At 64.0% G+C, this 55,398-nt stretch carries 54 protein-coding genes and 1 tRNA gene (1 of these 55 only partly in view); 34 read left to right on the top strand and 21 right to left on the bottom strand.

Annotation, left to right across the window (positions count from 1 at the left end):
* Positions 1 to 483, top strand: partial view of a chloride channel protein gene (locus ABID58_RS30885; RefSeq protein ID WP_354036642.1) — the 3' portion only. It extends 834 nt beyond the left edge of the window; only the last 483 of its 1,317 coding nucleotides appear in the window; its start codon lies beyond the left edge, outside the window; it ends in the stop codon at positions 481 to 483.
* On the top strand, positions 480 to 1,538 hold the full coding sequence (gene hisC, locus ABID58_RS30880) for a histidinol-phosphate transaminase (protein WP_354036640.1): 1,059 nt from the start codon (positions 480 to 482) through the stop codon (positions 1,536 to 1,538). The genes ABID58_RS30885 and hisC overlap by 4 nt, the downstream gene beginning before the upstream one ends.
* A 65-nt stretch (positions 1,539 to 1,603) precedes the next feature.
* Here the strand turns inward: hisC and ABID58_RS30875 are convergent, their stop codons facing one another.
* Positions 1,604 to 2,617: a zinc-binding alcohol dehydrogenase family protein gene (locus ABID58_RS30875; RefSeq protein ID WP_354036639.1), complete on the bottom strand. Its 1,014-nt coding sequence runs from the start codon at positions 2,615 to 2,617 to the stop codon at positions 1,604 to 1,606.
* Positions 2,618 to 2,738: 121 nt separating this feature from the next.
* On the opposite strand from ABID58_RS30875, the gene ABID58_RS30870 reads away from it, so the two are divergent.
* Positions 2,739 to 3,125 carry a winged helix-turn-helix transcriptional regulator gene (locus ABID58_RS30870; protein ID WP_354036638.1) on the top strand — a complete coding sequence of 129 codons (387 nt, stop codon included), beginning with the start codon at positions 2,739 to 2,741 and terminating at the stop codon, positions 3,123 to 3,125.
* 39 nt (positions 3,126 to 3,164) lie between these two features.
* Here the strand turns inward: ABID58_RS30870 and ABID58_RS30865 are convergent, their stop codons facing one another.
* A complete protein-coding gene (locus ABID58_RS30865) occupies positions 3,165 to 4,781 on the bottom strand; it encodes an OprO/OprP family phosphate-selective porin (protein ID WP_354036636.1) in 1,617 nt (538 codons plus the stop codon).
* Between the two features lie 313 nt (positions 4,782 to 5,094).
* Here ABID58_RS30865 and ABID58_RS30860 point away from each other — a divergent pair, with 313 nt between their 5' ends.
* The 6 genes from ABID58_RS30860 to ABID58_RS30835 all read left to right on the top strand — a co-directional run bounded on the left by ABID58_RS30860 (position 5,095) and on the right by ABID58_RS30835 (position 12,151).
* Positions 5,095 to 6,501 (top strand): DegQ family serine endoprotease, encoded by a 1,407-nt coding sequence (locus ABID58_RS30860; RefSeq protein WP_354036634.1) that lies wholly within the window; start codon positions 5,095 to 5,097, stop codon positions 6,499 to 6,501.
* Positions 6,498 to 7,835, top strand: a complete 1,338-nt coding sequence (locus ABID58_RS30855) for a replication-associated recombination protein A (protein ID WP_354036632.1) — start codon at positions 6,498 to 6,500, stop codon at positions 7,833 to 7,835. The genes ABID58_RS30860 and ABID58_RS30855 overlap by 4 nt, the downstream gene beginning before the upstream one ends.
* A gap of 52 nt (positions 7,836 to 7,887) precedes the next feature.
* Positions 7,888 to 9,102, top strand: a complete 1,215-nt coding sequence (locus ABID58_RS30850; protein WP_354036631.1) for an RluA family pseudouridine synthase — start codon at positions 7,888 to 7,890, stop codon at positions 9,100 to 9,102.
* 314 nt (positions 9,103 to 9,416) lie between these two features.
* A complete protein-coding gene (locus ABID58_RS30845) occupies positions 9,417 to 10,211 on the top strand; it encodes an ATP12 family chaperone protein (protein WP_354036629.1) in 795 nt (264 codons plus the stop codon).
* A 54-nt stretch (positions 10,212 to 10,265) separates the two neighbouring features.
* Positions 10,266 to 11,891, top strand: coding sequence for a flagellar hook-length control protein FliK (fliK, locus tag ABID58_RS30840; RefSeq protein ID WP_354036628.1), 1,626 nt, complete (start codon positions 10,266 to 10,268; stop codon positions 11,889 to 11,891).
* Complete coding sequence (locus tag ABID58_RS30835) at positions 11,888 to 12,151, top strand: EscU/YscU/HrcU family type III secretion system export apparatus switch protein (RefSeq protein ID WP_148750359.1); 264 nt, start codon at positions 11,888 to 11,890, stop codon at positions 12,149 to 12,151. Before fliK ends, ABID58_RS30835 begins: the two co-directional genes overlap by 4 nt.
* Positions 12,152 to 12,395: 244 nt before the next feature.
* On the opposite strand, the gene ABID58_RS30830 is transcribed toward ABID58_RS30835, so the two are convergent.
* The 4 genes from ABID58_RS30830 to ABID58_RS30815 all read right to left on the bottom strand — a co-directional run bounded on the left by ABID58_RS30830 (position 12,396) and on the right by ABID58_RS30815 (position 15,262).
* Positions 12,396 to 12,755, bottom strand: coding sequence for a hypothetical protein (locus ABID58_RS30830; protein WP_354036626.1), 360 nt, complete (start codon positions 12,753 to 12,755; stop codon positions 12,396 to 12,398).
* Positions 12,756 to 13,034: 279 nt separating this feature from the next.
* Entirely contained in the window at positions 13,035 to 14,027 is a 993-nt protein-coding gene (locus ABID58_RS30825; RefSeq protein ID WP_354036624.1) for a dienelactone hydrolase family protein, read from the bottom strand.
* Between the two features lie 70 nt (positions 14,028 to 14,097).
* The gene (locus tag ABID58_RS30820; RefSeq protein WP_354036659.1) at positions 14,098 to 14,694 is read right to left on the bottom strand and encodes a hypothetical protein; all 597 of its coding nucleotides are present in this window, start codon (positions 14,692 to 14,694) and stop codon (positions 14,098 to 14,100) included.
* Between the two features lie 163 nt (positions 14,695 to 14,857).
* Positions 14,858 to 15,262, bottom strand: coding sequence for a DUF4260 domain-containing protein (locus ABID58_RS30815; protein ID WP_148750363.1), 405 nt, complete (start codon positions 15,260 to 15,262; stop codon positions 14,858 to 14,860).
* A gap of 149 nt (positions 15,263 to 15,411) precedes the next feature.
* On the opposite strand from ABID58_RS30815, the gene ABID58_RS30810 reads away from it, so the two are divergent.
* Complete coding sequence (locus ABID58_RS30810) at positions 15,412 to 16,944, top strand: acyl-CoA carboxylase subunit beta (protein ID WP_354036623.1); 1,533 nt, start codon at positions 15,412 to 15,414, stop codon at positions 16,942 to 16,944.
* Between the two features lie 103 nt (positions 16,945 to 17,047).
* A complete protein-coding gene (locus ABID58_RS30805; protein WP_354036622.1) occupies positions 17,048 to 17,395 on the top strand; it encodes a hypothetical protein in 348 nt (115 codons plus the stop codon).
* An 80-nt stretch (positions 17,396 to 17,475) separates the two neighbouring features.
* On the opposite strand, the gene ABID58_RS30800 is transcribed toward ABID58_RS30805, so the two are convergent.
* Positions 17,476 to 18,123, bottom strand: a complete 648-nt coding sequence (locus ABID58_RS30800; protein WP_354036621.1) for a glutathione S-transferase family protein — start codon at positions 18,121 to 18,123, stop codon at positions 17,476 to 17,478.
* A 198-nt stretch (positions 18,124 to 18,321) separates the two neighbouring features.
* Positions 18,322 to 20,280, bottom strand: coding sequence for an alpha/beta hydrolase domain-containing protein (locus ABID58_RS30795; protein WP_354036620.1), 1,959 nt, complete (start codon positions 20,278 to 20,280; stop codon positions 18,322 to 18,324).
* Between the two features lie 341 nt (positions 20,281 to 20,621).
* Between ABID58_RS30795 and ABID58_RS30790 the strand changes: the two genes are divergently transcribed.
* Complete coding sequence (locus ABID58_RS30790) at positions 20,622 to 20,915, top strand: twin-arginine translocation signal domain-containing protein (protein ID WP_148750435.1); 294 nt, start codon at positions 20,622 to 20,624, stop codon at positions 20,913 to 20,915.
* Between the two features lie 135 nt (positions 20,916 to 21,050).
* Here the strand turns inward: ABID58_RS30790 and ABID58_RS30785 are convergent, their stop codons facing one another.
* From ABID58_RS30785 to ABID58_RS30775, 3 genes are all read right to left on the bottom strand, one after another.
* Positions 21,051 to 21,296: a GCG_CRPN prefix-to-repeats domain-containing protein gene (locus tag ABID58_RS30785; RefSeq protein ID WP_128966804.1), complete on the bottom strand. Its 246-nt coding sequence runs from the start codon at positions 21,294 to 21,296 to the stop codon at positions 21,051 to 21,053.
* Positions 21,297 to 21,505: 209 nt separating this feature from the next.
* Positions 21,506 to 22,513 (bottom strand): alpha/beta fold hydrolase, encoded by a 1,008-nt coding sequence (locus ABID58_RS30780; RefSeq protein ID WP_354036618.1) that lies wholly within the window; start codon positions 22,511 to 22,513, stop codon positions 21,506 to 21,508.
* Between the two features lie 106 nt (positions 22,514 to 22,619).
* Positions 22,620 to 23,318: an ArsR/SmtB family transcription factor gene (locus ABID58_RS30775; protein ID WP_187434741.1), complete on the bottom strand. Its 699-nt coding sequence runs from the start codon at positions 23,316 to 23,318 to the stop codon at positions 22,620 to 22,622.
* Positions 23,319 to 23,485: 167 nt separating this feature from the next.
* On the opposite strand from ABID58_RS30775, the gene ABID58_RS30770 reads away from it, so the two are divergent.
* Genes ABID58_RS30770 through ABID58_RS30760 form a run of 3 tightly spaced genes read left to right on the top strand, consistent with a single transcriptional unit; the run spans position 23,486 to position 25,030 of the window.
* Positions 23,486 to 23,794: an NIPSNAP family protein gene (locus ABID58_RS30770; RefSeq protein ID WP_209959875.1), complete on the top strand. Its 309-nt coding sequence runs from the start codon at positions 23,486 to 23,488 to the stop codon at positions 23,792 to 23,794.
* A 24-nt stretch (positions 23,795 to 23,818) separates the two neighbouring features.
* A complete protein-coding gene (locus ABID58_RS30765; RefSeq protein WP_354036616.1) occupies positions 23,819 to 24,169 on the top strand; it encodes an antibiotic biosynthesis monooxygenase family protein in 351 nt (116 codons plus the stop codon).
* 51 nt (positions 24,170 to 24,220) lie between these two features.
* Positions 24,221 to 25,030, top strand: a complete 810-nt coding sequence (locus ABID58_RS30760; RefSeq protein WP_354036614.1) for an isocitrate lyase/PEP mutase family protein — start codon at positions 24,221 to 24,223, stop codon at positions 25,028 to 25,030.
* A 163-nt stretch (positions 25,031 to 25,193) separates the two neighbouring features.
* On the opposite strand, the gene ABID58_RS30755 is transcribed toward ABID58_RS30760, so the two are convergent.
* Positions 25,194 to 25,586 (bottom strand): hypothetical protein, encoded by a 393-nt coding sequence (locus tag ABID58_RS30755; RefSeq protein WP_148750373.1) that lies wholly within the window; start codon positions 25,584 to 25,586, stop codon positions 25,194 to 25,196.
* Positions 25,587 to 25,751: 165 nt separating this feature from the next.
* On the opposite strand from ABID58_RS30755, the gene ABID58_RS30750 reads away from it, so the two are divergent.
* Positions 25,752 to 26,393 (top strand): trimeric intracellular cation channel family protein, encoded by a 642-nt coding sequence (locus ABID58_RS30750; RefSeq protein WP_354036612.1) that lies wholly within the window; start codon positions 25,752 to 25,754, stop codon positions 26,391 to 26,393.
* 111 nt (positions 26,394 to 26,504) lie between these two features.
* Here ABID58_RS30750 and ABID58_RS30745 read toward each other — a convergent pair whose 3' ends face one another.
* The gene (locus tag ABID58_RS30745; protein ID WP_354036611.1) at positions 26,505 to 27,716 is read right to left on the bottom strand and encodes a cytochrome c; all 1,212 of its coding nucleotides are present in this window, start codon (positions 27,714 to 27,716) and stop codon (positions 26,505 to 26,507) included.
* A gap of 281 nt (positions 27,717 to 27,997) precedes the next feature.
* On the opposite strand from ABID58_RS30745, the gene ABID58_RS30740 reads away from it, so the two are divergent.
* The 10 genes from ABID58_RS30740 to ABID58_RS30695 all read left to right on the top strand — a co-directional run bounded on the left by ABID58_RS30740 (position 27,998) and on the right by ABID58_RS30695 (position 43,102).
* Entirely contained in the window at positions 27,998 to 31,489 is a 3,492-nt protein-coding gene (locus tag ABID58_RS30740; RefSeq protein WP_354036610.1) for an indolepyruvate ferredoxin oxidoreductase family protein, read from the top strand.
* 289 nt (positions 31,490 to 31,778) lie between these two features.
* Complete coding sequence (locus ABID58_RS30735) at positions 31,779 to 33,194, top strand: hypothetical protein (RefSeq protein ID WP_354036608.1); 1,416 nt, start codon at positions 31,779 to 31,781, stop codon at positions 33,192 to 33,194.
* Positions 33,195 to 33,901: 707 nt separating this feature from the next.
* Positions 33,902 to 35,059, top strand: coding sequence for a thiolase family protein (locus tag ABID58_RS30730; RefSeq protein ID WP_060912572.1), 1,158 nt, complete (start codon positions 33,902 to 33,904; stop codon positions 35,057 to 35,059).
* Positions 35,059 to 35,448, top strand: coding sequence for a Zn-ribbon domain-containing OB-fold protein (locus ABID58_RS30725; RefSeq protein WP_354036606.1), 390 nt, complete (start codon positions 35,059 to 35,061; stop codon positions 35,446 to 35,448). Before ABID58_RS30730 ends, ABID58_RS30725 begins: the two co-directional genes overlap by 1 nt.
* A gap of 153 nt (positions 35,449 to 35,601) precedes the next feature.
* Positions 35,602 to 36,462: a MaoC family dehydratase gene (locus tag ABID58_RS30720; protein WP_354036604.1), complete on the top strand. Its 861-nt coding sequence runs from the start codon at positions 35,602 to 35,604 to the stop codon at positions 36,460 to 36,462.
* Between the two features lie 165 nt (positions 36,463 to 36,627).
* Positions 36,628 to 37,506 (top strand): SDR family oxidoreductase, encoded by an 879-nt coding sequence (locus ABID58_RS30715; RefSeq protein ID WP_354036602.1) that lies wholly within the window; start codon positions 36,628 to 36,630, stop codon positions 37,504 to 37,506.
* 72 nt (positions 37,507 to 37,578) lie between these two features.
* The gene (locus tag ABID58_RS30710; RefSeq protein WP_354036600.1) at positions 37,579 to 38,532 is read left to right on the top strand and encodes a dihydrodipicolinate synthase family protein; all 954 of its coding nucleotides are present in this window, start codon (positions 37,579 to 37,581) and stop codon (positions 38,530 to 38,532) included.
* Positions 38,533 to 38,536: 4 nt separating this feature from the next.
* Positions 38,537 to 39,331, top strand: a complete 795-nt coding sequence (locus tag ABID58_RS30705; RefSeq protein WP_354036598.1) for an NUDIX hydrolase — start codon at positions 38,537 to 38,539, stop codon at positions 39,329 to 39,331.
* Positions 39,332 to 39,409: 78 nt separating this feature from the next.
* Positions 39,410 to 40,324: a DMT family transporter gene (locus ABID58_RS30700; protein WP_354036596.1), complete on the top strand. Its 915-nt coding sequence runs from the start codon at positions 39,410 to 39,412 to the stop codon at positions 40,322 to 40,324.
* Between the two features lie 90 nt (positions 40,325 to 40,414).
* Positions 40,415 to 43,102 carry a PAS domain S-box protein gene (locus ABID58_RS30695; RefSeq protein ID WP_354036595.1) on the top strand — a complete coding sequence of 896 codons (2,688 nt, stop codon included), beginning with the start codon at positions 40,415 to 40,417 and terminating at the stop codon, positions 43,100 to 43,102.
* Positions 43,103 to 43,110: 8 nt separating this feature from the next.
* Here the strand turns inward: ABID58_RS30695 and ABID58_RS30690 are convergent, their stop codons facing one another.
* Positions 43,111 to 43,461 (bottom strand): GrlR family regulatory protein, encoded by a 351-nt coding sequence (locus ABID58_RS30690; protein WP_354036594.1) that lies wholly within the window; start codon positions 43,459 to 43,461, stop codon positions 43,111 to 43,113.
* A 262-nt stretch (positions 43,462 to 43,723) separates the two neighbouring features.
* Here ABID58_RS30690 and ABID58_RS30685 point away from each other — a divergent pair, with 262 nt between their 5' ends.
* Complete coding sequence (locus tag ABID58_RS30685; RefSeq protein WP_148750386.1) at positions 43,724 to 44,221, top strand: hypothetical protein; 498 nt, start codon at positions 43,724 to 43,726, stop codon at positions 44,219 to 44,221.
* Between the two features lie 50 nt (positions 44,222 to 44,271).
* On the opposite strand, the gene ABID58_RS30680 is transcribed toward ABID58_RS30685, so the two are convergent.
* Entirely contained in the window at positions 44,272 to 44,658 is a 387-nt protein-coding gene (locus tag ABID58_RS30680) for a VOC family protein (RefSeq protein WP_148750387.1), read from the bottom strand.
* Positions 44,659 to 44,809: 151 nt separating this feature from the next.
* Between ABID58_RS30680 and ABID58_RS30675 the strand changes: the two genes are divergently transcribed.
* From ABID58_RS30675 to ABID58_RS30665, 3 genes are all read left to right on the top strand, one after another.
* A complete protein-coding gene (locus tag ABID58_RS30675; RefSeq protein WP_354036593.1) occupies positions 44,810 to 45,352 on the top strand; it encodes a hypothetical protein in 543 nt (180 codons plus the stop codon).
* Between the two features lie 163 nt (positions 45,353 to 45,515).
* Positions 45,516 to 46,031, top strand: coding sequence for a hypothetical protein (locus tag ABID58_RS30670; RefSeq protein ID WP_354036591.1), 516 nt, complete (start codon positions 45,516 to 45,518; stop codon positions 46,029 to 46,031).
* Between the two features lie 157 nt (positions 46,032 to 46,188).
* A tRNA-Arg gene (locus ABID58_RS30665) sits at positions 46,189 to 46,265 on the top strand.
* Positions 46,266 to 46,435: 170 nt separating this feature from the next.
* On the opposite strand, the gene ABID58_RS30660 is transcribed toward ABID58_RS30665, so the two are convergent.
* From ABID58_RS30660 to ABID58_RS30650, 3 genes are all read right to left on the bottom strand, one after another.
* The gene (locus tag ABID58_RS30660) at positions 46,436 to 47,401 is read right to left on the bottom strand and encodes an AraC family transcriptional regulator (protein WP_354036590.1); all 966 of its coding nucleotides are present in this window, start codon (positions 47,399 to 47,401) and stop codon (positions 46,436 to 46,438) included.
* A gap of 225 nt (positions 47,402 to 47,626) precedes the next feature.
* Entirely contained in the window at positions 47,627 to 47,896 is a 270-nt protein-coding gene (locus ABID58_RS30655; RefSeq protein WP_354036588.1) for a hypothetical protein, read from the bottom strand.
* Positions 47,897 to 48,138: 242 nt separating this feature from the next.
* Positions 48,139 to 48,402, bottom strand: a complete 264-nt coding sequence (locus ABID58_RS30650) for a hypothetical protein (protein WP_354036586.1) — start codon at positions 48,400 to 48,402, stop codon at positions 48,139 to 48,141.
* 305 nt (positions 48,403 to 48,707) lie between these two features.
* Between ABID58_RS30650 and ABID58_RS30645 the strand changes: the two genes are divergently transcribed.
* The 3 genes from ABID58_RS30645 (at position 48,708) to ABID58_RS30635 (ending at position 50,955) form a co-directional block, all read left to right on the top strand.
* A complete protein-coding gene (locus ABID58_RS30645; RefSeq protein ID WP_148750393.1) occupies positions 48,708 to 49,154 on the top strand; it encodes a hypothetical protein in 447 nt (148 codons plus the stop codon).
* Positions 49,155 to 49,243: 89 nt separating this feature from the next.
* Positions 49,244 to 50,122, top strand: coding sequence for a DMT family transporter (locus ABID58_RS30640; protein ID WP_148750394.1), 879 nt, complete (start codon positions 49,244 to 49,246; stop codon positions 50,120 to 50,122).
* A gap of 89 nt (positions 50,123 to 50,211) precedes the next feature.
* Positions 50,212 to 50,955 carry a hypothetical protein gene (locus ABID58_RS30635; protein WP_354036584.1) on the top strand — a complete coding sequence of 248 codons (744 nt, stop codon included), beginning with the start codon at positions 50,212 to 50,214 and terminating at the stop codon, positions 50,953 to 50,955.
* 58 nt (positions 50,956 to 51,013) lie between these two features.
* Here the strand turns inward: ABID58_RS30635 and ABID58_RS30630 are convergent, their stop codons facing one another.
* A complete protein-coding gene (locus ABID58_RS30630; protein ID WP_354036583.1) occupies positions 51,014 to 51,298 on the bottom strand; it encodes a histone in 285 nt (94 codons plus the stop codon).
* A gap of 206 nt (positions 51,299 to 51,504) precedes the next feature.
* Positions 51,505 to 52,164 (bottom strand): peroxiredoxin, encoded by a 660-nt coding sequence (locus ABID58_RS30625; protein WP_129272345.1) that lies wholly within the window; start codon positions 52,162 to 52,164, stop codon positions 51,505 to 51,507.
* A gap of 392 nt (positions 52,165 to 52,556) precedes the next feature.
* On the opposite strand from ABID58_RS30625, the gene ABID58_RS30620 reads away from it, so the two are divergent.
* Positions 52,557 to 53,135 (top strand): hypothetical protein, encoded by a 579-nt coding sequence (locus tag ABID58_RS30620; protein ID WP_354036581.1) that lies wholly within the window; start codon positions 52,557 to 52,559, stop codon positions 53,133 to 53,135.
* A 58-nt stretch (positions 53,136 to 53,193) separates the two neighbouring features.
* Here ABID58_RS30620 and ABID58_RS30615 read toward each other — a convergent pair whose 3' ends face one another.
* Positions 53,194 to 55,050, bottom strand: a complete 1,857-nt coding sequence (locus tag ABID58_RS30615; RefSeq protein WP_354036579.1) for an alkaline phosphatase family protein — start codon at positions 55,048 to 55,050, stop codon at positions 53,194 to 53,196.
* Between the last annotated feature and the right edge of the window lie 348 nt (positions 55,051 to 55,398).

Here is a 55,398-nt window from a genome sequence, read left to right as displayed (position 1 = left end):
GGCCTCGCTGTCGCGATTTGCGGCCTGATGTCGGGCGACACGATCTATGGCACGGGTTATGTGCAGGTGAGGGAGGCGCTGGATCACGGCACGCCGCTGCCGCGAGACTTCGGGGTTCTCAAGCTCCTGGCCACCACCTTTGCCGCGATCAGCGGTATACCGGGCGGCATCTTTTCGCCGTCGCTCGCCGTCGGCGCCGGGATCGGCAGCAATATCGCCGCGTTGTTCCACGACGCGCCGCTCGGTGCGATCATGCTGCTCGGCATGGTCTCGTATTTCGCCGGCGTCGTGCAGGCGCCGATCACCGCCTTCGTGATCGTGACCGAGATGACGGACAATCACGGCATGGTCGTGCCGTTGATGGCGGCCGCGCTGATCGCGCATTTCGTCTCGCGGATGATCTGCGAGGAGGGTATCTATCACGCGCTCGCCAAAGGCTTCGTCGAGCGGGCGACGCGTCCGCGTGAGGGGGAAGCAAGATGAGCCGTTTCTGGAGCAGCTTGACGCATGATTTGAAGCCCTACGTGCCGGGCGAACAGCCTCGCATCGCGGACCTGATCAAGCTGAACACCAATGAAAACCCGCTCGGTCCCTCTCCGCGTGCGCTGGAGGCGATCCGCGACTCGGCAGCCGATACCCTGCGTCTTTATCCGGACCCGCAGGCGACCGCGCTGCGGGCCGCCCTGGCCACCTATCATGGTGTGAGACCCGAGCAGGTGTTCGTCGGCAACGGCTCGGACGAGGTGCTGGCCCATGCCTTCGTCGCCCTGCTGAAGCATGATGCCCCGCTGCTGTTTCCCGATATCACCTACAGTTTCTACCCGGTCTACTGCCGGCTGTTCGGCATCGCCTACGAGACCGTGCCGCTCGACCAGGCCATGCAGATCCGCATCGCCGATTACCGTCGGCCGGCCGGCGCGATCATCGTCCCAAATCCGAACGCGCCGACGGGGATCGCGCTGTCTCGCGCCGAGATCGAGACACTGCTGGAGCAGCATCCGGATGTGCCTGTCGTCGTCGACGAGGCCTATGTCGATTTCGGCGCCGAGACCGCGATTCCGCTGGTTGCGTCCCATCGGAATCTCCTGGTCGTGCAGACCATGTCCAAGTCGCGCGCGCTGGCAGGGCTTCGGGTGGGATATGCGATCGGCGATGCCGATCTGATCGATGGGCTGACACGCGTGAAGGACAGCTTCAATTCCTATCCGCTCGGCCGGCCCGCTCAGGCCGGCGCCATCGCCTCGCTGGAGGACGAAGCCTATTTCCAGCAGGGCCGCGTTCGCGTGATCGAGGGCAGGGAGCGGCTGACCCGCGGACTGAAGCGAGCTGGCTTCGAGGTGCTGCCGTCCCTGGCCAACTTCGTCTTCGCGCGCCATCCCGCGCATGAGGGGGCCGCGCTTGCGGCAGCGCTGCGGGAGCGGGCGGTGATCGTTCGCCACTTTTCCGCGGCTCGCATCTCGGACTATCTGCGGATTACCGTGGGTACGGATGAGCAGATCGACCGGCTGTTGTCGGCCTTGTCGCGGATACTGAGCTGACCGTGAAAATCGCAGGGTGGGCCAAGCGACTTGTTGCCCACCCTACGCACCGACGTCGTGGTTGCTTACCACCCTTCCAGCACGATCTTGCCGCGCGACTTGCCGCTCTCGAGCAGCGCATGCGCGCGCTTGAGGTTGGCCGCGTTGATCGTGCCAAAGGTCTGGTCGAGCGTGGTGCGCAAGACGCCCTTGTCGATGAGGTCGGCGACGTCGTTGAGCAGATGATGCTGCGCGATCATGTCAGGCGTCTGGAATGAGGAGCGCGTGAACATCGATTCCCAGTGCACCGAGATCGCCTTGCCTTTGAATGCGCTCACGGTGAACTCCGCGGGATCGTCGATCAGGCCAAACTTGCCCTGCGGCGCCATGAATTCGGCGATCGATTTGTAGTGCTGCTCGGTGAAGGTGAGGCTCGCCACTAGAGCGACCGGCGGCAGCTTCAGCTTCTCGATCTGCTCCTTCATCGGCTTGCCGTGGTCGATCACCGCATGTGCGCCGAGATCGAGGCACCATTTTTGCGACTCCGGCCGTGTTGCGGTCGCAACCACGGTGAGGCCGGTGAGGCGGCGCGCGAGCTGGATAAGGATCGAGCCGACACCGCCGGCGCCGCCGGTGATCAGCAGCGTGCGCGGATCGACGCTCTTGCCGGGCACGGCGCCGAGGCGGTCGAACAGCAATTCCCAGGCGGTGATGGAGGTGAGGGGAAGGGCGGCGGCCTGCGCGAACGAGAGCGACTTCGGCTTGTTGCCGACAATGCGCTCGTCGACCAGATGGAATTCGGAGTTGGTGCCCTGGCGTTGAATCGAGCCCGCGTAAAACACCTCGTCGCCCGGCTTGAACAGCGTGACGTCGGGCCCGACCGCGTCGACCACGCCGGCCGCGTCGTAGCCCAAAATCTTGGTCTCGCCCTCGGGCGGGGCGGCGCGCTTGCGCACCTTGTAGTCGACCGGATTGGCCGAGATCGCCTTCACCGTGACGCGGATGTCGCGCCCCTTCGGTTCCGGTTTGGTGGCCTCGAAATCGATCAGCGCGTCCTGATCCTCGATCGGTAGCGATTTCTTGTAGCCGACGGCCTTCATGGCTTGTCTCCATCAGATGGCGTATTCGCCTGCCGCTCTAACTGTCGCCCTGGCTCCCATTTGGCAAGTACTGTAAATTCGGGGATATAGTCCCTGTATGGATACTATTGGGAAAGCACGCATGAAACGACGAGATTTTACCCGTCGTCCCGGCTGCTCGGTCGAGGCGACGCTGGATCTGATCGACGGCAAGTGGAAGGGCGTGATCCTCTATCACCTCCAGAACGGTACCCAGCGCTTTGGCGAACTGCGTCGCAGGATGCCCGGCATCACCCAGCGCATGCTGACAAAACAGCTTCGCGCGCTGGAGGAGGACAAGCTTGTCATCCGCAAGGTCTATGCCGAAGTGCCGCCGCGGGTGGAATACACGCTGTCTGAGCTCGGCGAAAGCTTGCGCCCAGTGATCGACACTCTGAAAGCGTGGGGTGAGGGCCATCAGGAGCGGCTGTCCTGCGCGCCGGCGGCTAAGGTCGAGCCCGTCGTCAAGAAGCCGAAGCGCGCTGCTTAACTTCCGGGAGCGGCCACGCCGCCCCCGGAATTGATCGCGTCAGAAGGCGAACTGCGTGCGCATTGCCACGGCGTCGAAGTTCGAGCCCGTATTCGCGAATGCAGTCGGCGGCAGCGTCTGTTTGGAGACGGTGCCATGCAGGTAATCGAGCATGAAGCGGATGTTACCGTTGACGTACCAGTTGAGCGCAAGCGTGTAGACGTTCTGGCGCCCACCCGCGACGCCGTTGGCGCTCGCAAGCTGATCATTGAGGTCGATCGTCGAGAAGCGTCCCGCGATTTCCCACGCGCCCCAGCCGCCGCCGTCGAGCGAGAACGGATGCGCCGGCTTGACGCCGTTATAAGCGGCGTTGGCAGCGTTGTAAGTGTGAGTCTCGCCCGTCAGCACGTAGCCGGCCTGCGCGTAACCGCCCTGGAATTTCAGGCTCGGCGCGCCGACCAGTGGCACACCGGTATTGGCGGTGCGGTCGACATTGTACCAGAAATACTCGCCCTGGAGGATCAGCGGTCCGTAGGTCGCGGCCGCCTCTACGCTGTAGACCTGAGCGCCCGAGACATTGGCAATCGCACTGGTCGACACCAGCGTCGTCGGGTCGAGACGCAATTCCGGACGGTCGCTGAGCGTGACTGTCTGCGTGTTGGCAATGAGATTGCGCGGCGGCTGGATCAGCCATTGCGCGTCGGCGCCGATATGCACCGAGTAGTCCTTGCCGCTGATCGGGTTGCCGGCAATACGCGCCACCGCGCCATATTGCTCGCTTGTTCCCGCCGGTGCCGCGCTCGAGGCGGAATGAATCGCGCCGGTCGACGGTCCCGTGACATAGCCGCCGATCCAGAGCTGGTCGTTGAACCAGCGCGCGCCCGCCGCGGAGCGGAAGTCGCCTGCAGCGATGTTGGTCGCGACCACGCCGGGCGAGGCGCGCTCCATGAACATGATGTCGTTGGAGCTTGTGGCTTCGTCCAACGTGTACGGCAGGTCCATGATGCCGGCCTCGATGGCCATCCGGCCGCCGAACGGCTTCAGGCCGGTGTAGCTGAGATAGGCATTCTCCAGGCCGGAGACGCCGCCGCCCGGCAGCGAGCCGGGCGCTGCGCCGCCAAAACCGTCGGACGAGCCGCCGAAGTCGTAGACCAGCGCGAAATTCCAGTCGTTGAAGAATTTGCCGGCGAGGCCAATGCGTGCGCGACGGACATTCTCGCCGCTGTCGAGCTTCTGCGGGACGGTTGACGCCGTGTTGGGACGATAGTCGTAGCCGCCGACATCCCAGTGGACGCGGCCGGTGATGGCAACGCAGTTCGCCCCGTCGGATGTGCAGATGGTCGGCCGGTTGTTCGGCATCGTCACGATCACGCCGGCTGTCGGCGGCGCGCCCTTGACCGGAAACGCCGCATTGGCATTGGCCACGACGGCCTTCGCCTCGGAGCGTGCTTCGGCTTTCGCTTCAGCCTTCGCCTCCGCTCTGGCTTTCGCGGCGGCCGCCGTGTTCGCGGCAGTCTGGTTCTGGAGCTTGTCGAGCTTCTGCTCCAGCATCTTCAGCTGCTGCTTCAGGAGCGCGATCTCCTGATCGCTGTTGCTTGCCGATTGGGCCTGGGCCTGCGAGCCCGCCAGCACACCGGCGAGACCAATCGCCGCGGCTGCTATTCTTGTCCTGCTCACGTCATGACTCCATCGTTTGACGATCTTCCCCAAGTCGTAACGGGAGAGCCTAAGAACGATCGATGACTGCCCCGCGACGCTACGCTCCGGTTGCGTGGTTCCCACTGGTGCAAATTCGTCGCAACCGAATCCACCGCGGCATAGAATGCTGGATGATGCGCGTCATGCCAATCTGTCGCGTCAGGCGGCTTGCAATTTTGCACGGAGGCTTGCAGGCCGGACACACCGGGACAGGGCCGAATATTGCCGCCCGGCGCCCTTCTATTGGGGGGCGAACGCGCCTATATTCCGGCGTCTTTTCCAAGAGGTAGGAATGTTTCGAGCGAACCGGACCGCCGTCGTCACGGCCTTGTGCATAGCCTTTTCGGCCCACTTCTATCCGGCTGCGGCGCAGGACCGTCGTGTCCCGTCGTCGCCGGCCGAGTTGCGGCTGTCCTATGCGCCGATCGTGCAGCGGGTGCAGCCGGCGGTCGTCAACGTCTATGCCGCCAAGGTGGTGCAGAACCGCAATCCGCTGCTGGACGACCCGATCTTCCGCCGCTTCTTCGGCGTGCCGGGCCAGCAGCAGGAGCAGGTGCAGCGGTCGCTGGGTTCGGGCGTGATCGTCGATTCCTCCGGACTCGTCGTCACCAACGTCCACGTCATCGAGGGCGCCGACCAGGTGAGGGTGTCGCTGTCGGACAAGCGCGAGTTCGAGGCGGAGATCGTGCTGAAGGACTCCCGCAGCGATCTCGCGGTGCTGCGTCTGAAGGATAGCAAGGAAAAGTTTCCAGCGCTCGAATTCACCAACTCGGATGAGCTGATGGTCGGCGACGTCGTCATGGCGATCGGCAACCCCTTCGGCGTCGGCCAGACCGTGACCCACGGCATCATCTCGGCGCTCGCGCGCACGCAGGTCGGCATCACCGACTACCAGTTCTTCATCCAGACCGATGCTGCGATCAATCCCGGCAATTCCGGCGGCGCGCTGGTCGACATGAACGGCCGGCTTGCCGGCATCAACACCGCGATCTACTCGCGCTCCGGCGGCTCGCAAGGCATCGGCTTTGCGATCCCCGCCAATATGGTGCGCGTCGTCGTCGCCTCCGCCAAGAGCGGCGGCACGGCGGTGAAGCGGCCATGGCTCGGTGCGAAGCTGCAGGCGGTGACGCCGGAGATCGCCGAGAGCCTCGGCTTGCGCTCGCCGACCGGCGCGCTGGTCGCAAGCGTCGTTCCCAACGGTCCTGCAGCCAAGGCGGGGTTGAAATCCTCCGACCTCATCACCGGGATCGACGGCCAGGCCGTGGACGATCCCAACGCGTTTGACTACCGCTTTGCCACCCGTCCGCTCGGCGGCACGGCGCAGATCGACGTGCAGCGCGGCGGCAAGCCGCTCAAGCTGGCGATCGCGCTCGAGACTGCGCCGGATATCGGCCGCAACGAACTCGTTCTCACCGCGCGCTCGCCGTTCCAGGGCGCCAAGGTCTCGACCATCACGCCGGCGCTTGCCGATGAGCTGCATCTCGACGCCGACACCGAAGGTGTCGTGATCACCGATCTCGGCGGCGACAGCGCGGCGGCGAGTGTCGGCTTCCAGAAGGGCGACATCATCCTGGCCGTCAACAACCAGAAGATCGGCAAGACCGGCGATCTCGAGAAGGCGGCGGCCGTAAGCCAGCGGCTCTGGCGCATCACGCTGGTGCGCGGCGGTCAGCAGATCAACGTCACGCTGGGCGGATGAGTCCGAAGCGACCACAGGAGACGCCAACTCTCTTTGCCGCGGCGGGGCTCGATCACGACGCCCCGCATCCGCTGCCGGACCGGCTGCGGCCGCGTGCGCTGTCGGAGGTCGTCGGCCAGGATCACATCCTCGGCCCCGACGGCGCGCTGACGCGCATGCTGGAGACGCGCACGCTCGGTTCGCTGGTGTTTTGGGGGCCGCCCGGCACCGGCAAGACCACGGTGGCGCGGCTGTTGGCGGATGCGACCGATCTGCATTTCGAGCAGATCTCGGCTGTGTTCTCCGGCGTCGCGGACTTGAAGAAAGCATTCGACGCCGCGCGTGCCCGTCGCGAGATGGGCAAGGGTACGCTCTTGTTCGTCGACGAGGTGCATCGCTTCAACCGCGCACAGCAGGATTCGTTTCTGCCGGTGATGGAGGACGGCACCGTCGTCATGGTCGGCGCCACTACTGAAAACCCGTCCTTCGAGCTCAATGCGGCGCTTCTGTCCCGCGCGCGCGTCCTGGTGTTTCGCTCGCTCGACGCTGCCGCGATCGAAAAACTGTTCGCGCATGCCGAGGAGGTCGAGGGTCGCAAGCTGCCGCTCGATGAAGAGGCGCGCGCCGTGCTGGTGCGCATGGCCGATGGTGACGGCCGCGCGGCGTTGACGCTCGCCGAAGAGGTCTGGCGCTCGGCGCGAGCGGATGAGATTTTCAACGCCGCGCAGTTGCAGGACATCCTGCAGCGCCGCGCGCCGATCTACGACAAATCGGCTGACGGCCATTACAATCTGATCTCGGCGCTGCATAAATCGGTGCGCGGCTCCGATCCCGATGCCGCGCTGTATTATCTCGCGCGCATGTTGGACGCCGGCGAGGATCCGCTGTTTCTGGCGCGTCGCGTCGTGCGCATGGCGGTGGAGGACATCGGCCTTGCCGATCCGCAGGCGCTCGTCATCGCCAATGCCGCCAAGGACGCCTTCGATTTCCTCGGCCATCCCGAGGGCGAGCTCGCGATCGCGCAGGCCGTGGTCTATCTCGCCACCGCGCCGAAATCGAACGCGGTCTATACCGCTTTCGGCACGGCGATGCAGGTCGCAAAACAGGCCGGCTCGCTGCTGCCGCCCAAGCACATCCTGAACTCGCCGACCAAGCTGATGAAGTCGGAGGGCTACGGCGCAGCTTACGAATACGACCACGACGCCCCCGACGCCTTCTCCGGCCAGGACTACTTCCCGGAAGCCTTGGGCCGCCAGATCTTCTACGACCCGCCCGAGCGCGGTTTCGAGCGGGAGATCCGCAAGCGGCTGGATTATTGGGCCAAGCTGCGCAAGGAGCGGGGCGGCTCGCGCTAGAATCGGCCATTTCGCCGTGACGGGAGCCGGCTTTTAGGGTACGCAGGCAACCATGAGCCGCCGTATCAAGAGAACCAATCAAGAGCCCCGCTCGCGCGACGAGCGCAAGGAATCGCGTCCGTTCAAGGCGCGTAGCGCGAACAAGGCTGGGCCGCGTCCAGGCAGGAAGCTTGGCGCCAAGCCGCCGCGCTTTGCGGGCGAGCGCGCCGAGCGGCGTCCGCCCAAAACGGAGCTGGAGCAGGCCGCGCCGGTAAAGCCGGTCGAGGTGCTGCTGCCGACCAAGGTTCAGACCGTCAAGGTGACGGCCGATGAGAACAACATGCGCGTCGATCGCTTTCTCGAAGCGCGCTTTCCCGGCCTGTCGTTCTCCCACATCCAGCGCGTTGTTCGCAAAGGCGAGCTGCGCGTCGACGGCAAGCGCGTCGACAGCAAGGACCGGCTTGAGGAGGGACAGAGCGTCCGCATTCCGCCGCTGAAGCTCGATACGCCGAAGGCGGTGGGCGAGCTGTCGGAGGCTGCGCAAAAGACCCTTGCCGCGCTGAAGGAGATGACGCTCTACGAGGATGACGACGTCCTCGTGCTGAACAAGCCCGCTGGCCTCGCCGTGCAGGGCGGCTCGGGCATGACGCGCCACATCGACCAGATGCTGGAGGTGTTGCGCGATTCCAAGGGGCAGAAGCCGCGGCTCGTGCACCGTATCGATAGGGAAACGTCGGGCTGTCTTTTGATCGCCAAGACGCGTTTTGCCGCCTCGCATCTGACCGGCGCGTTCCGCTCGCGCTCGGCACGGAAGACCTATTGGGCGCTGGTGCCGGGCCTGCCGAAGCCGAAGCAGGGCCGCATCTCGACTTTCCTTGCGAAGGAGGAGAGCGAGGACGACACCATCATGCGCATCGCCCAGCATGGCGATGAGGGTGCCAGCCACGCGGTGACGTACTACGCGGTGGTCGAGACCGCCGGCAACAAGCTGACCTGGGTGTCGCTGAAGCCGGTGACGGGGCGCACCCACCAGCTCCGCGCCCACATGGAGCATATCGGCCATCCCATCGTCGGCGATCCCAAATATTTCAACATCGAGAACTGGCAGCTGCCGGGCGGCCTGCAAAATCGGCTGCACCTGCTTGCGCGCCGGATCGTCATCCCGCACCCGCGCGGCGGCGTCATCGATGCCACCGCGCCGCTGCCGCCGCACATGCAGCAGTCGTGGAATCTGCTTGGGCTGGACGCGAGCCGGTTCGATCCGATCGAGAACGCGCCGGAGGAGTAGGGAGCGCTGCTAGCGACAGTCATCGCCCGCGAAGAAGGCGGGCGATCCAGTATTCCAGAGGCCGGCCTTAGCGAGCTCGCTCTCATCACATCCGCCGCGGAGTACTGGATGCCCCCCGCCTGCGCGGGGCATGACAGCGGTGATTGTGGTTGCGACCGAAAGCCATCCCCTCAATTCCGAAACTGCTCCAAAAACGTCCGCCACAATGCCCGCAAGTTCCCTCATGCCCGCTCGCTTTATCGGCCGCCGATCTTACCTTAAAAGCCGATCTTACTTCAAAAGCCTGCATTCAGCGGCGGAGACCGAAAACTCACATGCGCGAATTGTTCGAAGAAGCAGCCGGCCAACCCCCGCCGGATCCGCGGGAATCGGCGCGTGCGTCCGCGCGGACGCCGCGGCGCAAGCGCTTCTACAAGGATGTGGGCATCGCCGAGGTCGAGGGCGGGTTCGCCATCACGCTCGACGGCAAGCCGATCCGTACGCCGTCTGCCCGCCAGGTGGTGATCCCCGCGCGGGCGCTGGCCGATGCCGTGGCCGCGGAATGGGCCGCGCAGCGCGAGGCGATCGATCCCGTGACCATGCCGCTGACGCGGATCGCCAACAGCGTGGTCGAGGGCGTGGTCGACCGCGTCGAGCTTGTCATCGATGACCTCGCAAAATATTTGGAGACCGATCTGCTGTTCTATCGCGCCGGCCACCCCGAGGGGCTGGTCGCCCGCGAGGCCGCGCATTGGGACCCCGTGCTGTTCTGGGCGGCGGAGGCGCTGGGGGCGCATTTCATCCTGTCCGAGGGGATCGTGCACGTGAGGCAGCCGGACGAGGCGCTCCGGGCCGCCCGCGCCGCGCTGCCGGGGGATGCCTGGTCGGTCGCCGCCCTCCACATCGTGACGACCCTGACCGGCTCGGCTCTGCTGGCGCTGGCGCTGGCCCGTGGCGTGCGTGACGCCGGCCAGGTCTGGGCCGCCGCCCATGTCGACGAGGACTGGAACACCGACCAGTGGGGCATGGACGAGGAGGCGGCCGCCCGTCGGGCCACGCGCTTGCGGGATTTCGAGGCCGCCTTCGCGGTGCTGGCGGCCGTGAACCCACCCGGGGCCAAAGGTCCTTAACGAGAGGTTTACGAGGGGACCTTAGGGTGGGAACAGCACGCCCTGGGCCCTGAGATGCCGACGCCGATAAGCTCGATCGTTCCCGTCAGTGCCGCCAGCCCCGTGGCTGATGCGGCGACGCCCGATCTTGTGCTGCAGGCCGGCAGCGTCGTCGATGCCAGGGTCGTCAGCGTGCTCGCCGACAATCTGGTGCGGATCGCGATCGCCAATCTGTCGATGGACGTGATGTCCGAGGTGTCGCTGACCCCAGGGCAAAATCTCCAGCTCGCGGTGTCGCAGAACGACGGCACGATTCGTCTCGCTGTGGTCAACGGAGCAGGCGAGGCGAGCGCCGATCAGGTCACGCTGACGCCGACTGCCGCCACGCTGGTCGACAGCCCATCGCTTGCGCCATCCGCGACGGCGGCCCGCAATCCCCTGACGCCGACCGAGCAGGTCGCCGTCACCGCAGCATCGGCCGAGGCCGTGACCAAGCAGGGCAGCCAGGCACCGCTGTTCGCCAATCTCGCCTCCGTCGTGACCGGTAGCGATCTGCCTGATGGCCTGAAGCAGGCCATGCTGGACGTACTGGCGCAACAGACGCCGCTCAACACCGCGCTCGGTGGCGACGATATCGAATCCGCCTTCCAGAAGTCCGGCCTGTTTCTCGAGGCCTCGCTTGCCGCAGGCACGATGCCGCCGTCAGGCGCGGTGCCCGACCTGAAGGCAGCGCTGCTGGTGCTGCGCCGGACGCTGGCCGCAACATCAGGCACGCTCGAGACCAGCGCGCCACCGACACAGGCGGTTGCTGTTGCGACGAACGCCGTCACTACTCCGCAGGCCGCAAGCTCGCCGCCTCAAGCTGCAGGCGAGGCCGTGCAAGCGCCGCTGCCTGACGCAGAGATAGCCCAATCGCTGCAAATGCAGCGCAACGCCAATGTTGCGGCCGCCGTGCTTGCCGACATGATCGACACATCGCAGGCAGCGTTGCCGCGGACGATCTCCGCAGGCCTTGCCGCGAGCCTGCTGCAAGAGGTCACGCAAAACCTGCCGCGTCTGATCGGGAATGTGCCGGGCGCCATCAAGGTCGTACCTGACGGCCACGTCTTCGAAGCGGCCGCGCGTATGACCACGCCACCGCCGTTCCGCGGCGCGTTGCCGTCGCCGCAAGCGGTCGCCTCGCCATCGCTCGCGCCGAATGCGCCGCTCGCCGCGACCGTGCGTCGCCTGCTTGACGACACCGATGCCGCGATCGCGCGGCAGACGCTGCTGCAAGTCGCCTCGCTGCCCGACCGGGCCGATGCCAGCGGCCATCGCATCGATCCGAGCGTGCCGCAATGGAATTTCGAGATTCCGTTTGCGACGGCGCAGGGCACCGCGATGGCGCAGTTCGAGATCTCGCGTGATGGCGGCAACGAGCAGGCCGATTCCGCCAAGCGCGCCTGGCGCGCACGCTTCACGCTCAATGTCGAGCCGAGCGGACCCGTGCACGCGCTGATCACGCTCAACGGTGACAAGACCCTCGTGCGGATGTGGGCCGAGCGGCCGGCGACGGCGCAGCAACTCCGCGCCGGAATCGGTGAGCTCAATCAGGCGTTGACCAAGGCCGAGCTCAAGCCCGGCGATATCGTCGTGCGCGACGGCACGCCGCCGCAAGCACCGCCGGCGCGTGCCGGGCATTTCCTGGATCGCGCCACATGAGCGAGGAGTCCAAGCTTGCAATCGCGCTGCACTACGAGAAGGGCAGCGGCGCGCCTGTTGTCGTCGCTAAGGGCAAGGGTACGATCGGCGCCAAGATCGTCGAGATCGCAAAAGCCCACGACATCCCGATCGAGGAGAACGAGATCCTGGCCGGCGCGCTCTCGAAGATCGAGCTCGGCGAGGAGATTCCGCCTGATCTTTATAAGGCCGTGGCTGAGGTTCTCGTATTCGTGCTGCGGCTGTCGGGGCGGGTGCGCTAGCGCATGAAGCTGGCGCGCATCTCTCCGCGCGTCATTGCGAGCGCAGCGAAGCAATCCAGAGTCCCTCCGCGGAAAGATTCTGGATTGCTTCGCTGCGCTCGCAATGACGGAGCATGTGGCCTCTATCCCAGCTTGAACAGAAGTGGGGTGCGCAAAGGCGCGTAGCGCTGTGCCCACCATGCCGCTGACGCAAGCGTGCCTTGCCGATATCGGCGCGATCTAGCTTAGCGGCGGCAGCGCTGGGCTAACGCCGTTCCAGCGCCAACGAAACGTTCGTGACGTTGGTGCCCTGCGGACGGATCGATACGGTTTGCCGTCCGCCGCGCGTTGTCAGGGACAGATTGGCGGAGAAGTTATCGCCCCGTGCGGCCGCGTCGACATGATCGCCGCTCGCGCGGCCCGAGATCGTGCCGGATGCGTTGCGGGTGGCTTCGCGCCACGACCCGGAAACGGCGCCGCCCTGATACTCGACGTCACCGGCGAGATCGAAATTGTAGCTCTCGCTCGCGCATCTCAGATTGAGGCCAAGCTGGGCGCTGCCGTTGCCGACATTGTAGGTTGCGCGGCAGCGCAGCCGCTCCTGCCCGCCGTCCGTCGTGCTCAATACTCCACTGCCAGACCATGAGCCGGCCATGGCGGCGAAGGGGGATGCGGCGCTGGCCGTACCAAAGGGGAGGCACAACGTCACCACAACTAACCCTGCTCGTGCGATAGTTGACCCAGACATCGCAGGATCTCCTGTCTCGATTGATGATCGTTTCAACGCGCGGAACCCGAAGCGGTTTCTCGGAGTTCCACGGAAGTCCGGCTGGATGGCGAGACGATTTGACCGCGCGGTCGATGCCCGGCTTCCCCCTGCGTACGTCGGAAGACCGGCGTCCGGCTACCCCAGCTTGAACAGCGCCTGGAGGAAATCGACCACCGCCTTGCGGGCCTCGGCAGCGGTCGCGGGGTTGCCGCCGACATGCGGGTTGAGCTCGAGGCAAGTGTCCTTGTAGGTGAAGGGCGCATTCGTATCGCCGTTCATCAGCACGCCGCTGTCGCCTTCCCTGATGTGGCAGTTGCGCACGGTCTGCGCGTTGGCCGACACCGTAACCGCGTTGACGCCGAGCAGGCCGCTGTCAAAGCCGTGCGCGCTGTCGGGGTATTCCGTGAGCACGACATCGCGCCCGGCCGCCTTGAGCCGGTCGACGAAGGCCTTGCAGCTCTTCACGGGATTATAATCGTCCGGTGTGCCGTGGAAGATGCGGATCGGGCGCGCCGCGACCTCGGTGTCGGTCTGATAGGTCGTCGAGCAATCCGGATAGAACGGAATGTAGGCCGCGAACTGCACGCCGGACTTGTTCCAGAGCTTGTTGAAGCGGTCGAGGCTCGCATACAGAGCCGCCTGTCCTCCGCGTGAAAAACCCATCAGCACGATGCGGTCAGGATCGACGCGGGGATGCTTCGCCAAAATCTCCAGCGAGTGGTAGATGTCGATGATCAGATTGAGCCGGCCGAGCAGGGCCTGGTTCGGCCCCGTCACCGTCAACCCGCGGCCGGTAAAACCATCGATCACGAAGGTCGAGATGCCCATGGCGTTGAATTCGTGCACCCAGGCTTCGGTGGTGGCGCCGACGCCGCTCGAGCCGTGCATCAGCACCACGACCGGCATCTTGCCTGACCCTTGCGCGACGCGAAATTCGCCCGCAACCGTGACCGGCTTGCCGGCCGCGGCATCGCCGCTGAGGAATTGCTGGTCGGAGAGGGTGAGGGACGGGATCGGGAAGATCTCGACTCTGGCAGCGGCTTCCTTGGGAAGCGATTGAGCGCCGGCGAGCCCGGCTGAAGCGCAGAGCGCGATGATGACCGCAGCGACGCGGAATGCCGTCGGCATCGGATCCTCCCAATGATTTCCGGGAAGTAGATCAACGGGAGTGCGCGCTGTCAATTTGCGCGCGAGCGCCTCAAGCCTTGTCGGCCGTCTTCTCTGCGGTCAGCGCCTGGTCGATGGCGAAGCCGCCGATCTCGCTCATCGCCTGTGAGATCACGTCGCCCTTCCGCGCAAAACCGCTGGAGAGATAGTCGAACTGGGTGCGCGCCAGCCGCAGCACCTCGATCGGCACGGATACGACGGTCTCGTTGAAGCTGTCGACGGAGGCGCGCAGCGTGTCGAGCTCGGTCGAGAGCTTGCCAATATGGCTTTCCGCATTTTGCATCAGGCCGATCAGCTTGCCGCGCTCGGCGTCGAACGTGGCCCGCTCGGCGGCTGCGACCGAGGTCACCTCGGCAAGCTGCGCCCGCAGTGCGGCGATCTGGCTGACCATGGCGTCGGAGGCGAGCTCGGCGGCCTCGCGCAGCTCGGCATGGCGCGTGTTCTCTTCCTGTTGCTGGTGATAGAGCCGCTCAGCCGTCATCGCCCGCTGCGCCAGCGACTCGATCAGGCTTGCCGCGCGCAGCAGCATCTCGCCGTTCCGCCCCGACACCATGCTGGCCATCCGCCGCAGGAAACCGGTGGTCTCGGACGCGCTGTTCGGAAGCAGGGGAACGACCGTGGCGGACATGAGGTGATGCTTGCAGCCGGACGTGATGACCGCCGCCGTACCGACTGAGCTCACGCAACATTCGGCGCCTGATCGAAAGGGGAGCAAGCCTGAATCGGCAGGCCCGGTCAACCGGCCAGCGGCGACAAAATGGCCGCCATCCCGCCGCTAAAGCGCGCAAGCCTCAGGCGTCTTTCTGCCGGCCGATCCGCCCGAGATGAGTGAAGCCGAAGCCGGCCGAATATTTCAGGCCATAGCCCAGCGCCCGGTCGATGCCGATATGGGCGAGCCAGATCAAGGCGATGGACAAGGTGAGGGGCGAGGCGAAGCCGAAGCCCAGCGTCATCAGCGTCACCGGCGCCATGTAGCTGTGGGCGGCGTTGTAGACCAGCGCGCCAAATCTGGCGTCGGACAGATAGGCCAGGAAGCTCAGATCTGGCACGAAAAACAGCAGGGCAAAGACCAGCCAGGAGCCGCCCCAGACCGCGTAAAGCATCACCATCCCTACGAACAGGGTCAGCCCCTCCACGCGGAGCAGGATGTTGACGCCGCCTGTCGCAGCCCCGGTCTCGGCAGCTTGCTCGTCCATGGTCGCCTCCCAGGCAAAACTTTGTAATTCCTTGCGCTTTCACGCTGCGGCAAGGCAGCCCTGCGGCGCCGAAAGCCGCTTTCCGGCTTACAAAATGCCGTGTTAGAACCCCCGGCAATCGCATTTAGGCCAAGAACTGGCGGGAGCAAATGAAGAATATCCTGGACGCCCTTGAAGACCGTCGTGCCGGCGCAAAGCTCGGCGGCGGCGAGAAGCGCATCGAGGCGCAGCACGCCCGCGGCAAGCTGACCGCGCGCGAGCGCATCGAGCTCTTGCTCGACAAGGGATCGTTCGAGGAGTTCGACATGTTCGTCGAGCACCGCTCCACCGAGTTCGGCATGGAGAAGAACAAGATCCCCGGCGACGGCGTCGTCACCGGCTGGGGCACCGTCAACGGCCGCAAGACTTTTGTGTTCGCGAAAGACTTCACCGTATTCGGGGGCTCGCTGTCCGAAACCCATGCGCTGAAGATCACGAAACTCCAGGACATGGCGATGAAGGCGCGGGCGCCCATCATCGGTCTCTATGACGCGGGTGGCGCGCGCATCCAGGAAGGCGTCGCCGCGCTTGCCGGCTATTCCTACGTGTTCCGCCGCAACGTGCTCGCCTCGGGCGTGATCCCTCAGATCTCCGTCATCATGGGCCCCTGCGCCGGCGGCGACGTCTATTCGCCGGCGATGACCGACTTCATCTTCATGGTGAAGAACACCAGTTACATGTTCGTCACCGGCCCCGACGTGGTGAAGACCGTGACCAACGAGGTCGTCACCGCCGAAGAGCTCGGCGGCGCCTCGGTGCACGCCACGCGCTCCTCGATCGCGGACGGCGCCTTCGAGAACGACGTCGAGACGCTGCTGCAGATGCGCCGGCTGATCGACTTCCTGCCGTCGAACAACACCGACGGCGTGCCGGAATGGCCGAGCTTTGACGACACCGCCCGTATCGACATGTCGCTCGATACGCTGATCCCCGACAATCCGAACAAGCCCTACGACATGAAGGAGTTGATCCTGAAGGTCGTGGACGAGGGCGACTTCTTCGAGATCGCGGACAGTTTTGCCAAGAACATCGTCACCGGCTTCGGCCGTATCGCAGGCCGCACCGTCGGCTTCGTCGCCAATCAGCCGATGGTGCTGGCCGGCGTGCTCGACAGCGATGCCTCGCGCAAGGCCGCGCGCTTCGTTCGCTTCTGCGACGCCTTCAACATCCCGATCGTCACCTTCGTCGACGTGCCGGGCTTTCTGCCGGGTACGAGCCAGGAATATGGCGGCCTGATCAAGCACGGCGCCAAGCTGCTGTTCGCCTACTCGCAGTGCACCGTGCCGCTGGTCACCATCATCACCCGCAAGGCCTATGGCGGCGCCTTCGACGTCATGGCCTCCAAAGAAATCGGCGCCGACATGAACTACGCCTGGCCGACCGCCCAGATCGCGGTGATGGGCGCCAAGGGCGCGGTCGAGATCATCTTCCGCTCAGACATCGGCGACCCCGACAAGATCGCCGCGCGCACCAAGGAATACGAAGACCGCTTCCTGTCACCCTTCATCGCCGCCGAGCGCGGCTACATCGACGACGTCATCATGCCGCACTCGACCCGGAAGCGGATCGCGCGGGCGCTGGCGATGCTCAGGGATAAGAAGGTGGAAACGCCGGCGAAGAAGCACGACAATCTGCCGTTGTGAGGGAAGCGTAGGGCGAGTTAGCGAAGTGTAACCCGCCAACTTATCTGAATGCGGCGGATTACGGCTGCGCCTAATCCGCCCTACCATCGGCATGCTCGATCCAATGACCGAAGACGATCCGACCGACGAAATCTCCGACATCGAAGCGCGGATCGAGGCACTCGCCGAGATCGCGGAACGCTGCCGGAAATACATCCTGGCGTCCAGGATCGCCATCGCCAGCGGTGCGGCTCTGCTGTTGATCACGATCCTAGGGGTGTTTGGATTTGGTCAAACCGCGGCGCTCGGCTCGATCGCCTTGATCCTCGGCGGCATCGTCTCGCTCGGCTCGAACGTCAGCACGTTGCGGCAGACGGATGACGCACTCCACGCCGCGGAAGCGCTTCGTGCGCAATTGATCGCCAGGATCGACCTTCACGTGGTCGAAGACGCGCCGCTCAAGCTGATGTGAGGCGCCGCTGCGCGCCAGCCGCGATCGTTTCACCTCGGACGGCCAATCGCCGGTTCGTGATGAAATGGGCTAACCGGGCACTATATTTCGTCTGCCGCAGCGAAATGCGCCATCTGATCCGCATGGGCCTTCGCGAAAGCGGGGCGGCCCGTTGCTCGCGCCACGTAGGCGCGGCAGGCAGGACTGTCCGACAGCCCGTCGAAGCGATCGACGAGGCGCAGCACGTCCGACATCAGGATGTCGGCGACGGAGAAGGACCCCGCCAGCCACTCGCGGCCCGCAAGCACCGGCTCGAGGTGCTTGAGCCGGTGGGCCCTCAGGAAGTCGTCGAAGAACTTCACGGCAGGCGAACCATCGTCGTTGCCGGTGAACTTGAAAAGCGACCAGGGCAGGCTTGCCATCTCCACGGAGTTGAGCGCTGCGAACAACCATTCCGTCGCCTCGTTGCGACCGCGGGGATCGGCGGGCATCAGCTTGGCGCTGCGCTCGCCGAGATGCAGCAGGATCGCGCCGCTCTCGAAGATGGAGAGGTCGCCGTCGGTCAGCCACGGCACCTGGCCGAACGGCTGGTGCGCGAAGTGCTCGGCGTCTCTGGCGCGGAACGGGACGCTCGCGACGCGATAGGGCAAGGCGGCTTCTTCCAGGGCCCAGCGCACGCGAAGGTCGCGCACGAAACCGCGCGGGGGCTCGGGAACCCAGTCGAAGGTGGTCAGGGTGAGGTCGGGCATGCCGTGTCTCCGTGGTGTCTTGGCATAGGACGGATGGAGCGGGCGCGTTCCGACAGCGTGAGACCGTTTTTCTCCGCAGGCAAAGACCGGTAGGGTGGGCAAAGGCGCAACTGCGCCGTGCCCACCATCTGTTGGCCGGTGTCAGAAGAGGTGGGCACGCTCCCGCTTTGCCCACCCTACGGGGGCACTGGGCTTTGCTTACTGCCCGAGCTTCGCCAGCTTGCCTTGCTTCGCCGCCTCCACCGCACGCTCCGCATCCTCCGGCAGCAATATCCGCTCCGCCACCTGCCTTGCCGCCTCACGCTTTACCGCCGCCACATACGCGCCGTCATCGGCATAGCGCTCCGCGATCGACAGCCTGGGATCGTGCACTTCCTTGCGCGCCGCTTCGGTCGGTGCGAACGGCACCACCGCGCCTTGCAATGGATAGAGTGCGGTTGGGCCGAATCCTGTCGCGCGCGGATTCCAGGCGGTGTAGGTCGCGCGCGGTACGGCGAGCGCGAGCTGGCGAATGCCCGCGATCGCCATGCCGTCATCGTCTGCCTTGGGCACGAACACGGGATAGCGGCCGATCTCCTTCGGCGGCAGCACGCTCTGGTCGGAGAAGGCGGCCAGCGTATGGATGCCGGCATAGGGCAGGCCGGGGATGTCCGTCGGCACCGCGCCTTGCGCGGCTACCAGCGTGCCGTGGGCGCGCATGGGGACGCGGCTTGCGGGCGGTTTTGTGCCGTCGCTGATCCATGCGTTGAGGTCGGTGAGCAGCGCGCGCATCGGCCCGCCCGCATGCATCGGATTCTGCGGCAGCGACATCGCGGGCAGGCCCTTGCGCATGACATCGCTGGGTTCGGCGAAATGCGGTGTGCCTGATATCATGTAGGCGCGGACATTGTCGGGGAGGTCGAGGTGATTGCCGGAGAGATCGGTGACCAGCAGCGAGGCGTGCGAGGCCCACCATTCGTGCTCGCTGTCGGTCTGCATCACCTTCGGGCAGGTCGCCGAGAGCGAGCAGCGGCGCAAGAGGCCGTCGGTCTTGCCGGAATAAGGATCGCTCAGTGTTGCGTAGGTGAAGGGGAAGAGGTCGGCCTGCCACGCCGGGTCTTGCATGTGGCGCGGGTTGCGGCCGGGCAGGCCGAAGCGGACATTGGTCGCCATCCGCCGCGTGCCGGCGACATGCGGCATCAGTCCATCAAACACCATGCGCCCCTGGAGATCCTCGTTGAAGCCGAGATAAACGAAGTCGCGCAGGAAGCGGCCGGATTGCGAGACGCCAAAACCGATGGCGCGGCTGACCGACGGATGCAGGCCGTCGAGCAGCGGGTTGGCCTGCGTCTCGTCGTGGCGAAGGAAGCTGACGACGTCGCGCACGGCGGCATAGCCCATGCCGAGCGGCACCGGATCGTGCGCGGTGTAGGTGATCTCGTAGAGCGCGCCGGCGTCAAAGCCGTCGGGCCGGGAGATCTCCAGCGTGGAGGGATCAATAAGCTTGGCGGAGAGGCCGGGCGGCGTCTGCCGCGGATCGGCCCAGGCGGCGCGCACAGTGACCTTGAGGTTGGCTGCATCCGCAGCGGGCCAGGTCAGCGTCGCGCGCACCGGGCTGGTCGTGTTGTCGAACACGACTTCTTCGCGCGCGGGGCCGGTGACGCCCTTGAGCACCGGTGCGGCCATCGCGAGTTGTCCCGGCTTGGAGAGGATGTCGCCCTGCCAGCCGACCCAGAGCATCGTGTAGCCTTGCCGGTGCAGGAAGCCGATGCCGGCATCCTCGGTCTTGTCCGCATTGTTGGCGCCGGGCTGGGCGGAATCGTCGAACAATTGCGGCGCGAGCTTTCTGCCACGATTGGGCACGTCCAGCAGCAGCGTGCCGTTGCCGTGGGTCGGATCGGTCGGACGCAGGATCACGACGTCGGCGGTGGCCTCGACCTTGCCGTCGGCGTTGCGCGGAGCGAGTGCGAGATCGGTGATGACGGCATTGCGGTCGTCGGCCGGGTTCAGCGCGAAGGTCGCGCGCGCGGTGATGCGCTCATAGGTGCCGACGCTGCCAAAGCTGCGCCCCGAGAAGGCGGGCACGCGTTCCGTGATGTCGAAGCGGACGATCTCGGCGCGCGCAGCGAGGGGGAAGACGCTGGCGATCGCGATGATGCCCGTGATGATCCTGCGCATGGCCGGTCCTTCCCCGATGTCGCGCGCTCTTCATGTTCCGTCGCGCGGGCTTTTTGTTGCCGGCACTATAACCAGCTATGCTCTGGCCAAACAACAGGAGGAAATCCGATGCCCGCCGCCGACTTCGTCGTCCGCGCCATTGTCGCCGATGCCAGCAAGCGCGCCGCCTTCGTCACATTGAAGCGTTCGCGCGAGACGCTGGTGCTGGCGCAGGAATTTGCGAAGTAGGACGCGCTCCCGTCGCCTTTGCAATGAACCTGAACGCGCGATTCAGCAGCAGTTCATGTCGCGAGCCCGACACTTCCTTTGCATCACTTGATCGACCAAGCGGAGGACATGTCATGGAGCGCCGGAGTTTTTTGAAGCTAGCTTTGAGTGTCGCGGCCGGTGCCGCCACGTTCACGGCCGCCGCACAGGCGGCGCCATTGGCGCCCCAAATGCTCGGTGATCCCCGCATGCCGCAAGGCAATCCGGACGCTCATCCTGCCGTCACCAGCAGCGAGGAAGCAGCCCAACTCAAGCCGGAGCAGGTGCGCTGGGGCCACGGCCACTGGCATCACCGGCACTGGGGCTGGCGCCATCGTCATTGGGGCTGGCGCCGTCGCTGGCACCGCCGCCACTGGCGTCGCTGGTAACGCCGCGCCTGGACTGAAAAAGGGGATCGCGATTGCGATCCCCTTTTTGCTATGGGCGAATTGCTATGGGCCAAGCCTCTCAACAAAAAAGGCCGCGCAGCTTTCGCCGCGCGGCCATTTCGCAAGTGCGAGAGATCAGAATGGGCGGCAGCGACCGGCGTACCAGCGGAAGCCATAGGGGCACACGCGCGGACGCACGACGACGACCGGCGGAGCGACTACGACCGGGCCCGGGGCTACGACGACCGGGCCGCGCATCGGACGGCAGCCGCCATAGGGACCGCGGTACCAGCCTGGGCCGCAACCACCGGCGGCACTGGCCGCCTCGCTGAAGCCGACGACCGCGCTGGCGAGCATCACGGCGGCAAACAGATATTTCATTTGATCTTCCTTCTCGTCCTTCGGGGCAAGTTTATGGGGGTAGATTGTAGGGTTTGCGCGCTTGTGGCGCACAATGAATCAAAAGATACGATTCGACATGTTAATTTTTGCGACATGTCGGCACGGCGCGATCCAAACCTGCCAATCATGACCTGAATGCGGCATGAATATTCGCTGCGTACGGCCTTGCGCGACATGAATGGCGCTAGCTAGCGGCCGAGAAAGCCCAGCACCAACTCCCGGTACTTCTCCGGCGCCTCCAGGAAGACGAGGTGGCCCGTGTCCGGAATGACTTCAGCCCGCGCGTTCGGCATCTTCGCCGCGAACGCTTTTGCCAGCTCGGCGTTCTGCCCCATCTTCGGCCGCAGCGCCTCCGGTGCGTTGGGCCGGCCCGGTGCGTTGTGGTCATCGGCGCCCATGATGAACAGCGTCGGCTCGGTAATCAGCGGAATCTCGTGCGCGACCGGCTCGCGATAGATCATCTGGCCCGAAGAGACGAAGGCGCGCAGCCAGCGCGGATAATCCGGGCTGCCCTTGATATTGAAGCGGGCGTCGATGAACGGCGTGATCGCATCGCCCGGCAGCTTGATCGCGTAATTGGTCTGGAGCTGTTTTCGATAGCCGTCGGCGGTAAGCTTGTCCTCGGTCTCGATCATCTTCTCGGTCGGCGTCGGCGGCACGTAGAGGCGGTAGTCTTCCAGCCCGATCGGCGCGGTCAGCACCAGATGGGCGACGCGATCAGGATAGGCGCGGGCGATGCGCACGCCCAGCATGCCGCCGAGCGAATGGGCGACGACATCTGCCTTGTTGATCTCCAAGTGATCGAGCAGCGCAATGGTGTTGCGCGCCAGCGTGTCGAAATGCAGCTCGCCCACAGGCTTGGATGATTTGCCGAAGCCGACCTGGTCCGGCACCACGACGCGATAACCGGCGTCGTTGAGCATCTTGATGACAGACGCCCAATAGCTCGACGGAAAATTGCGCCCGTGCAGCAGCACCACGGTGCGGCCGTTCGGCTGCGCCGGCGCTACGTCCATATAGGCCATGCTGAGCTGCTCGCCGTCATTGACGACCGGAAGCAGGTGCACGGGATAGGGATAGGCAAAGCCTTCGAGCGCGATGCCGTAGGGCTCGCGTTGGGGCGTGTCGGCCGCGCGGGTGGCGAGTGGGAAAGCGAGCAGGGTGGCGGCGAGGACGGCCGGGAGGATGCGGATCATGGAGGTCTCTGACGGTCACGGAATGACCATTCGCATAAGCGCGTGCATGGCCGGGTCAAGCCCGGCCATCATGAGAGTGGAAGCTCACACGCAATTGTGTGCGTGATCACTCCTTCTCGCCGCCGAACAGCGCCGCAAACTGCTTCTCGCCGGTGCGGGTAAAATTCACCACGCGGCTGCCGGGCGTGGCGTCGCGCGCGGCCCATTTCAGCTCGGCGAAACGCTGCATGATCGCGGCACCTAGTGTGCCGGCGAGATGGTGACGCCGCTCGCTCCAGTCGAGGCAGGCTTTGCACACCGGGCGGCGCGGATGGCTGAGCATATCGGTCGAGATCTGCAAATTCTTGGCGAGGAAGCGCTCGCCCTCGGCGGTCAGCTCGATCTCCTGCTTCTTCTGCTTGACCAGGTTTCGCGTGCGCAGGCTATCCAGCATCTGCACGCCGAGATCGCCGGCAAGGTGGTCGTAGCAGATCCGCGCGCGCCGCAGCGCCGGATCCTTCGGCCCGGTGCGCACCCGCATGTGCCCGGTGCGCGCCGCAAGGCCGGCAAGGCCTTCGAGCACGCCGGCGACGTCGTCGTCGGTGAGGCGGTAGTAACGGTGGCGGCCCTGCTTCTCCGGCTCGACCAGCCTGCCGGCCTCGAGCTTTGAAAGATGCGAGCTCGCGGTCTGCGGCGTGATGCCGGCCTCCTGCGCGAGCTCGCTTGCGGTGAGCGCGCGGCCGTTCATCAGCGCCGTGAGCATGTTGGCGCGGGCGGGATCGCCGACCAGCGCGGCGACCATGGCGATGTCGGGGCCTGATTTCATGCTTCGATGATAGCCGAAGCATTGCGGTCGGGCAAGGGCGTAGCTTTTCACCAACTCGTCATTGCGAGGCGCGCAGCGACGAAGCAATCCAGACTGTCCCTGCAGAGGGATTCCTGGATTGCTTCGCTGCGCTCGCAATGACGGAGGAAACATCAGGAGAGCCCCACATGTCCGTCACCGTCTTCATCCGCTACCAGCTCGATCCGTTCAAGCGCGCGCAGTTCGAGGAGTACTCGAAACGCTGGCTCACCATCATCCCGAAATGCGGCGGCGACCTGATCGGCTACTTCATGCCGCATGAGGGCACCAACAATATCGCGTTCGCGCTGATCAGCTTCGAGAGTCTCGCAGCTTATGAGGCCTATCGTGCGCGGCTGCGGCAGGATGCCGATGGCATGGCGAACTTCCATTTTGCCGAGGACAACAAATTCATCCTCGCGGAAGAGCGCACCTTCCTGCGCAAGGTGGTAGTGTAGGCCATCAACGATAAGGAGCCGCCCATGATCGCCGTGATCTTCGAAGTCTGGCCCAAGCCGGAACATCGCCAGGACTACTTCGACCTCGCGGCCGATCTGAAGCCGATCCTGCAAACCATCGACGGCTTCATCTCGGTCGAGCGCTTCGAAAGCCTGACCGAGAACGGCAAGGTCCTGTCGCTGTCATTCTGGCGGGATGAGGTCGCGGTGCAAGCCTGGCGCAACACGATGGAGCACCGCCGTACGCAGGCCAAGGGCAGGGCGCAGATTTTCGCCGACTATCATCTGCGCATTGCCAGCGTCATCCGCGACTACGGCATGAATGATCGCGCGCAGGCGCCAAAGGACAGCCGCACCGTGCACGACGCGCACTAGCGCTCGTGGGCGCGTGTGCCTATCTCTGCGCGGCCAACAAGGGAGAGAAACATGCATGTGACAACTGCTGACAAGCGCGCGAATTTCAGGAAGATGCACGAGAGCGGCTGCTTCATCCTGCCCAATCCGGTCGATGTCGGCGGCGCCAAGGCGTTGCAGCATCTCGGTTTCAAGGCAATCGCGTCGTCGAGCGCAGGCTTTGCCTGGACCATCGGCAAGGCCGACAACCGCGTCACCGTCGAGGACGTCTGTCAACATCTGGCGGCATTGAGTTCCTCCGTCGACATTCCCGTGAATGCGGATTTCGAGGGCGGTTTTGCGGTCGAGCCGGACAAGGTCGCGGACAATGTCGCGCGCGGCGTGCGCACCGGTGTCGCGGGCCTGTCGATCGAGGATTCCACCGGCGACAAGGACAAGCCGATCTATGATCGCGCACTTGCGATCGAGCGTATCAAGGCTTCGCGCAAGGCAATCGGCGACAGCGGCACGCTGCTGGTCGGCCGTTGCGAAGCGTTCTTATGGGGCGTGACCGATCTCAAGCTCGTCATCGATCGACTCACGGCCTATGCAGATGCCGGCGCCGACTGTCTTTACGCGCCGGGTCTGAAGACGCGCGAGGACATCGCAGCAGTGGTGAAGGCTGTCGCACCAAAACCTTTCAACCTGCTGATCGGCGGCTCCGGCCTGTCGTTGCAGGAAGCCGAGGATCTCGGCGTCCGGCGCATCAGCGTCGGCGGTTCGCTCGCCCGCGCCGCCTGGGGCGGGTTCATGCGCGCCGCAAAGGAGATGGCGGAGAAGGGGACGTTTGCCGAGCTCGCAACCGGTTATCCCGGCGGCGAGTTGAACAAGATGTTCAGCTAGGTAGAAACAAACAGCGGCGGGATGTTGTGTCCCGCCGCTCTCGCGTTCGCTCGACGTCATGCCCGCGAAGGCGGGGCATCCAGTAAGCCGAGGCCTATCGATCAATCGCTGCCGTCTCGGAGTACCGGATCGCCCGGTCAAGCCGGGCGATGACAGTGGTGCATTACTTGGCGCCGTCCGACGGTGCCTGAGTATCCGGGGCCGGCTTGCTTGGCGCCGCACCGGTGGTCACGCCCGGCGCGGTGTTGTTGCGCGGGGTCGCGTCACGCATGCCAGGAGGCGCAGCCGGGTTGGTCGGCGGCGCCTGCTGTGCGGTCTGGTTTGCCGGCGCGTTACTCGCCTGGTTACTGGTGCTGGTATTATTCAGCCCGTAGAACACGGCGCCCAGTATCAAGGCGACGGCCACGGCAAACAGGGCAACCTTGCCGCTGGAGGCGGGGCCCTCGCCAAGCTCGGGATCGGCCTGCAGGTCGGCGTCCCGGCGTGCCGCGCGAAGATACTCATCGTCGGCGAAGTTCGGGCGATACGGATCGTTGGGAAAACGGTCGTCAGCCATCGATTGGGTCTCCTCGATTATTGCGGCGAGACAACCCGGAGATGCGAGATTCTGTTCCGCGTCCCTTTATGCTTTCGTCGTATGTTGCCTCGCATCGGGAATCAGGAACCTGTTCATCCGGGAACCCCGACATAGGTTCCACTGCGGGACTGAGGGAACAAAGCGATGTGGAGCCTGCCGCCGAGCGATACCGTGCTGCATTTCCTCTCCTTGGTCGCGGTCGCCGCGCAGGCCATGACGGCTGCACTCTCGGCTGGCCGCCGCAGCATGGATTGGTTAGGTGTCTGCTTCCTCGGCTGCATCACCGCGCTCGGTGGCGGCACGCTGCGCGATCTCTTTCTCGGGCATTATCCGCTGGCCTGGGTGCAAAACCCGATCTATCTCGCGCTGGCCGGCAGCGCCGCCTTCGTCACCATCCTGTTCGCCCGGCTTGTGCACCGGTTCAAGCTCGCCTTCATCGTGCTCGATGCCATCGGCCTCGTCGTCTTCACCATGACCGGCTGCGACATCGCCTGGCAGATCGATGCTTCGCTGCCGATCGTCATCGTCTCCGGCATGGTGACGGGCTGCGCCGGCGGGGTGTTGCGCGACGTGCTCTGCAATGACGTGCCGCTGCTGTTCCGCTCGGAGCTCTACGCCAGCGTCTCGGTGGTGACGGGGCTGTTCTATGCCACCGCTTTCGGCCTCAATCTCAACGCCGAGCTCTGGACCATTTTGACCTTCGTGCTGGGCATCAGCTTTCGCCTGCTCGCGGTGCGCTACAAATGGGATATGCCGAAATTCGCGTTCACGGGCGATGAGGAGTGAGGCTCTATTCACCGCTCTATCCACGTCTTTGCGAGCGCAGCGAAGCAATCCAGACCGCCGCCGCGCAAAGATTCTGGATTGCTTCGCTGCGCTCGCAATGACGGAGGAGAGCTACGGCTGCTGTCCGCGTGCCTTGGCCACTTGTGCGGGCGTCACCAGCGGGCCGGCATTGCCCCAGGAATTGCGGATGTAGTTCGTCACCGCCGCGATCTCGTCGTCGGACAATTGCCTGGCGTAGCCTGGCATCTCGCCGGTGTTCGGCGCCCGCGGCGTTGTCACGGTGTGGGCGCCGTCGAGGATGATGCGCAGGGTGGAGGACGGGTTGATCGATTGCAGCAGCGCGTTGGCCGGCAGCGGCGGGTAGATCCGCGGCGCGCCGGAGCCGTCGGCTTCATGGCAGGCGATGCAGAGTTTCGCGTAGATGGCCTGGCCGGCTTTCATCTCGGCCTCATCCGGCGGCGTCACCTTCGGCTCGCGGCGTACCGGCGGCAGGTCCTTCAGATACGCTGCCATGGCGCGCACATCGGCATCGCTCATCTTCGAGGTCGAATTGACGATCACTTCCGCCATCGGCCCGTCGGCGTGGCTCCTCGCGTTGCGGCCGCTCTGCAGATATTCGGTGATGTCGTCCGCACTCCACGATTGCAGGCCGGTGCGGGCGGCGCCATCGAGGCGCGGCGCGTACCAGCCGCCGAGCTCGCTGCCCGCCAGCGCCTGCACGGTCTTGTCCGCGCCAAAATAGTTCTTCGGCGTGTGGCAGGCGCCGCAATGGCCAAGCCCGGTGACGAGATAGCCGCCCCTGTTCCACATAGCGCTCTTGCTCTGGTCGGGTTCGAACAGGCCGGGTGTGAAGAACAGCAAATTCCAGGCCCGCATCAAGCCGCGATAGCCGAACGGCCAGCGCAGCTCCGGCGGCTTGTTGCGGCTGGCGACCGGCGCGAGGGTGCCGAGATAGGCCCGGATCGCCAGCGTATCGTCCTTGGTCATCCTGGTGAAGTAGGGGTAGGGGAAGGCCGGGTAGTAAAGCGAGCCGTCCGGCGCGATGCCGTAGCGCACGGCGCGGGTGAAATCGGCATCCTGCCAGGCGCCGATCCCGGTGTCGCGGTCCGGCGTCAGGTTCGGCGCATAGATCGCGCCGAAAGGCGTGTCGATGCGCTTGCCGCCCGCAAACGGCTTGGCGGGATCGGCGGTATGACAGCCGGCGCAGTTGCCGGCCTCGACCAATGTCTTGCCGTAGGCGATCAGCTCGGGCGATGGCTCAGCGGCAACGGCTGCACCCGCAACCGCACTGCACAAGACCAGGCCAACCAGAATCCTCCGCATCGTCGACCCTTCTTGCTGCGACTCATCAGCCCATTCGCATCATACGGGCGGCACGTCGTTTCGCGACGCCGGGCTATGGTGACACAAACTGAAAATCGCCATGCCTTTCCGGCCACGAAATTGCGTTTTTTTCCCGTCGCCGCCGAAGGCCCAGATTTGTGATGCGCCGCGTCAAATATCCGACATAGAGTGGCGGCGGTGGTCGGCGCGCCCTAGCTGAAAACGACGGGCAGGCAACGGCTTAATGAGCAAGGCCTGAGCAGGGCGGCAAAGAGGACAACATGGGCATCAACCAGGGTCCGATCAGTCTCGATCAAAAATACACCCAGGACACCGGCCATATCTTCACGACGGGCATCCAGGCGCTGGTCCGCCTGCCCATGGCCCAGATCCGCCGCGACCGTGCCGCTGGCCTCAACACCGCGGGCTTCATCTCCGGCTACCGCGGCTCGCCGCTCGGCGGCTACGACCAGCAGCTCTTCGCGGCGCGAAAGCATCTCGAGCAGTACAACATCAAGTTCCAGCCCGGCGTGAACGAAGATCTGGCGGCGACCGCCGTCTGGGGCTCGCAGCAGCTCAACCTCTCGCCCGGCGCCAAATACGACGGTGTCGTCGGTATCTGGTACGGCAAGGGCCCCGGCGTCGATCGCAGCGGCGACGTGTTTCGCCACGGCAACGCGGCCGGCTCCGCCAAGAACGGCGGCGTGCTGTGCCTCGCCGGCGACGACCACGGCGCAAAATCCTCCACCGTCCCGCATCAGTCCGACCACGCCTTCATCTCGGCGCTGATGCCGTATCTCTATCCCTCGAGCATCCACGAGATGATCGAGATGGGCCTGCTTGGTATCGCGATGTCGCGCTATTCGGGGTGCTGGGTCGGCATGAAGGTGATCACCGAGACGGTGGAGACCACCGCCGAGATCGACCTCACCGACGAGATGAAGCCTTTCATCATCCCACCCGATTTCGAGCTGCCGCCCGGCGGGCTCAATCTGCGCTGGCCCGACGACCGTTTCGAGCAGGACCGGCGCCTGCAGGATTACAAGGGCTTTGCCGCGATCGCCTTTGCGCGCGCCAACAAGGTCAACCGCGTCACCATGGATTCGCCGAACGCCCGCTTCGGCATCATGGCCTCGGGCAAGAGCTACGAGGACGTCCGCCAGGCGCTGCGCGAGCTCGGGATTACCGAGCAGGTCGCCGCCAGGATCGGTCTTCGCCTCTACAAGATCGGCATGCCCTGGCCGCTGGAGCCGGAAGGCGTGCGGCAATTCGCGGTCGGGCTCGAGGAGATCTTCATCGTCGAGGAACGGCGCGAGATCGTCGAGAACCAGGTCAAGCAGGAGCTGTTCAACTGGCGCGATGACGTCCGTCCGCGCATCGTCGGCAAGATGGACGAGCACGACAAGCGCTTCCTGACCTTCTCGGCCGAGCTCAGCGTCGCCTCGCTTGCGACCTCGCTCACCGAACGTCTCCTTCGACTTAATCTCAATCCTGAAATCGCGGAGATGCTCCGCGCCAAGGCCGACTGGTTCAATGGCCGCCAGGCCACCCAGATGCAGGCGACAGCGCCTGTCTCCCGCACTCCCTACTTCTGCTCCGGCTGTCCCCACAACACATCGACGAAAGTCCCCGAAGGCAGCCGCGCGCTGGCCGGCATCGGCTGCCACTTCATGGCGCTGTGGATGGACCGCTCGACCGAGACCTTTACGCATATGGGCGGCGAGGGCGTGCCGTGGGTCGGCATCGCGCCCTTCACTAACGAGAACCACATTTTCGCCAACCTCGGCGACGGCACCTATTTCCACTCGGGCCTTCTCGCCATCCGGCAGGCGGTCGCCTCCAAGACCAACATCACCTACAAGATCCTCTATAACGACGCCGTCGCCATGACCGGCGGCCAGCGTCATGACGGCGATCTCTCGCCGCAGCAGATCACCTTCCAGCTCCATGCCGAGGGCATTCGCGAGATCTATCTGGTCTCGGAAGCGCCCGACACTTATCCGGCCGGCACCATCGCACCCGGCGTGAAGAAGTATCACCGCGACGAGCTCGACAACGTCATGAAGATGTGCCGGGACTACAAAGGCACCTCGGCCATCGTCTTCGTGCAGACCTGCGCCGCCGAGAAGCGCCGCCGCCGCAAGCGTGGCCTGATGGAGGATCCGGCGCGCCGCGTCATGATCAACCCGGCCGTGTGCGAGGGCTGCGGCGACTGCTCGGTGCAGTCGAACTGTATCTCGGTCGAGCCGCTGGAGACCGAGTTCGGCCGCAAGCGCGCCATCAACCAGTCGTCCTGCAACAAGGACTATTCATGCCTCAAGGGGTTCTGCCCGTCCTTCGTCACCATCGATGGCGGCGCGCCGCGCCACCGCGCGCCGGCCGAGCTCGCTGACATCGGCGCGCTGCCGGAGCCGGCCTCGCGCCCGACGCTCGACAAGCCCTACAACATCGCGGTCGGCGGCGTTGGCGGCACCGGCGTGCTCACCATCGGCGCACTGCTCGGCATGGCCGCGCATATCGAGGGCAAGGCCTCGATGATCCTCGACATGTCCGGCCTCGCGCAGAAGGGCGGCGCGGTGCTCAGCCACGTCCGCCTGTCGGATCATCCGGCGGAAGTGACGTGCTCGCGCATCGTCACCGGCACCGCCGATGTCGTGCTCGCCGCCGACGAGGTGGTCGCGGTCGCCAAGGATACGATCTCGCTCTGCGACACCACCCGCACCCGCGGCATCATCAACAGCCACGTCATTCCCACCGCCGATTTCGTCCTCAACCGCGACTTCAACTTCCAGACCCGCAAGCTGAACGGGCTTTTGGAAACGGCGCTACACAAGGACTCCGTCTTCTTCGACTTCACCAAGCCGGCCGAGCAGCTGCTGGGTGACAGCATCGCCACCAACATGATGATGATGGGCTTTGCCTATCAGAAGGGCCTGCTGCCGCTGTCGGCGGAGGCGATCGAGCAGGCGATCGAGGTCAACGGTGTCTCGATCAAGATGAACAAGGAAGCCTTCCGCCTCGGCCGCCTCGCGGTCGCGGACCCCGCGCGCCTCGCCGAGATGCTGAAGGGGACGGACGAGGCGGTCGCGCCCGAGACGTTGGATGCAATGACCTTGGACGAGGTCATCGCGCATCGCGCCAAGCATCTCGCCGCCTACCAGAACGGCCGCCTGGCCAAACGCTATCGCAAGTTGGTCGATCAGGTCAGCGACGCCGCCAAGCAGGGCGGCTACGACGAGGCGCTACCGCGTGCGGTCGCGATCAACTACGCAAAGCTGCTCGCCTACAAGGACGAGTACGAGGTCGCGCGGCTCTTCACCGATGGCGCCTTCGAAAAACAGCTCCGCGACCAGTTCGAGGGCGACTTCAAGTTCAGCTTCAACCTGGCCCCGCCGATCCTCAGCCGCGGCGTCGACGCGCTCGGCCGCCCGAAGAAGCGTGCCTTCGGCCCGTGGATGCTGAAGGCATTCCGCGTGCTGGCAAAATTCAAGTTCCTGCGCGGCACGGCACTCGACATCTTCGGCCGCAGCGCCGACCGCAAGCTCGAGCGCGATTTGATCACAGGCTACGAGAAGGACGTCGCCACCGTGCTCGGCCTGCTGTCGCCGCTCACGATCGACACCGCGGTCGAGCTGTTGTCACTGCCGGACCGCATCCGCGGCTACGGTCCGGTGAAGGAGAAGGCGGTGGCGGACGCCAAGGCCCGCTACGCCCAGCTCGCCGCGGACCTGGCGAGCCCGCCGCCGGCGCCGAGGCAGATCGCGGCGGAGTAGGAAAGTCCCGACGCATTTTTTGTCGGCTCCCGCGGATAAGGGCAGTTCGATCTGGCCTTGACGACCTCTTCCTGAGGGTTGATCGCGATTGGAATAAAAATTTTAGGTGGTGTGATGGTTCCGTTAGTGATATATGGGTCACTATTCTCAGCAGGGAATTTCTTACATGGCCCGGGTATTTTTTGTTTTGAGCCTTCTGCTCGCTGCATCCACGATTTCTGTAGTGACAGCACCTGCGTTTGCAGAGTGTTATAACGGCCGATGTCGTTAGTTTGGTTCGAGAGGCGCGATGACTATATTTTCGCTTCTCTGGGATTTGTTCGGTTGGCTTCAGAGCAATTTCGGCAAAGTCGTTGTTACGCTCGGTAGCTGCGCGATAGTCTACCTGCTGATGGTCGGACTTCTGCGAGACAAGCGGAAGAGCGACATACGGAGCCCTTCGAGCTTCTTTTCCTTGGACGAGGTTGTCTCGGCCCGTTGGTTTACGGCAATCAGTTTTTTCTTCGCTGGATCCTTGGCGATTCTATATGCGGCACTCGCACTTAACGCGGGTGCATTTTTGACCGACATACAGCACCTTCTGGTGGATTGGCTCAAACAGAAATTCCCGGCTGAAAGTCAGGCACAAATTAAGAAGATATTCGAAGACGACTTCCCTTCCTGGCTTGAGCCGTTGTCTGTCTTGGGATTCTTCCTCTTCTTATTCGCGGCAAAGGTAAGAAAAATCCTCGTCGTTTGTCGGGATCTAATTCTAAATGCTTCTGGGCTATACAAGATATTAGATGAGGCTGCGATTGATACAGCGCGCGAACTGCAAAAGAAGTACAGGGGGGACTTCGATCGCTTGGCCGCCGATTTGAAGAAGAAGTTTTCTGAGGCGCCTCTTCCGGAGTTGTATGCTGGAAATGAGGGGGAAATGCGTATCGCATATCAAGTTGTTTGGCTAAACCGGAAGTCGATACGAGAGAGTGGCTTAGTCGCAAGTTTAGATGAATTTCGTAAGCGGCTAGGAATTGAGGTATCTGATCACGGAAGCTTCAGGTTGGATCTGACGCATCTGGCAATTGCCTCGGTACTCTTCACCATCTTTATGGGTGTCTATGTGGTGGTGGTCCCGCTGTTCCACTCGGTCGTACCGAGCTATCTGCATTGGCCTAACCCTGTCGGTCAGGATACTTGGTTCGATGTAATACGCTACGTGCTAAAGTTCACGCTCGGGTTTGTTTTTCCTCTCATGCTTGCGCTCAATATGTATCCGGTTCGGAGGCGGGCATACAGGCGAGAGGAGAATGGTTTGACGGCATTCGCGGCTGTCGCTGCTATTCAATGCATTGCGGCATTTATTGTATTTGAGCTGTTCAATTTGGTTGATGCGTCAATCGCGGCAGCGCAAGGTCAGCAGGATTTTTCTTTAGCTTATGCGCGTATCCATATTGGAGCGTTTCTTTACTCGCTTGTGCCGATCGTCGCATTTGGCGTTTTCTTGAAGTTGCGAGACCTTGGCGCCGACATAACGCTTCTAGCTTTGATCACTAGCGTTGCAGTCGGGGTCAGCTTCGGAGCTTGCGATCTCTTGTACGAGTGCTACTTGCCGTCTTTTGATCACTTCTATTGGTATCAAGGTGTGCTGGGGTTGGCGATCTCTCTAGCTTTCTTCGTTTCTGGCTCTGTCACTGAACAGTTCGGAATACCAAATCGTAGTTAGTCGTGCGCTTGATTTCCGCTCCGCATCTGCGGCTACGGGCTAGCGAAGAGGTGATCGCGGATGCAAAGGCCTGTATGCCCAGCTCGTCGGCGACCTGGCGTACCCGCCGTCCGTACCGAGGCAGATCGCGGCCGAGTAGGGCGGTCTCGTAGGGTGGGCAAAGGCACAAAGCGCCGTGCCCACCATCTCACCTGGAACGCACCAAAAGAGATGGGCACGCTTCCGCCTTCGCTCTTCGAGTTACGCCGGACAAGTCGCTTTGCCGACCTACGATGGCTGAAATCCGTTGTGGTGAGGACAACAAGACCGCCCACATTTTCTGTTGGAAAATCAACCTCCGTTCTACTGTGCATGGGGTTGTTTTCGTGAAAGCGGACTATCTTCGATAAAAACGAAAAATCGCTTGTGCCGTCGGGCAAAACACCTTTAGGATTTTGCTCAGTCTCTTTTGCTTCGGACGCAGCGCTGCGCTTCTTAGCGGTGCGCTGCAGAGCCGGGGGCCCATCTCGCAACGAGGACGTAGCCGCATGGGTCCCGGCTCTGCGCAGCAACGCTGAAGCGTTGCAGCGCGTCCGGGACACGAGAGCATCCGCCACTTGCGCCAACCCGCTACCCTCTCGCCCGACGGAATATTTCCGCGCTTGCCAATCCGCCCAGTGCGGTTCAGAAAAACGAAGCAACAAGAAACGCGAGCGGAGACCTCTGTTTTGACCATCAAGGGCAAGGCCTACATTGCCGGGATCTACGAACACCCGACCCGGCATGCGCCGGACAAATCCACCGCCCAGCTCCACGCCGAGGTCGCGAAGGGCGCGATCGAGGATGCCGGGCTCAGCAAGGACGATGTCGACGGCTATTTCTGCGCGGGCGACGCGCCCGGCGGCGCCTGGCCGATGGTCGATTATCTCGGCCTCAACACCAAGAAGCTCCGCCACGTCGACTCGACCGAGACCGGCGGCTGTTCCTACATCATCCATCTCGGCCACGCGGCTGAGGCGATCGCGGCGGGCAAGTGCTCGATCGCGCTGATCACGCTGGCTGGCAAGCCGCGGACCGGCGTGATGCCGCCGCGCGCGGCCGGCGCGGAAGCCGATTTCGAGTCCGCTTACGGCGCGACCACGCACAATGCCTACGGCATGTGTGCCATGCGCCATATGCACGACTATGGCACCACCTCGGAGCAGCTCGCCTGGATCAAGGTCGCGGCCTCGCATCATGCGCAATACAATCCGCATGCGATGCTCAAGGACGTCGTCACCGTCGAGGACGTGCTGAACTCGCCGATGATCTCCGATCCCTTGCATCGCATGGATTGCTGCGTCGTCTCCGACGGGGGCGGCGCGCTGATCGTGACGACGCCCGAAATCGCCAGGAGCCTGAAGAAGCCGCTGGTCAAGCTGATCGGCCATGGCGAGGCGATGAAGGGTCCGCGCGGCGGCAAGGATCTCGATCTCACTTACTCCGCCGGCATCTGGTCCGGCCCGCGCGCGTTCGAGGAGGCCGGCATCACGCCGAAGGACATCAAATACGCTTCGATCTATGACAGCTTCACCATCACGGTGCTGATGCAGCTCGAGGACCTCGGCTTCTGCAAGAAGGGCGAGGGCGGCAAGTTCGTCGCCGACGGCAATCTGATCTCGGGCGTCGGCAAGCTGCCGTTCAACACCGACGGCGGCGGCCTCTGCAGCAACCATCCCGTCAACCGCGGCGGCATGACCAAGATCATCGAGGCCGTCCGGCAGTTGCGCGGCGAGGCGCATCCGAAAGTGCAGGTCAAGAATTGCGATCTCGCCATCGCCCACGGCACCGGCGGCCTTTTGGGCGTTCGCCACGCCGCCTCGACGGCCATTCTGGAGCGCGTGTGATGGTAGATGCAAAAAAATACCCGGCCCCGGTCACGAACGCCGAGACCGCGGCGTTCTGGGACGCGGCCAGCCGCGGCAAGTTCATGATCAAGCGCTGCACGGCCTGCGGCGAAGCGCATTACTTCCCGCGCTCGATCTGCCCGTTCTGCTATTCCGACAAGACGGTGTGGGAAGAGGCCTCGGGCGAAGGCACGATTTACACCTGGAGCCTGATGCGGAAGTCGCCGACCGGTCCGTATGCGATCGGTTACGTCACGCTGAAGGAGGGCCCGTCGGTGCAGACCAATTTCGTCGACTGCGATCTCGAGAAGCTCAAGATCGGCCAGAAGGTGAAGGTGGTGTTCAAGCCGACCGACGGCGCCCCGCTGCCGTTCTTCACGCCGGCCTAGCTAGCACGGTCCTCATCCTGAGGAGCTTGCGAAGCAAGCGTCTCGAAGGATGGCCACGACAAAGAAGCGTTTCGGGCATCCTCATGGTTCGAGACGGCGCAAGAGCGCCTCCTCACCATGAGGATGAGAAACCACCGGGAGGAAACCAACAAAATGTCCGCCAGATACGAAGAACTCAAAGGCCTCAAAAACATCGGCCAGAAATATGTCTACAGCGATCGCGACGTCATGCTCTACGCTTACGGCATCGGGCTCGGCGCTGATCCCATGGACGAGAACGAGCTCGCCTTCGTCAACGAAGGCACGCTCACGCCGCGGCCGTTGAAGGTGGTGCCGACCTTCGCTTCCGTCGCCGCGTGGGGCGCGGGGCCGGGCGAAATGAATCTCAACCGCGTCATGGTGGTCGACGGCGAGCGCGACATCACCTTCCACCAGCCGCTGCCGGTCGCCGCCAACATCACCGCCGATTCCTCCGTGGTCGAGGTCTACGACAAGGGCAAGGATAAGGGCGTCGTCATCAGCCACCAGACCGTGCTGAAGAACGAGAAGGGCGAGAAGCTCGCCACGCTGGTTGCCTCGCGCTTCGCGCGCGGCGATGGCGGCTTCGGCGGTCCGAACCTGACCCAGCCAGATCCGCACAGGATTCCCTCGCGCGCGCCCGACAAGACCATCGACATCGTCACGCGCCCTGACCAGGCGCTGATCTATCGCCTCTGCGGCGACCGCAATCCGCTGCATTCTGATCCGGAGTTTGCGAAGAAGGCCGGCTTCCCGCGTCCGATCCTGCACGGCATGTGCACCTACGGCATCACCTGCCGCGGCGTGCTGCAGACCTATGCCGACTACGACGCCAGCGCGTTCCGCCAGCACGTCGCGCGGTTCTCCTCGCCGGTCTATCCCGGCGAGACCGTGACCATGGAGCTCTGGAAGGACGGCAACACGATCTCGTTCGAAGCCAAGGTGAAGTCGCGTGGCGTCACCGTGATCAAGAACGGCAAGACGGTCTTAGGTTAGGGGGACTCTCATGCCCCGGACGCAGCGCAGCGCTCCTTCAGCGGTGCGCTGCTGAGCCGGGGCCCAGAGCCGCCCAAGGAAGAACTGGGTCCCGGCGCTGCGAAACAGCGTTTCACGCTGCATCGCGTCCGGGACACAAAATAACAAAAGCAGGGAGAAGCCACCATGGGACTACTCGACGGCAAGGTTGCGCTGGTCACCGGCGCGGGCGGGGGGCTCGGTGAAGCCTATGCAAAGCTGTTCGCGCGGGAAGGGGCCTCGGTCGTCGTCAACGACCTCGGCGGGCCCCGCGACGGCTCCGGCGCCGACAAGTCGATGGCGCAGCTCGTGGTGGACGCGATCAAGGCGGAGGGCGGCAAGGCGGTCGCGAATGGTGCCGACATCTCGACCATGGAAGGCGGCCAGTCGGTGTTCGACGACGCCATCAAGCACTTCGGCCGCGCCGACATCCTCGTCAACAATGCCGGCATCTTGCGCGACCAGACCTTTGCCAAGGCTAGCGAGTCCGACTGGGACAAGGTCATCAAGGTGCATCTGAAGGGCACCTTCTGTTGCACCATGCCGGTGTTTCGCTGGATGCGGGAAAATGGTGGTGGTGTCATCGTCAACACCTCCTCGACCTCGGGATTGATCGGTAATTTCGGCCAAAGCAATTACGGCGCGGCCAAGGGCGGCATCTGGGGCCTGTCCAATGTGCTGGCGATCGAGGGCCGGAAGTACAACATCCGGGTCTGGACGCTGGCCCCGGGCGCGCTGACCCGCATGACCGCAGACCTGCCCCGCTATAAGGAGAACCCCTCGGCGGCGCTGGGGCCGGACGGCATCGCGCCGGCCGTGCTATACATGGTCAGCGACTTGTCGGGCGACCAGACCGGCAAGGTGCTGGGCGTGTCCGGGCCCCGCGGCGTGCGCGAAATGCGGATGATGGAGATGGAAGGCTGGAAACCGCCGCACTCGGGCTGGAACGCCCAGGACATCGCCGATCATGCCAAGGAGATCTTCTTCTCCGAGGAGCAGATCAGGATGGGTGCGCGGCGGTTTTAGCCACACTGTCATTCCGGGCCTGTCCCTTCGGGCCATCCCGGAATGACGAATAGAGAGAGACAAGGTAAGACGATGAAACTGACCGCCGACGCCAAGGGCACCTTCGCAATCGCGCCGACGCCGTTCCACGATGACGGAAGGATCGACGAGCGCTCGATCGACCGCCTGACCGATTTCTACGAGGAGGTCGGCTGCGACGGCGTCACGGTGTTGGGCATTTTGGGTGAGGCGCCGAAGCTCGATGCTGCCGAGGCCGAGCAGGTGGCGGTGCGCTTCGTCAAGCGCGCCAAGAAGATGCAGGTGATCGTCGGCGTCTCCGCGCCGGGCTTTGCCACCATGCGCTCGCTGGCGAAGGCCTCGATGGACGCAGGCGCCGCCGGCGTCATGATCGCGCCGCCGCCCTCGCTCCGCACCGACGACCAGATCATCGGCTATTACAAGCAGGCGGCCGAGGCGATCGGTCCCGACGTGCCCTGGGTGCTCCAGGACTATCCGCTGACCTTGCAGGTGGTGTTCACGCCGGCCGTGATCCGCAAGATCGTCACCGACAATGCGAACTGTGTGATGCTCAAGCACGAGGACTGGCCGGGTCTCGAAAAGATCTCGACCCTGCGCAATTTCCAGAAGGACGGCTCGCTCCGTCCGCTCTCGATCCTCTGCGGCAATGGCGGTCTCTTTTTGGATTTCGAGATGGAGCGCGGCGCCGACGGCGCCATGACCGGCTACGCCTTTCCCGAGCTTCTGATCGACGTCGTGAACCTCTCCAAGGCCGGCAAGCGCGATGCGGCGCATGATCTGTTCGACGCGCATCTGCCGCTGATCCGCTACGAGCAGCAGCCGGGTGCCGGCCTTGCCGTGCGCAAGCACGTGCTGCAGAAGCGCGGCATCATCGCCTCCAGCGCCCAGCGCAAGCCCGGCGCGACCATCACGCCGGCGGCGAAGGCGGAGGTCGACTACCTGCTGTCGCGCGTCGCCCGCGTCGACAAGCGCGCCAATCTCGGCCCGCAATCGAGTGCCGCAGGTTAGTTGAATGCCCGAGACATCAGCATCGCGTCCCGCGTCGACGATCCTCCTGCTGCGCGACGCAGCAAAGGAAGTTGAGGTCTTCATGATGGTCCGCCATCATCAGATCGAGTTCAACTCGGGCGCGCTGGTGTTTCCCGGCGGCAGCGTCGATGCCGGCGATCAGGAGATCGTCAAGCGGTCCGACCTCTACTCGGGCGGCGAGGGCCTGAGCGAATCCGATCGCGGCTTCCGTATCGCCGCGATCCGCGAGACGTTTGAGGAAAGCGGTATCCTGCTGGCGCGGTCGAAGGGCTCGAACACGCCCGTTGATGCCAGGCGCGCCGGCGAGATCGCCGATGCGCATCGCGTCGCGCTCAACGAGCACAAGATCAGTTTCATGAGCATCCTGGCCGACAACGGCCTCCAGCTCGCGCTCGACACGCTCGTGCCCTACGCGCACTGGATCACGCCGGAAGGCATGCCGAAGCGCTTTGACACCTGGTTCTTCCTCGCGGCAGCGCCGCCCGACCAGCTCGGCGCGCATGACGGCCGCGAGTCTACCGACTCGATCTGGGTGTCGGCACGCGAGGCTGTGGAGGGCGGCGAAAGCGGCCGCTTCAAGCTGCCGTTCCCGACCACGCGCAACCTGATCCGGCTTGCCAAGCAAGGCAGCGTGAGCGCCGCGCTAGATCATGCCAAGGGTATGTCGATCGTCACGGTGATGCCGGTAATGACCAAGACCGAGAGCGGCCGCCAGCTCCGCATCCCCCGCGAGGCCGGCTATGACGGCGAAGTGTTCGAGGTCGGCGCGGTCGGCTGACACAGTTCGACGTACGACGAACTATTGCGCCTGTGGCCGCTGTATGTTCCATCCACTGAAAGCTGGACGGAGCGCGCCATGGATAACCGGCAGGACACAAATGTCGCCGTCGAGCTGGCGCTGCTGGTCGCGCTCGCAACGCTGTGGGGCGGGTCCTACACCTTCATCAAGCTTGGCGTCGCCACCATCCCGCCGGTCACGCTGGTCGCCGCGCGCACCACGATCGCAGGCCTGCTGCTGCTCGTCGTCATGTGGGCGAGGGGCATCAGGATTCCCAGGGACGTCGCGACCTGGCAGCGCTTCGCGTTCCAGGCCGTGCTCAACAGCGTCATCCCCTGGACGCTGATCGCTTGGGGCGAGCGCCATGTCGATGCTGCGCTGGCTACCATCCTCAACTCGGCCGGCCCGATCTTCACTTTCCTGCTCACCGGGGTCGTCACCCGCCATGAGGCCACGACCCCGCGGAAACTGTTCGGCGTGGTGGCCGGCATGGCCGGCATCCTGCTGATCGTCGGCGTCGATGCGCTCCACGACATCGGCAGCGGCCTCGTCGCGGAAGCCGCGATCGTTGCCGCCACCATCTGCTACGCTTGCGCTGCGATCTTCGGCCGGAGCTTCAAGGGCCTCGATCCCTTGGCGCCCGCGGCCGGCTCGCTGCTGGCGGGCGCGGCCGTGCTGATCCCGGCCTCGCTCGTGCTCGAAGCGCCCTGGGCACTATCGCCCTCGCTGAGCTCGGTCCTGGCGCTGCTCGCGCTGGCGGTGTTTTCGACCGCAGCGGCGTTCGCCATTTACTTCCGCCTGATCCAGACCCTCGGCTCGGTCGGAACCACCGCCCAGGCCTATCTCCGTGTCCCGATCGGGGTCGCCATCAGCGTCGCCTTCCTGGAGGAAACCCTGAGCCAGACCGCCTGGATTGGCTTGGCCTGCGTCGTCCTCGGCGTTGCCGCCATGACGGTCCCGGCTCGGCGCCCGGCTGTTGTTAAACCATCATGAAAAACAACTGCTTCCCAATGTCGGAGGCATGTTCCCCCGGAGCCGCGATACAGCGTATATTAGGGGTGTATGGAGTCCGGTTCCGCCCCAATGCCCGTCGAAACGCCACCGAATCTGCCGCCGAATCGATCGTTTTCGCTGTCGATCGGTCAGATGACGTTCGGCAGCTTCATTCTGGTGCTGGCGGTAATCATCGTCACCTCGACCGCCAGCGTGATCGCGATCCGGCATATCGACGCCACCTTCGCCGAGCTGCAGCGGCTGCAAAGCGTCGGCGATCTGGCGGAAGACATCGACCGCCGCATGAACGACCTGCGGCTCGCCGCGCGTGACTTCGTCACCGATCCCGGTGCCGGCATCCAGTTCAAGCAGGTGGGCGAGGCCGCCTCGACCCTGAGCGACATCCTCAAGAAGACCCGTATCGATCTTGCCCCTGAACAGCAGGACATGATCGACGGCGTCTCCGAGCGGCTAGCGACTTACCGCAGCGGGCTGGAGCGGATCTCGACCCTGATCGATCGCCGTGCGCAGTTGCTCGCCGGGCTGCCGCCGCTGCGCGATCAGTTCGATGCGGCGGTCTCCGAAAGCGGAGACCGCGATCTCGCCGCCCGCCTGTCGGAGGCGCAGAGCCGGATCGCGCTCGGGCTGCTCGCACGCAACCCGTCCGCGGCCGAACAGGCTGCGCAGGGCATGTTGGCGATGGACATCGCAGATAGCAGGCTGAAGGCGGCCGTGAACAATTACGCCGATGCCCTCGTCGCGGTCGCTGTCCGCGAACGGCAGATCGCCGATATCGACCGGGAGGTGCTGGGAACCGAGGGCCGGCTGATCGGCCGCGTCACCGAATTGCTCCGTGACGTCAGCGACCGCCGCGGCCACGTGCTGTCGCGCGATTTCGCCCGGACGCTTGCGGAGGCGCGCTGGCAGAGCATCGTGCTCGGCAGCATGGGTGTGTTGATCGGCATCCTCGCCGCGGGCTTCGTGGTGCGCCGGACGGTGCGTCCGCTGGCCCAGATCGCGCGCTCCATTCGTGCCCTTGCGGCGGGCGAGAAGAATACGTCGATCCCGTCGGCCGATCTCAACAACGAGATCGGCGACATCGCACGCGCGGCAGAGGTGTTCCGTCGCGCGTTGGAAGAAGCCGACACCGCACGAGAGGCAGCCGTGCGAGCGCTCACCGAGCAGCGGCTGGCCGAGGAAAGCTATCGCAAACTGTTTGAGGGTTCGGTCGACGGCATCTACGTGACGACGCCGTCCGGCGACCTACTCAACGCCAATCCGGCCCTGGCGCGGATGATGGGCTATGACAGCCCGCAGCACCTGATCGACAGCATCAACGACATCGCCCACACCATCTACGTCGATCCCGAGGCGCGCGTCGAGTATCAGCGGCTGATGCACCGCGACGGCATGGTGCGCGAGTTCGAATATCAGGTGCGCCAGCGCAGCGGCAATGTTCTCTGGCTTTCCGACAGCGCAACCGGGGTGCGGGACGAGCAGGGCAGGATCGTCCGCTACGAGGGCACACTGCGCGACATCACCGACCAGAAGCGGGCGGAAGACGCCATCGCCGAAGGCCGCCGCCTGCTCCAGCAGGTCATCGACACCGTGCCCGCCGTCATCAACGTCAAGGACCGCGACCTGCGTTACGTGCTGATGAACCGCTACATGGCCGGCATCTTCGGCATCGAGCCCGGTGACGCGCTCGGCCGCACCACCGCGGACCTGATGTCGCGCTATGGCGCCGCCAAGACCGACGAGAACGACAAGCGCGTGCTCAGTTTCCGCAAAGGTCTCGGCTTCTACGAGGAGGAGTACAAGGATTCCTCCGGCAACATGCGGCAATGGCTGGTCAACAAGCTACCGCTGCTTGATGCCGAGGGCGAGATCGAGCGGATCGTCACCGTGGCGCTCGACATCGGTGAGCGCAAGCGTGGCGAGCAGGAGATGCGGAAGGCGAAGGACGCCGCCGAGACCGCGCTGCGCAATCTGCGCGAGACCCAGGCCTCGCTGATCGAGGCGGAGAAGCTCGCGGCCCTCGGCCGCCTAGTCGCCGGCGTCGCGCATGAGGTCAACAATCCCGTCGGCATCAGCCTCACGGTTGCCTCTGCGCTGGAACGCAAGACCGCGATCTTCAGCGCCGAAGTCGAGCGCGGCGAGCTTCGCCGCTCGACACTGAACGACTATCTCAACACCAGCCGCGACGCGTCCTCGCAGCTCGTCTCCAATCTCAACCGCGCAGCCGAGCTGATCCAGTCGTTCAAGCAGGTCGCGGCCGACCGCAACTATTCGGACCAGCGCAGCTTCGATCTCGCCGACCTGACCGAGCAGGTGGTGATGAGCCTGCGCCCGGGCCTGCGCAAACAGAACCTGACGCTCAACGTCGAGTGCCAGCCCAACCTCACCATGAACAGCTATCCCGGCCCCTACGGCCAGGTGCTGACGAATCTGTTCCTGAATTCGGTGGCACACGCCTTTCCGGACGGACGTCCGGGGATCATCGACATCCGGGTGCGCGAGTCCGGCAAGGACAATGTCGAGATCATCGTCGCTGACAATGGCTGCGGCATGTCGCTCGACGTGCGTCGCCGCGCCTTCGATCCGTTCTTCACGACGCGGCGCGACCAGGGTGGCACCGGTCTCGGATTGCACATCGTCTACAGCATCGTGACGAACCGACTCGGCGGGCGGCTCGACCTCGATTCCGAGACGGGCGAGGGGACGCGCATCCAGATAATCCTGCCGCGCACAGCACCGCTCGAGCAGGCTGCGGAATAGTCGGCCGGCTAATCGATATCGGCGAGCTTGTGCAGGGTGGCGCCAAAGATCTGGCTGGCCTTTCCGACGAGAGCGGTGCCCGTCATATCACCCCGCGTATCGGTGAAGGTGCCGCTGACGCCGATGCCGACTGCCGTTGGGCCGCCGAACAGAGGATTGTCGTCGCCACGCGGGGAGGTGTGCCGTTGCACCAGTACCTCGCCCTTGAAGGTGTTGTCCTTCACCTTGTAGCTGCCGGTGTAATAGAGATAGGCATCGCCGCCAAGAATCTGGCCGTCGCGGAAAAGAATCACGCCGCTGCCCTTGCCGACTCGACCGTCGAGCAGGGTCACGTGAATCGAATAGAGGCCGTTCTTCATAACGTCCCGTTGGCCGGCCGCCATCGCCCAATGGCGTAACCAGTGAAGCTTTTATGCCAAAGCGCAACCCCTCGCGCAACGCGGCAGTTTTGCCGGCGGTGGTGTCCCGTGCCGGCACGCGAACCGTAATTGTCCCAGCTTGTGTGTGACGCGGTTATGACGGTCTCATCCTACAGCGAGGCCAGTCGTTGCGAATCAGAGTTGGCCCGCGAAATGCATAACCATCGTTGCACTGGCCGCGGGGTGCTGGAGCAAGACGAACGTGAGCAACTGGATCGATTCCGGCGGCGATGAGCCGCATCTGTACAGTGCGCGTCCCACGAATTGCGAAACACAACGACGGCGGATCGGCCGTCCCACACGGTGGCGAAGCGCGGCAAGTCTTGCTTGCGCGCTGGCGCTGATCGCGCTGGTTGCCCCGATTGGGCACGCACGCGATCGCGGCCAGTTTGTCAACACCAGTACAGAGCTGAAAGCCTGGTTCGACGGCTTGCGCAGCGGCAAGGGGCCATGCTGCTCCGATGCCGACGGCTCCGCGATCTCGGATTCCGATTGGGAGAGCAAGGACGGGCACTACCGTGTCCGCATCCCGCGCCTTGGTTACGTGATCGAGGGCCGGGAGCAAGAGCTCGTCTGGGTCGACGTGCCCGAGGAGGCCGTGATCTCTGAGCCCAATCGGGTCGGACGCACCATGGTCTGGCCGATCTACGGCTACATGGGCGTCACGATCCGCTGCTTTATGCCAGGTAGCATGACTTAGCCGGGCGATAGCGCACCCGGCTTATCCTCGATCTCAGATGCGGCGCTGCGTCAGGTATACTTCTTGTCGCGCTCGAGCAGCTCGATGGAGATGCCTTCGGGGCCGCGGATGAAGCAGATGCGGACGCCGGGCCGGATCGTGGTCGGCTCGCGGGTGAACGCCACGCCCTTGGCCTTGATCTCGGCGGCGACGGCGTCGATGTCCTTCACCGTGAGGCCGAAATGGTCGAGGCCCTGATGGGGGTGCGGGGGCGGCGGGTTGACGGCGCTCTCGCCCTCCAGCGGCGCGATGAAGATCCTTGCGCCGCCCAGGTTCACGTCGATGCGTCCCGGCGCGCGCACGATTTCGCCGCCGAGGATATCGCGCAGCCAGGCCGCGGTCGTTTCCGGATCGGGGCTGCGCAGATGGATGTGATCCCAGGTGACGACGACTGGCATTTCAATTCCTCCCGATAGGGCCTTCGCGGTGTTGCAGCGCATGTTAGCGATCCCGATCGATGATCGCTACCGCGGTCCTATCCGAGATTCGCGCGGTTGCGGGAACCTTAGTTCGTCTCACGGATTGAGGAAGGAGGCGAGTGACGCACCCATGAACGCAGGGTTTGGCCGGATCGGACGGGGAAGCTTCGCTGGCAATGGCGAAGACCCGCCGCGGCGCCAGCCCCCAACTAGTGTCTGGCTCAAGCGAGGCCTGTTGTGGCTGCTGGCTATGCTCGTGGTTGGCGGTGCCGTCTGGCTGCTGATGCCGCCCTCCGAAGGCGAGCCTACGAAATTGGCGCTGGCAAGCATCGATCCAGCTCCCCCGACAACCGCCTCAGATACCTCCACTGCGGAGGCGGCCGGGCTCGACCGGATGACGATCTCATCGCAGACCTGGCGGCGCGGCGGACTCGGCTCGAAGGCACTTGTTACGTTTACCGTGCGAAATGACAATGAGTATGCCGTAAGAGATGTCGAGATCGTCTGCGCCTTCATGCGGCGCGACGGCAGCCATCTGACCGACCGCAGCCGTGTGCTGGCCGATATTGTCGGCATGAAGAGTCGCAAGACCTTTGCGCGCGTCCCCGTCGGATTCGTCAACGTGAACGCCGATCAGGCGAAGTGCTCGCTGGTGACGGCGCGGCGCGCCTAAAGGGCCCCCACATTCCGCTAGCGGAAAAGTTACCGTCCTTGCCCCTTGGTGGAAAAACTTGGCGTTGCCATTTGAACCGAACGGCTGGGCCTAGGAACCAATTAAAGGATCGCCTGTTAAGGCGGTTAGTCCACGCGGGGATGCGGGGGGCGGAGCGCGGCCAATGCCCATCTTTCGCTATTTCATGTTCGTCGGTGGAGCTCTGCTCGCCCTGTTGTTCGTGGCTGATTTCGTTTGGCCGACGTCGCCGGTTGCGCAGGTCGTTGCGGGTGTAAGCTACGATCAGCCGCTGATCCGGATCCGGTCCGATCGCCATCCGCCCGAACGCGTCGTGCTCGACACCAGCCAGCCGACCGTTGCCGCGCCGGTGACGAAGACGGCTGCCGTCGCGGCACCTCAGCCGACCGCGCAGGCGGACGTATTGGCTGACATGTCGGCAAAGACGCGGGTGCGCGAGACCTTTGCTCAGTTTACGCCGAAGGGCGACGTGGCGGCGGCCAGGAAGGTCGACGCCAAGCCGCAGGGTCAGGTGGCTCAGACGACCCAGGCTCAGCAAGTTCAGGTCCCAGCCCAGCGCAAGCGCAAGGTGGCCCGGGCGCGTCCGGCGCCTCAGCGTGGTCAGCCGATGATGCTGGTCGCACAGCAGCCGCATTTCGGTCTTTTCAACACGACCTGGTAACAGCGCGCCTCTGTCCTGCCTCGATAAAGGCGGGGAGGGCTTTTTATTGTTCGACCTCTCTGCTAATTCGTACCGATCCGAGCGTCGCAGATCAGCTGGCCTCCCAGCCTATGTCCGCGACGCTTCGGTTTGTGGCCCAATACGCGGGGTCATCAGGGCGCTCGTAGCTCAGCTGGATAGAGCATCGGATTTCGATTCCGAGGGCCGGAGGTTCGAATCCTTCCGAGCGCGCCATTCAAGCGGTGTCCAGACCGTGCCAGAGCCTTCAGGTCTGACCGATTCTGCAAGTCCTCGCCCTGGGGTTGGCGGCGCATTGCTCGGACCGGCCAACGCGGCTCGAAGGAACAGGTTCCGAAGCGGCCTCACGGGCGAGCCAAGGCAGGCACCGCGCCGTGTGGTTGTGATCAGTTGGCCGGAAGACCGGTTTGCCGGGCCCGCGCGAGAGTGTCCGAGGGCGCTTCGTGGAAGGTCGTCCGGTACGCTGCGGCAAACTCGCCGAGGTGATGAAAGCCCTGGGCGCGCGCGCACGAGGCGACCGACGCACCACCGCTCCTGAGAAGCTGCGTGCGGGTAGCCCACAGCCGCTTCAGGCGGATGTATTGATGCAGGCTCATGCCGCGCACTTTGGCCACAGCACCGCCGAGGGTCCGGATCGAGACGCCGAACTCACCAGCAAGCTCGGCGGTATAGATCGGGGAGGTCGGATAGGCAGCGACGTAATCGTCGATCCGCTGGACGAGCCTGGCAGATCGCGCGCCCGCATTCGGGGCGCTACGCTCCGACAGCGGATTCGTTCGAAACAGGTCATCGAAGGCGAGCAGCAGCCCCTCCTGGAGATGGGCGGCGGCTTCCGTGGTCTCGAACATCTGCGGCGCGACCGATGCGGTCCTGAGGATGTCTTGCACAAGCTGCCGCGCGTAGAGATGAGCGGCGGGGTCTGCGATGCGAACCCGCAATGCGTCGGCTCGATCGAACCATCCGCGATCCCTGAGCGTGGGCGAGAACATGATCAGCGCATGATGATTGATCTGGGGCTCGACGAAGTGGCAGTCATGGTAGCCACGCAGGGCAATGAAGAAGCGCGAGTCGATGTCCATTCCGCTCGAGCTGGCGCGCAGATCATCGCTCATCGGCAGGATCACCATGCCGCCTGGCGCGCGGTAGGCGGTGTCAAGGATACGCGCAAACGATCTCGCGACGATAATCCTGCATGCCGGCAAGTTCACGATTGCCCGCGCGGCTGCGAAATTGGCGACGTCGAGCGGAATGCTGCGGGCGTCTTCCAGCGACTCAGCCGGTCGAAACGCGTCGACGTCGGTAAACCGGGTCAGTTGGAGCGCGGAGGAGGGGGCGAGAGCGTCGAAGAACATGCGTCTGGCCGGATGCTGCAATGTGACAATAAAATGAACGTTGGTACATGGCCATCAATGGCGAAACACGACGATTCAGTAAACAGGATTCAGTGCCGTAATATTGCGGACATCATGCCACGAGGAGCTCTCAGACCGATGTCACCGTCAACGGTCTCGGCTCATCGGCTGACCGGTGGTGAGGTCTTTTCGCAAAAGCGAAGGGGCCCGAAGGCCCCTTCAATCTTACCAGCGGCGATAGCGGGGGCCATAATAACGCGGTCCGTAATAGCGGGGACCGTAATAGCGCGGCGGCCCATAATATCCGGGGCCGTAGCCGTAGACGTTCGGCTGCCACCAGCAGCGTCCCCAGGCGTTGCAGACCATGCGGACCTGCTCGACGTCGGAGACCTGCGGCGTCGCAGGTGCAGGCGCAACGGGCATGGCCGATGCCGTCGGCGATGCCGCGATGGCACCGAACAGGGACGCGGCGACGAGGCCGATCTTCAGCTTCATGATGTCTTTCTCCACTTACGCAATACAGAATATCGAAGTTGTTCTGATCAAATTGTGGCAGAACCGAAATGTAATACTGATGAAAGGCGAGCGGCGCGCTCCGGACGATCGATGCCACGCGCTCCGGGAGCGAGGTCGGCAAGGACCCGTCAAGCTGCTGGTCTATGAAATCGAGAAGCAGGTGCTGCTGTCGAGGGGCCCTCGGTTAGACAGCCCGCCGCAAGACGCCGCCGCGGCTCCCCTCAGTAGCAGGGGTGCCGCCGGCCATCCTGGCCGACATAGGCGGCCGCGCTCTGATAGCAGTGGTTGGTCGACGGGCCATCGTAAAAGGCGAAGGTGCCGGGGGTGATACCCGGGCCGTAATTGTGCAGATAGCTGATCTGGTAGGGCAGTGGGTTGGCGTAATAGCGATGGTACCGGTGGTGTCCTCGTGCCTCCGCAAGACCAGGGGCTAGGATTGCGGCCGACAGGGCAGCAACCGCGGCTAGAAGCTTCAACTTGCTCATCTCGATTCTCCGGAACCCGCGCGACTAAGTCTGCCATCTATAGCCATTTCGGGCCGCCGGGGCACCCGTCCCAGGCCCGGAAATCGGGGCAAATCCAGCAGATTCCCCGGTGGGTGTGACAGAATTGCCGGAACTGGGCTCGAAGCCTGCCCATTTTTGGCCTTTTGGGGATGCTTAACGAATTCCCCACACAAGTATGGCCAAAGAGAATTCGGTTTAAGATTCCTTCCGCCGGCGTCCTGGGGTTTTCCTTGGGGGCTCTTCGAGGCCGGTTCATTCCTGCAAGGTTTCGTCGTCACGCCGCCATGCGCATCACGCTCCTCAGCCTGCTGTTGCTCTTCGTCGCTGCTGCCACGCCAGCGCGCGCCGAGCTGCATATCACGCGTGACCATGGCGGTTACGTCGAGGAGTACAAGGTCAGGTACAAGCGCGTTCGCGACAAGGGCGAGCGGGTCATCATCGACGGCATCTGCAACTCGGCCTGCACGCTGGTGCTCGGCATCGTGCCGATGAACAAGATCTGCGTGACGCCGCGCGCAAGCCTCGGCTTCCACCAGGCGTATTACGACAAGGCCTTCACCTTCGGCATGAAGATCACCAGTGCGGAAGGGACGTCCGACCTGATGTCGTACTATCCTGATACGGTGAAGGACTGGATCCGCCGCAACGGCGGACTCACCACCGACATGAAGAAAATCAAGAACGGGGTCGAGCTCTGGAAGATCATCGATCCCTGTCCGGAAGAATGGTGATCGGCTGATCTGAGCCGTCGTCTTCCTCGCAGCGCAGCATCCGAAATTCGCATTGCCGCACCGCCCCCGCTCGGGCAATGAGGACGGCAATGAATCATAATCAAGATCATTTGGCCGCAAGGGCGGCACCGGTGCTGTTCGTGCTGCTCTGGAGCACCGGTTTCATCGGCACCAAATACGTCATCAACAACGCCGATCCATTGACCTACCTCGCCATCCGCATGGCGGTGGTGGTCGGCTTGATGACGATCATTGCAGGCGTTGCCCGTCCGAAATGGCCCGATCGCATCGGCATCGCGCACAGCGCGGTCGCCGGCATTCTCGTCCACGGCTTCTATCTCGGCGGCACCGCGATTGCGATCGCCCATTCGATTCCGGCGGGACTCTCAGCGCTCATTCCGGGCCTGCAGCCGATCCTGACCTCGACCATCGCCAACCGCTGGCTCGGCGAGAAGGTGACGCCGGTGCAATGGGGCGGACTGCTGCTCGGTCTTGGCGGCGTGGCGCTGATCCTGCACAACCGCCCCATGACCGGCGAGGCCGGGCTCGGCTGGCTCGCATCGGTGGTCTCGCTGATCAGCATCACCCTCGGCACGCTCTATCAGCGCCGCTACTGCAACCACATCGACTGGCGCGCCGGCAATCTCGTCCAGTATGTGGCCGTCACGATCTTCTTCACGGTCGGCGCCTTCCTGTTCGAGGATCGTGTCGTGCACTGGACGCAGGAGTTCGTGCTCGCGCTCGGCTGGCTTGCGGTTGCCCTCTCGATCGGATCGATAGGCCTTTTATACTGGCTGATCCGCCACGCCGCTGCGACGTCGGTTGCGAGCCTGTTCTACCTCGTGCCGGCCGTCACAGCGCTGATGGCCTATCTGCTGTTCGGCGAGAAGCTCGATGCGCTGGCGATCGCCGGCATGGCGATGTGCGCGGCCGCGGTATTCGTGGTCAACCGGCGCTTCGGCTCGTAGGCGCCGCTGCCGGAATACATCCCTGACGTGCAGGCCGCGTTCGTGCTAGGCTTGCCGCATTTCAGTTTCCCTTTCACGCGGTGATTTCCATGAAGAAGGCGAAGCGCGCACTGCTCGGCAGATCCCTGAAGCCGGTTCGGATTGCCTGCATCAACTACGCCAGGGAGTCGATCAACGACCGTGAGATGAGCCAGCTCACCGCGGCGCTCCAGAAGTGTTACGACAAGCATTTCCTGCCGGTGTGGGGCTATCCGGTCGACCTCTATGTCACGCGCAAGCCGAAGGCCACCGACTGGCAACTGGTCTATTTCGACAATGCCTTGCACAAGAACATGCTCGGGCGCCATGAGCTGACCCATCGCGGCCAGCCGATCTCGAAGATCTTCGTCAAGGCACTGGGCGAGGAGCCGATCAGCGTGGCGGCGTCGCACGAGCTGTTCGAGATGGTGCTCGACCCCATGGCCAATCTCTGGGCTGACAAGAATCCGAATACCCAATACGCCTATGAGGTCTGCGACGCCGTTGAGGAGGATTCCTTCGACGTCGACGGCTTGCCGATGTCGAACTTCGTCTATCCGTCCTGGTTCGAGCCATTCAAGCATCCCCGCGGCACCAAGTTCGACCACAAGGGAACGCTGAAGGCGCCGTTCTCGATGACCGAGGGTGGCTATGTCATCAAGAAGGTCAACGGGAGGAAGGTGATCAAGGCGTTCGGCTCACCCGCAAAGCGGCGGCGCTTCAACGCCGAAGACCGGCGCGGCCATCGCAGCGAATTTCGCGATCCGAAGGGAAAGCACCACCCGGGCCGGCGCGCGTCGAAGCGGAGAGGGTAGGGCCGGGCCGGTAGAGGAGACGTCTCCGGGCGCGCCCACACCCGGAGACGCGCTGCGATCAGCGCTTGGCCTTCTTTTTCTTCTTCGCGGCTTTCTTCGCCGTTTTCTTGGCTGCTTTCTTGGCCGTCTTCTTCACGGACTTCTTGGCTGCCTTTTTCGACGACTTCTTGGCGGCCTTTTTGGCCTTCTTCTTGGAAGCCTTCTTCGGCGCGACTTTCTTCGCAACCTTCTTGGCGGCCTTCTTCACCTTCTTCGCGGCGGTGACTGCGGCGTCCTTGGTCACGTCCACGGCGCTGGTGATCGTCTGCATCGCCTGCTCGGTGATTGGCTTATCGTCGTCCATATCGTGTCCCCCACGGTTTGCATGGAGCGATGACGATAGCGGGTTTCATAATAGTGTCAAAGCAACGCTCAACCTTTGCGGAAGCGGCGAGCGCGCGCTCGCGTCCCTTGGCATGATCGAGGATCGGTTGCTGGGGCGCGGTGGTGACCGCGGTCTCGTCGACCGCGGGTCCGTTGGTGGCGGATCGTGTGACCGGATAACGGTCCTTATTTCGGCTGCGGCACGATCCGGATGTAGGGCTTCGGTTCCTTCCAGCCCTGCGGGTAGATGGTCTTGGCCTCGTCGTTCGAGACCGAGCCCGCAATGATGACGTCCTCGCCCTGCGACCAGTCGGCCGGCGTCGCGACGCGATGCTTCGCTGTGAGCTGGAGCGAGTCGATCACGCGCAGGATTTCCTGAAAATTCCGGCCCGTGGTCATCGGATAGACCAGCACCAGCTTGATCTTCTTGTCCGGCCCGATGATGAAGACGTTGCGAACGGTCTGGTTGTCGGCCGGCGTGCGGGTGAGGGGATCGCCCGAGGTCGAGGCCGGCAGCATCTCGTAGAGCTTCGAGACATTGAAATCGGTGTCGCCGATCATCGGGTAGTTCGGGGCGGCGCCTTGCGTCTCCTTGATGTCCTCCGACCACTTCGAATGGCGATCGACCGGATCGACCGAGAGGCCCATCAACTTGACGCCACGCTTGTCGAACTCCGGCTTCAACTTGGCGAGAGCGCCGAGCTCCGTCGTACAAACCGGCGTGAAGTCCTTCGGGTGCGAGAACAGCAGGGCCCAGCTGTTGCCGATCCAGTCGTGGAACTTGATCTTCCCTTCGGTGGTCTCGGCTTCGAAGTCGGGTGCGGTGGTGCCGATCGGAAGTGTCATGGTTCTACCTCATCGCATTGAATTTGCTTGGGAATTACTGTCTGGCCGTCAGCATCATTATAGGGCCTCGGCGAGGCCAAGTGAACGCCAAGTGAACCGCTTCAAGTAAAATGTGAATTCCTTCTCTGAAGAGCCGATCTCCTAGCATCTTTCTGTTACAGGGGCACCTGCGGCGAAGCATCTCCACCCGGGATGACGGGGCTGGATTGCCCCGATAAAGCCTTTTATGACCCGCATCACGCTCGCCCGACGCTCTCCGGAACCGAAACGGTCCTCATAGCGACTAATCGGCAACCATTGAGAAAAGTCGCGATCCCCATATCGAATCGTTAACCACCCCTTTACGCCCGCATGAAAATGCTGGTCGATCAGAAGAAATCTGGAAGTGAACTATGTCCGCCGCACTGCCCAAGTCCGTTGAGAAGTCCGTTGAGTCGCCGTCCCTCGAACCGTCCTGCCGCGATACCGCGGCCCATGCGCTCTCCATCGTGCGCGACGGCGTGATCACGGGCGAAGGCCCAACCACGAAGGGCCGGGTGCACTTTTCCCGCTCGCTCGATGCCGATGACACCGCCTGGTGCGTCCGTATCCTGACCGCAACCGCCGTCAACGACCAGCCGGTCAGCCGCGCCGAAGCCGAGGCACTGTTTGAGATCAACGAAGCCGCGACCGAGCGCACCGATGGTGGCCGGTTCGACGATCTGCTTGCCAAGGCCGTGGCCCATTACGCCGCGAGCGCCTCCGGCCTGAAGGTGCCGCCGCGCAATGTCGCGCTGGCGCAGGACATCGAGAGCTGGGCGCCGTCTTATGCGTCCAAGGTCAACAGCGAGATGCTGGAGTGGATCGCCGGCCAGATGCGCGGCAAGCGCCACAACAACCGTCGCCTGATGGCGATGGTGGCGACCTTTCTGGGCGCCACCGCACTGCCTCTGGCGGGCCAATTGCCGAACGTGTTCGACATTGGAATGTAAGAACTAAGGACCAAGACATTCCCGCGCCCCTTGCGAGGCGCGAAAAAGAGCGGCGGGGTTATTTCCCCGCCGTTTTTTGCTTGCCGGCGTCCGGCTCGAGGCCGAGCGTGCGGCCGGGGAAGCCGGCGGCGTCGAAATAGCGCTGGCTGCCGACGCGCTGGACGTTAAGCACGGTCTCGAGACCGTTCTCGGACTTCTTCTTCGACTTCTCCACCGCCTTGAACGCTTTCGGCACGATGCCGTTGGGAAGCGCCTCCGACATGACGCGGCCGACCAAGCCGCCATTCTCCGAGCCGCGCAGGCCGAGGAGCTGAGCCGCAGTCATGCCGACGTCGGCATTGCTGACCGGCAGCTCGTCGACGAAGCCGGCTTTGAAGTCCGGACCGATCGCAGCCATGAAGTTGTAGGTGTCGCCACGGCTGAAGCTGCCGTGCATGCCCTGGCCCTGGCGCAGCACGGTGTCGGCTACCTGCACCGAGCAGTTGGTCGGCGCCTCGCCGCACTCGCTGGCATAGGAGCGGAAGTTGACCACGATCGCCGGCGTCGGCGTTGCCGCCTTGCCGCGCAGATTGATGCTCGACAGCGGCAGGGTGCCGGGGAAGCGGCCGAGCTGGTCGTCGACGAACAGGCCGGAGACGTAGTCCTGCTCCATCAGCGCCTTGATGGTCTTCGCTGCCAGCTTCTTGTCCTTATTCGGCAGGTAGATCAGGTCCGAACCGCCATTGGTGGCGATGACGAGGTCGGGCTTGGTCGGATCCTTGCCGAGCACGCCGTTGCCGGCCTTCGGATGGGCGTTGCCGGTGACGGCGGCGTTCTTGTCGTTGGGGTCGAACAGCGGCAGGTCCAGCGCTTTCGCAAGGTCGATCGCCAGGAATCCCATCGGCAAAAAGTCCTTCGGCGTGTCGTCGTAGTTGAGCTTGGCCGATGGGCTGGTCTTGCTCTCCTTGGAGATGGTCGAGAAGCCGTGGTCGGCCTGGATCATGATGTTGGTGTTGGCGGAAAGGCCAAGCTCGTCGAGTGCCTTGCGGATCTGGGCGAGGTTGTTGTCGGCGTTCTTGATACCAGCCATCGAGGTCGGCCCGTTGATGCCTGGCAGGATCTGGTTCAGGCTGTCGCCGGTGTTGTGCTGGCTGCCATCGGGATCGCGCGACCAGAAAACGAGGACGAACGGCTTGTTGCGTGCCTTGAACATCGGCAGCAGCACCTTGGTGGCGACATCGGCGAAATAAGCCTGCTGTGCGACGTTGGCGACGGTGGTGCCGGGCGTCTTGGCATCGCCCGCCTTGGCATTGTCGCCGCGCGACGGCGCGGCGAGGGCAAGGCCGGCCTTGGTCAACGCCGCCTTCACCTCGTCCGACAGCGGTACGCCAATCTTGGTGCCGGTGGCGTCGTCGAACACGACCGAATGCAGGCCGGGCTTGTCGGGATGATCGGTGTGGTCCCACTGGTAGGTCGGACCGTGCTTGCCCAGCGCGGCAGTGCTGAAGCCCTTGTCGCGGGCCATCTTCAACACAGTTTCTTCGTTGAGATAGTCGCCCTTGAAATGCTCGTCGATGTCGCCGAGCACGGCGTCGTTCTCGATGAAGGGGACCACGGTGTCGCCGGCGGGCACCGAGGTGTAGTTGGTCCAGATCGTGTTGGAGAACACGCCGGTGTCGCCGAGATAATGGCCGGTCGACATCGCTGAGCCGTTGGCCATGGTGAAAGTCGGGAACAGCGAATGCGAGTTCTTGAAATTGACGCCCTTGTCGCGGACCTCGGCCATGGCCGGCGCGGTCTCGGGGGTGATCTTCAGTGCGCGCAGCCCGTCGGGAATGAACAGGATCAGGTTGCGGGGCGTGTTGTTCTGGGCGGAGGCAAATCCGGTGGAAAGCACTGTCAGTCCGGCTGACAGCAACACCAGTGAACGGCGCATCTAAATCTCCTAGCGGTGAGGCGGCTTGGCCGCCGAACCGCGGCCCCCGGCAATCGTTTAGTTTTGCTGCGTGACGGTTTTGTTACAAGAGCGAAAGTACATGCAGAAGTGACGGGACGGTGGCCACGCGTCCACGGATTTATCGTTGCTGGGTACGGACGCCCTCGTGTCCCGGACGCGCTGCAACGCGTCGCATTGCTGCGTAGAGCCGGGACCCAGAAAGCGACACAGTGCGCTGCTGCATGGGCCCCGGCTCTGCCGCGCACCGCTGAAGGAGCGCTGCGCTGCGTCCGGGGCACGAGACCTCTGTTTAACGATACACATAGCTGTTTGTCCTCGCGGCTTGTT

The sequence above is a fragment of the Bradyrhizobium sp. S3.2.6 genome, from assembly GCF_040546885.1.
In the GTDB taxonomy this organism is placed as follows: Bacteria; Pseudomonadota; Alphaproteobacteria; order Rhizobiales; family Xanthobacteraceae; genus Bradyrhizobium; species Bradyrhizobium cytisi.
Note: the sequence above shows the minus strand (reverse complement) of the source record. Positions and strands in the feature narration are given on the sequence as shown.

Excerpts from the sequence above, each read along its gene's own strand:
- hisC (WP_354036640.1), top strand. The coding sequence starts at position 480 with ATGAGCCGTTTCTGGAGCAGCTTGACGCATGATTTGAAGCCCTACGTG.
- ABID58_RS30875 (WP_354036639.1), bottom strand. The coding sequence starts at position 2,617 with ATGAAGGCCGTCGGCTACAAGAAATCGCTACCGATCGAGGATCAGGAC.
- ABID58_RS30870 (WP_354036638.1), top strand. The coding sequence starts at position 2,739 with ATGAAACGACGAGATTTTACCCGTCGTCCCGGCTGCTCGGTCGAGGCG.
- ABID58_RS30860 (WP_354036634.1), top strand. The coding sequence starts at position 5,095 with ATGTTTCGAGCGAACCGGACCGCCGTCGTCACGGCCTTGTGCATAGCC.
- ABID58_RS30855 (WP_354036632.1), top strand. The coding sequence starts at position 6,498 with ATGAGTCCGAAGCGACCACAGGAGACGCCAACTCTCTTTGCCGCGGCG.
- ABID58_RS30850 (WP_354036631.1), top strand. The coding sequence starts at position 7,888 with ATGAGCCGCCGTATCAAGAGAACCAATCAAGAGCCCCGCTCGCGCGAC.
- ABID58_RS30845 (WP_354036629.1), top strand. The coding sequence starts at position 9,417 with ATGCGCGAATTGTTCGAAGAAGCAGCCGGCCAACCCCCGCCGGATCCG.
- fliK (WP_354036628.1), top strand. The coding sequence starts at position 10,266 with ATGCCGACGCCGATAAGCTCGATCGTTCCCGTCAGTGCCGCCAGCCCC.
- ABID58_RS30835 (WP_148750359.1), top strand. The coding sequence starts at position 11,888 with ATGAGCGAGGAGTCCAAGCTTGCAATCGCGCTGCACTACGAGAAGGGC.
- ABID58_RS30825 (WP_354036624.1), bottom strand. The coding sequence starts at position 14,027 with ATGCCGACGGCATTCCGCGTCGCTGCGGTCATCATCGCGCTCTGCGCT.
- ABID58_RS30820 (WP_354036659.1), bottom strand. The coding sequence starts at position 14,694 with ATGTCCGCCACGGTCGTTCCCCTGCTTCCGAACAGCGCGTCCGAGACC.
- ABID58_RS30815 (WP_148750363.1), bottom strand. The coding sequence starts at position 15,262 with ATGGACGAGCAAGCTGCCGAGACCGGGGCTGCGACAGGCGGCGTCAAC.
- ABID58_RS30810 (WP_354036623.1), top strand. The coding sequence starts at position 15,412 with ATGAAGAATATCCTGGACGCCCTTGAAGACCGTCGTGCCGGCGCAAAG.
- ABID58_RS30805 (WP_354036622.1), top strand. The coding sequence starts at position 17,048 with ATGACCGAAGACGATCCGACCGACGAAATCTCCGACATCGAAGCGCGG.
- ABID58_RS30800 (WP_354036621.1), bottom strand. The coding sequence starts at position 18,123 with ATGCCCGACCTCACCCTGACCACCTTCGACTGGGTTCCCGAGCCCCCG.
- ABID58_RS30795 (WP_354036620.1), bottom strand. The coding sequence starts at position 20,280 with ATGCGCAGGATCATCACGGGCATCATCGCGATCGCCAGCGTCTTCCCC.
- ABID58_RS30790 (WP_148750435.1), top strand. The coding sequence starts at position 20,622 with ATGGAGCGCCGGAGTTTTTTGAAGCTAGCTTTGAGTGTCGCGGCCGGT.
- ABID58_RS30785 (WP_128966804.1), bottom strand. The coding sequence starts at position 21,296 with ATGAAATATCTGTTTGCCGCCGTGATGCTCGCCAGCGCGGTCGTCGGC.
- ABID58_RS30780 (WP_354036618.1), bottom strand. The coding sequence starts at position 22,513 with ATGATCCGCATCCTCCCGGCCGTCCTCGCCGCCACCCTGCTCGCTTTC.
- ABID58_RS30775 (WP_187434741.1), bottom strand. The coding sequence starts at position 23,318 with ATGAAATCAGGCCCCGACATCGCCATGGTCGCCGCGCTGGTCGGCGAT.
- ABID58_RS30770 (WP_209959875.1), top strand. The coding sequence starts at position 23,486 with ATGTCCGTCACCGTCTTCATCCGCTACCAGCTCGATCCGTTCAAGCGC.
- ABID58_RS30765 (WP_354036616.1), top strand. The coding sequence starts at position 23,819 with ATGATCGCCGTGATCTTCGAAGTCTGGCCCAAGCCGGAACATCGCCAG.
- ABID58_RS30760 (WP_354036614.1), top strand. The coding sequence starts at position 24,221 with ATGCATGTGACAACTGCTGACAAGCGCGCGAATTTCAGGAAGATGCAC.
- ABID58_RS30755 (WP_148750373.1), bottom strand. The coding sequence starts at position 25,586 with ATGGCTGACGACCGTTTTCCCAACGATCCGTATCGCCCGAACTTCGCC.
- ABID58_RS30750 (WP_354036612.1), top strand. The coding sequence starts at position 25,752 with ATGTGGAGCCTGCCGCCGAGCGATACCGTGCTGCATTTCCTCTCCTTG.
- ABID58_RS30745 (WP_354036611.1), bottom strand. The coding sequence starts at position 27,716 with ATGCGGAGGATTCTGGTTGGCCTGGTCTTGTGCAGTGCGGTTGCGGGT.
- ABID58_RS30740 (WP_354036610.1), top strand. The coding sequence starts at position 27,998 with ATGGGCATCAACCAGGGTCCGATCAGTCTCGATCAAAAATACACCCAG.
- ABID58_RS30735 (WP_354036608.1), top strand. The coding sequence starts at position 31,779 with ATGACTATATTTTCGCTTCTCTGGGATTTGTTCGGTTGGCTTCAGAGC.
- ABID58_RS30725 (WP_354036606.1), top strand. The coding sequence starts at position 35,059 with ATGGTAGATGCAAAAAAATACCCGGCCCCGGTCACGAACGCCGAGACC.
- ABID58_RS30720 (WP_354036604.1), top strand. The coding sequence starts at position 35,602 with ATGTCCGCCAGATACGAAGAACTCAAAGGCCTCAAAAACATCGGCCAG.
- ABID58_RS30715 (WP_354036602.1), top strand. The coding sequence starts at position 36,628 with ATGGGACTACTCGACGGCAAGGTTGCGCTGGTCACCGGCGCGGGCGGG.
- ABID58_RS30710 (WP_354036600.1), top strand. The coding sequence starts at position 37,579 with ATGAAACTGACCGCCGACGCCAAGGGCACCTTCGCAATCGCGCCGACG.
- ABID58_RS30705 (WP_354036598.1), top strand. The coding sequence starts at position 38,537 with ATGCCCGAGACATCAGCATCGCGTCCCGCGTCGACGATCCTCCTGCTG.
- ABID58_RS30700 (WP_354036596.1), top strand. The coding sequence starts at position 39,410 with ATGGATAACCGGCAGGACACAAATGTCGCCGTCGAGCTGGCGCTGCTG.
- ABID58_RS30695 (WP_354036595.1), top strand. The coding sequence starts at position 40,415 with ATGCCCGTCGAAACGCCACCGAATCTGCCGCCGAATCGATCGTTTTCG.
- ABID58_RS30690 (WP_354036594.1), bottom strand. The coding sequence starts at position 43,461 with ATGAAGAACGGCCTCTATTCGATTCACGTGACCCTGCTCGACGGTCGA.
- ABID58_RS30680 (WP_148750387.1), bottom strand. The coding sequence starts at position 44,658 with ATGCCAGTCGTCGTCACCTGGGATCACATCCATCTGCGCAGCCCCGAT.
- ABID58_RS30675 (WP_354036593.1), top strand. The coding sequence starts at position 44,810 with ATGAACGCAGGGTTTGGCCGGATCGGACGGGGAAGCTTCGCTGGCAAT.
- ABID58_RS30670 (WP_354036591.1), top strand. The coding sequence starts at position 45,516 with ATGCCCATCTTTCGCTATTTCATGTTCGTCGGTGGAGCTCTGCTCGCC.
- ABID58_RS30660 (WP_354036590.1), bottom strand. The coding sequence starts at position 47,401 with ATGTTCTTCGACGCTCTCGCCCCCTCCTCCGCGCTCCAACTGACCCGG.
- ABID58_RS30655 (WP_354036588.1), bottom strand. The coding sequence starts at position 47,896 with ATGAAGCTGAAGATCGGCCTCGTCGCCGCGTCCCTGTTCGGTGCCATC.
- ABID58_RS30650 (WP_354036586.1), bottom strand. The coding sequence starts at position 48,402 with ATGAGCAAGTTGAAGCTTCTAGCCGCGGTTGCTGCCCTGTCGGCCGCA.
- ABID58_RS30645 (WP_148750393.1), top strand. The coding sequence starts at position 48,708 with ATGCGCATCACGCTCCTCAGCCTGCTGTTGCTCTTCGTCGCTGCTGCC.
- ABID58_RS30640 (WP_148750394.1), top strand. The coding sequence starts at position 49,244 with ATGAATCATAATCAAGATCATTTGGCCGCAAGGGCGGCACCGGTGCTG.
- ABID58_RS30635 (WP_354036584.1), top strand. The coding sequence starts at position 50,212 with ATGAAGAAGGCGAAGCGCGCACTGCTCGGCAGATCCCTGAAGCCGGTT.
- ABID58_RS30630 (WP_354036583.1), bottom strand. The coding sequence starts at position 51,298 with ATGGACGACGATAAGCCAATCACCGAGCAGGCGATGCAGACGATCACC.
- ABID58_RS30625 (WP_129272345.1), bottom strand. The coding sequence starts at position 52,164 with ATGACACTTCCGATCGGCACCACCGCACCCGACTTCGAAGCCGAGACC.
- ABID58_RS30620 (WP_354036581.1), top strand. The coding sequence starts at position 52,557 with ATGTCCGCCGCACTGCCCAAGTCCGTTGAGAAGTCCGTTGAGTCGCCG.
- ABID58_RS30615 (WP_354036579.1), bottom strand. The coding sequence starts at position 55,050 with ATGCGCCGTTCACTGGTGTTGCTGTCAGCCGGACTGACAGTGCTTTCC.